The organism is Devosia sp. A449 (assembly GCF_054489375.1).
On the sequence record NZ_JBTMWU010000003.1, the window covers coordinates 620,795 to 667,745 of the forward strand.

44 protein-coding genes, 1 tRNA gene and 1 pseudogene (1 of these 46 only partly in view) are annotated in these 46,951 nt (G+C 62.6%); 18 read left to right on the forward strand and 28 right to left on the reverse strand.

Annotated features, from left to right (window positions below; genetic code table 11):
* The 6 genes from ACX3OW_RS12265 to ACX3OW_RS12290 all read left to right on the forward strand — a co-directional run.
* On the forward strand, positions 1-86 hold the 3' end of the coding sequence (locus tag ACX3OW_RS12265; RefSeq protein WP_459096047.1) for an HdeD family acid-resistance protein. Its footprint begins 478 nt before the window's first position; 86 of the gene's 564 nt are visible here — the last part of the coding sequence; its start codon lies off the left edge, out of view; its stop codon occupies positions 84-86.
* Positions 87-155: 69 nt separating this feature from the next.
* Positions 156-2,090 (forward strand): DNA primase, encoded by a 1,935-nt coding sequence (gene dnaG / locus ACX3OW_RS12270; protein ID WP_459096048.1) that lies wholly within the window; start codon positions 156-158, stop codon positions 2,088-2,090.
* A 187-nt stretch (positions 2,091-2,277) separates the two neighbouring features.
* A complete protein-coding gene (gene rpoD / locus ACX3OW_RS12275) occupies positions 2,278-4,338 on the forward strand; it encodes an RNA polymerase sigma factor RpoD (protein WP_459096049.1) in 2,061 nt (686 codons plus the stop codon).
* Between the two features lie 90 nt (positions 4,339-4,428).
* Complete coding sequence (locus ACX3OW_RS12280; protein WP_459096050.1) at positions 4,429-4,725, forward strand: DUF2442 domain-containing protein; 297 nt, start codon at positions 4,429-4,431, stop codon at positions 4,723-4,725.
* Positions 4,726-4,749: 24 nt separating this feature from the next.
* Positions 4,750-5,040, forward strand: a complete 291-nt coding sequence (locus ACX3OW_RS12285; RefSeq protein WP_459096051.1) for an HlyU family transcriptional regulator — start codon at positions 4,750-4,752, stop codon at positions 5,038-5,040.
* A 92-nt stretch (positions 5,041-5,132) separates the two neighbouring features.
* Positions 5,133-5,354, forward strand: a complete 222-nt coding sequence (locus ACX3OW_RS12290) for a hypothetical protein (protein WP_459096052.1) — start codon at positions 5,133-5,135, stop codon at positions 5,352-5,354.
* Positions 5,355-5,365: 11 nt separating this feature from the next.
* On the opposite strand, the gene ACX3OW_RS12295 is transcribed toward ACX3OW_RS12290, so the two are convergent.
* The 4 genes from ACX3OW_RS12295 to ACX3OW_RS12310 all read right to left on the reverse strand — a co-directional run bounded on the left by ACX3OW_RS12295 (position 5,366) and on the right by ACX3OW_RS12310 (position 10,353).
* Positions 5,366-6,403: an LLM class flavin-dependent oxidoreductase gene (locus ACX3OW_RS12295; protein WP_459096053.1), complete on the reverse strand. Its 1,038-nt coding sequence runs from the start codon at positions 6,401-6,403 to the stop codon at positions 5,366-5,368.
* Between the two features lie 102 nt (positions 6,404-6,505).
* Positions 6,506-7,195 (reverse strand): tellurite resistance TerB family protein, encoded by a 690-nt coding sequence (locus tag ACX3OW_RS12300; RefSeq protein ID WP_459096054.1) that lies wholly within the window; start codon positions 7,193-7,195, stop codon positions 6,506-6,508.
* Positions 7,196-7,354: 159 nt separating this feature from the next.
* Entirely contained in the window at positions 7,355-7,732 is a 378-nt protein-coding gene (locus tag ACX3OW_RS12305; RefSeq protein WP_459096055.1) for a hypothetical protein, read from the reverse strand.
* A gap of 257 nt (positions 7,733-7,989) precedes the next feature.
* Positions 7,990-10,353, reverse strand: a complete 2,364-nt coding sequence (locus tag ACX3OW_RS12310; RefSeq protein ID WP_459096056.1) for an OmpA family protein — start codon at positions 10,351-10,353, stop codon at positions 7,990-7,992.
* A 254-nt stretch (positions 10,354-10,607) separates the two neighbouring features.
* Between ACX3OW_RS12310 and ACX3OW_RS12315 the strand changes: the two genes are divergently transcribed.
* Positions 10,608-11,030: a secondary thiamine-phosphate synthase enzyme YjbQ gene (locus ACX3OW_RS12315; protein ID WP_459096057.1), complete on the forward strand. Its 423-nt coding sequence runs from the start codon at positions 10,608-10,610 to the stop codon at positions 11,028-11,030.
* The gene (locus ACX3OW_RS12320; protein ID WP_459096058.1) at positions 11,030-11,860 is read left to right on the forward strand and encodes a sulfite exporter TauE/SafE family protein; all 831 of its coding nucleotides are present in this window, start codon (positions 11,030-11,032) and stop codon (positions 11,858-11,860) included. The genes ACX3OW_RS12315 and ACX3OW_RS12320 overlap by 1 nt, the downstream gene beginning before the upstream one ends.
* Before the next feature lie 129 nt (positions 11,861-11,989).
* On the opposite strand, the gene ACX3OW_RS12325 is transcribed toward ACX3OW_RS12320, so the two are convergent.
* Positions 11,990-12,709, reverse strand: coding sequence for an SIMPL domain-containing protein (locus tag ACX3OW_RS12325; protein ID WP_459096059.1), 720 nt, complete (start codon positions 12,707-12,709; stop codon positions 11,990-11,992).
* Positions 12,710-12,889: 180 nt separating this feature from the next.
* Here ACX3OW_RS12325 and ACX3OW_RS12330 point away from each other — a divergent pair, with 180 nt between their 5' ends.
* The 3 genes from ACX3OW_RS12330 (at position 12,890) to ACX3OW_RS12340 (ending at position 17,307) form a co-directional block, all read left to right on the forward strand.
* On the forward strand, positions 12,890-14,041 hold the full coding sequence (locus ACX3OW_RS12330) for a fumarylacetoacetate hydrolase family protein (RefSeq protein ID WP_459096060.1): 1,152 nt from the start codon (positions 12,890-12,892) through the stop codon (positions 14,039-14,041).
* A gap of 23 nt (positions 14,042-14,064) precedes the next feature.
* Positions 14,065-15,504 carry an aldehyde dehydrogenase family protein gene (locus tag ACX3OW_RS12335; protein WP_459096061.1) on the forward strand — a complete coding sequence of 480 codons (1,440 nt, stop codon included), beginning with the start codon at positions 14,065-14,067 and terminating at the stop codon, positions 15,502-15,504.
* 177 nt (positions 15,505-15,681) lie between these two features.
* Positions 15,682-17,307, forward strand: coding sequence for an MFS transporter (locus tag ACX3OW_RS12340; protein ID WP_459096062.1), 1,626 nt, complete (start codon positions 15,682-15,684; stop codon positions 17,305-17,307).
* Between the two features lie 167 nt (positions 17,308-17,474).
* Here ACX3OW_RS12340 and phoB read toward each other — a convergent pair whose 3' ends face one another.
* The 8 genes from phoB to ACX3OW_RS12380 all read right to left on the reverse strand — a co-directional run bounded on the left by phoB (position 17,475) and on the right by ACX3OW_RS12380 (position 25,665).
* The gene (gene phoB, locus ACX3OW_RS12345; RefSeq protein WP_459096063.1) at positions 17,475-18,176 is read right to left on the reverse strand and encodes a phosphate regulon transcriptional regulator PhoB; all 702 of its coding nucleotides are present in this window, start codon (positions 18,174-18,176) and stop codon (positions 17,475-17,477) included.
* Positions 18,177-18,325: 149 nt separating this feature from the next.
* Positions 18,326-19,036: a phosphate signaling complex protein PhoU gene (phoU, locus tag ACX3OW_RS12350; protein WP_459096064.1), complete on the reverse strand. Its 711-nt coding sequence runs from the start codon at positions 19,034-19,036 to the stop codon at positions 18,326-18,328.
* 26 nt (positions 19,037-19,062) lie between these two features.
* Entirely contained in the window at positions 19,063-19,845 is a 783-nt protein-coding gene (gene pstB / locus ACX3OW_RS12355) for a phosphate ABC transporter ATP-binding protein PstB (RefSeq protein ID WP_459096108.1), read from the reverse strand.
* Positions 19,846-19,915: 70 nt separating this feature from the next.
* Complete coding sequence (gene pstA / locus ACX3OW_RS12360) at positions 19,916-21,280, reverse strand: phosphate ABC transporter permease PstA (protein WP_459096065.1); 1,365 nt, start codon at positions 21,278-21,280, stop codon at positions 19,916-19,918.
* A gap of 2 nt (positions 21,281-21,282) precedes the next feature.
* Positions 21,283-22,659 (reverse strand): phosphate ABC transporter permease subunit PstC, encoded by a 1,377-nt coding sequence (gene pstC, locus ACX3OW_RS12365; RefSeq protein WP_459096066.1) that lies wholly within the window; start codon positions 22,657-22,659, stop codon positions 21,283-21,285.
* Positions 22,660-22,722: 63 nt separating this feature from the next.
* Positions 22,723-23,742 carry a substrate-binding domain-containing protein gene (locus ACX3OW_RS12370; protein WP_459096067.1) on the reverse strand — a complete coding sequence of 340 codons (1,020 nt, stop codon included), beginning with the start codon at positions 23,740-23,742 and terminating at the stop codon, positions 22,723-22,725.
* 305 nt (positions 23,743-24,047) lie between these two features.
* Positions 24,048-24,863 (reverse strand): aldo/keto reductase, encoded by an 816-nt coding sequence (locus tag ACX3OW_RS12375; RefSeq protein ID WP_459096068.1) that lies wholly within the window; start codon positions 24,861-24,863, stop codon positions 24,048-24,050.
* 46 nt (positions 24,864-24,909) lie between these two features.
* Complete coding sequence (locus tag ACX3OW_RS12380) at positions 24,910-25,665, reverse strand: IclR family transcriptional regulator domain-containing protein (protein WP_459096069.1); 756 nt, start codon at positions 25,663-25,665, stop codon at positions 24,910-24,912.
* A 192-nt stretch (positions 25,666-25,857) separates the two neighbouring features.
* Between ACX3OW_RS12380 and ACX3OW_RS12385 the strand changes: the two genes are divergently transcribed.
* Positions 25,858-25,933: transfer RNA gene (locus ACX3OW_RS12385), tRNA-Ile, on the forward strand.
* Positions 25,934-26,018: 85 nt separating this feature from the next.
* Positions 26,019-27,737, forward strand: coding sequence for a DUF6538 domain-containing protein (locus ACX3OW_RS12390; RefSeq protein WP_459096070.1), 1,719 nt, complete (start codon positions 26,019-26,021; stop codon positions 27,735-27,737).
* Positions 27,738-28,167: 430 nt separating this feature from the next.
* On the opposite strand, the gene ACX3OW_RS12395 is transcribed toward ACX3OW_RS12390, so the two are convergent.
* Positions 28,168-29,211 carry a hypothetical protein gene (locus tag ACX3OW_RS12395; protein ID WP_459096071.1) on the reverse strand — a complete coding sequence of 348 codons (1,044 nt, stop codon included), beginning with the start codon at positions 29,209-29,211 and terminating at the stop codon, positions 28,168-28,170.
* Between the two features lie 123 nt (positions 29,212-29,334).
* A complete protein-coding gene (locus ACX3OW_RS12400) occupies positions 29,335-30,135 on the reverse strand; it encodes a hypothetical protein (protein WP_459096072.1) in 801 nt (266 codons plus the stop codon).
* 66 nt (positions 30,136-30,201) lie between these two features.
* Between ACX3OW_RS12400 and ACX3OW_RS12405 the strand changes: the two genes are divergently transcribed.
* Together ACX3OW_RS12405 and ACX3OW_RS12410 are read left to right on the forward strand one after the other, a co-directional pair.
* A complete protein-coding gene (locus tag ACX3OW_RS12405) occupies positions 30,202-30,900 on the forward strand; it encodes a division plane positioning ATPase MipZ (protein ID WP_459096073.1) in 699 nt (232 codons plus the stop codon).
* Positions 30,893-31,201 (forward strand): hypothetical protein, encoded by a 309-nt coding sequence (locus tag ACX3OW_RS12410; RefSeq protein ID WP_459096074.1) that lies wholly within the window; start codon positions 30,893-30,895, stop codon positions 31,199-31,201. Before ACX3OW_RS12405 ends, ACX3OW_RS12410 begins: the two co-directional genes overlap by 8 nt.
* Positions 31,202-31,675: 474 nt before the next feature.
* Here the strand turns inward: ACX3OW_RS12410 and ACX3OW_RS12415 are convergent, their stop codons facing one another.
* The 8 genes and pseudogenes from ACX3OW_RS12415 to ACX3OW_RS12450 all read right to left on the reverse strand — a co-directional run bounded on the left by ACX3OW_RS12415 (position 31,676) and on the right by ACX3OW_RS12450 (position 37,270).
* Positions 31,676-31,852: a hypothetical protein gene (locus ACX3OW_RS12415; protein ID WP_459096075.1), complete on the reverse strand. Its 177-nt coding sequence runs from the start codon at positions 31,850-31,852 to the stop codon at positions 31,676-31,678.
* Between the two features lie 82 nt (positions 31,853-31,934).
* Positions 31,935-32,264: a DUF6634 family protein gene (locus ACX3OW_RS12420; RefSeq protein WP_459096109.1), complete on the reverse strand. Its 330-nt coding sequence runs from the start codon at positions 32,262-32,264 to the stop codon at positions 31,935-31,937.
* A 66-nt stretch (positions 32,265-32,330) separates the two neighbouring features.
* Positions 32,331-32,447 (reverse strand): annotated as a pseudogene (locus ACX3OW_RS12425) (DUF7695 domain-containing protein); the annotation flags it as partial.
* Positions 32,399-32,752 carry a hypothetical protein gene (locus ACX3OW_RS12430; RefSeq protein ID WP_459096076.1) on the reverse strand — a complete coding sequence of 118 codons (354 nt, stop codon included), beginning with the start codon at positions 32,750-32,752 and terminating at the stop codon, positions 32,399-32,401. The pseudogene ACX3OW_RS12425 and the gene ACX3OW_RS12430, both read right to left, overlap by 49 nt.
* Complete coding sequence (locus ACX3OW_RS12435; protein ID WP_459096077.1) at positions 32,736-32,999, reverse strand: hypothetical protein; 264 nt, start codon at positions 32,997-32,999, stop codon at positions 32,736-32,738. Before ACX3OW_RS12435 ends, ACX3OW_RS12430 begins: the two co-directional genes overlap by 17 nt.
* 43 nt (positions 33,000-33,042) lie before the next feature.
* The gene (locus ACX3OW_RS12440) at positions 33,043-34,983 is read right to left on the reverse strand and encodes an AAA family ATPase (protein ID WP_459096078.1); all 1,941 of its coding nucleotides are present in this window, start codon (positions 34,981-34,983) and stop codon (positions 33,043-33,045) included.
* 76 nt (positions 34,984-35,059) lie between these two features.
* Complete coding sequence (locus tag ACX3OW_RS12445; RefSeq protein ID WP_459096079.1) at positions 35,060-36,358, reverse strand: hypothetical protein; 1,299 nt, start codon at positions 36,356-36,358, stop codon at positions 35,060-35,062.
* Positions 36,359-36,991: 633 nt separating this feature from the next.
* On the reverse strand, positions 36,992-37,270 hold the full coding sequence (locus ACX3OW_RS12450; RefSeq protein ID WP_459096080.1) for a hypothetical protein: 279 nt from the start codon (positions 37,268-37,270) through the stop codon (positions 36,992-36,994).
* 277 nt (positions 37,271-37,547) lie between these two features.
* On the opposite strand from ACX3OW_RS12450, the gene ACX3OW_RS12455 reads away from it, so the two are divergent.
* Both ACX3OW_RS12455 and scpB read left to right on the forward strand, forming a co-directional pair.
* The gene (locus ACX3OW_RS12455) at positions 37,548-38,507 is read left to right on the forward strand and encodes a DUF1403 family protein (RefSeq protein ID WP_459096081.1); all 960 of its coding nucleotides are present in this window, start codon (positions 37,548-37,550) and stop codon (positions 38,505-38,507) included.
* Positions 38,508-38,518: 11 nt separating this feature from the next.
* Complete coding sequence (gene scpB / locus ACX3OW_RS12460) at positions 38,519-39,208, forward strand: SMC-Scp complex subunit ScpB (RefSeq protein ID WP_459096082.1); 690 nt, start codon at positions 38,519-38,521, stop codon at positions 39,206-39,208.
* A 124-nt stretch (positions 39,209-39,332) separates the two neighbouring features.
* Here the strand turns inward: scpB and ACX3OW_RS12465 are convergent, their stop codons facing one another.
* Genes ACX3OW_RS12465 through ACX3OW_RS12485 form a run of 5 tightly spaced genes read right to left on the reverse strand, consistent with a single transcriptional unit; the run spans position 39,333 to position 45,358 of the window.
* Entirely contained in the window at positions 39,333-40,715 is a 1,383-nt protein-coding gene (locus ACX3OW_RS12465; protein WP_459096083.1) for an ADP-ribosylglycohydrolase family protein, read from the reverse strand.
* A 19-nt stretch (positions 40,716-40,734) separates the two neighbouring features.
* Positions 40,735-41,655, reverse strand: coding sequence for an ABC transporter permease (locus ACX3OW_RS12470; protein WP_459096110.1), 921 nt, complete (start codon positions 41,653-41,655; stop codon positions 40,735-40,737).
* Positions 41,655-42,722 (reverse strand): ABC transporter permease, encoded by a 1,068-nt coding sequence (locus ACX3OW_RS12475; RefSeq protein WP_459096084.1) that lies wholly within the window; start codon positions 42,720-42,722, stop codon positions 41,655-41,657. The genes ACX3OW_RS12470 and ACX3OW_RS12475 overlap by 1 nt, the downstream gene beginning before the upstream one ends.
* On the reverse strand, positions 42,719-44,245 hold the full coding sequence (locus ACX3OW_RS12480; protein WP_459096085.1) for an ABC transporter ATP-binding protein: 1,527 nt from the start codon (positions 44,243-44,245) through the stop codon (positions 42,719-42,721). The genes ACX3OW_RS12475 and ACX3OW_RS12480 overlap by 4 nt, the downstream gene beginning before the upstream one ends.
* Positions 44,246-44,263: 18 nt before the next feature.
* Positions 44,264-45,358: a BMP family ABC transporter substrate-binding protein gene (locus ACX3OW_RS12485; protein ID WP_459096111.1), complete on the reverse strand. Its 1,095-nt coding sequence runs from the start codon at positions 45,356-45,358 to the stop codon at positions 44,264-44,266.
* Positions 45,359-45,546: 188 nt separating this feature from the next.
* Between ACX3OW_RS12485 and ACX3OW_RS12490 the strand changes: the two genes are divergently transcribed.
* Entirely contained in the window at positions 45,547-46,572 is a 1,026-nt protein-coding gene (locus tag ACX3OW_RS12490) for a LacI family DNA-binding transcriptional regulator (RefSeq protein WP_459096086.1), read from the forward strand.
* Positions 46,573-46,951 lie beyond the last annotated feature (379 nt).

A 46,951-nucleotide genomic window follows, 5' to 3' on the forward strand; every position in this document is an offset into this window, starting at 1 on the left:
TCTTCGGCGGTGTGCTGCTGGTGATCTTTGCCTTTGGCCTGTTCGGCTGGGCGTGGCGGCTCTATCAGCGCAGCAAGGCGGCGTGAGGCTGTGAACAACAGGGATAAGTGCGGGCGTGGGGTGACTTGGGGCCGCTGAATGCCTAGGTACCTAGCATGCGCTTTTCCGACCAGTTCCTCGACGAAATCCGTCAACGCCTGCCAATCACGCAGGTGGTGGGCGAGCATGTGCTGTGGGACAAGCGCAAGAGCCAGCCGGCCAAGGGCGATATGTGGGCCTGCTGCCCGTTCCATGGCGAAAAAAGCCCCAGCTTCCACGCCGATGACCGGCGTGGCATCTATCACTGCTTCGGTTGCGGGGTGTCGGGAGACCACTTCAAGTTCCTGATCGAAAAGGCCGGGATGAGCTTTCCCGAGGCGGTGGAAAAGCTTGCGAGCATGGCCGGCGTGCCGATGCCGGCCCGCGACGAACGACAGGAAAAGCGCGAGGCGGAGCGCAAGAGCCTGATCGACGTCATGGAGCTGGCGACGAAATATTTCGAGGCGGCGCTGCAGCACAATATCGGGGCGCGGGCGCGGGGTTATCTGCTGGAGCGCGGGGTTTCCTCGCAAAGCCAGACACGGTTCCGCATCGGCTTTGCCCCGGAGAGCCGCAATGGCCTCAAGGAGCATCTGGCGCAGAACGGCGTCTCGGCACAGGACATGATCGATACCGGGCTGGTCGCCAGCCGCGATGGAGATGCCCTGACCTATGACCGGTTCCGCAATCGCGTGATGTTCCCGATCACCGATTTTCGCGGGCGGGTCATCGCTTTTGGTGGGCGCGCCATGTCGGCTGACGTGCCGGCCAAATATCTCAACTCGCCCGAGACCGAGCTCTTTCACAAGCGGCAGACGCTGTATAACGGTCAGACCGCAAGGCAAGCGGCGCGCGACGGCAGCACTGTCATCGTGGTGGAAGGCTATCTCGACGTTATCGCAGCAGTAGCCGCTGGCTTTGAGGGCACAGTCGCACCGTTAGGCACCGCTCTAACCGAAGAGCATCTGCAACTGTTGTGGCGCATGTCGCCCGATCCGGTGTTGTGTTTCGACGGCGATAAGGCCGGTCTCAAGGCCGCCGAGCGGACGGCTGATATCGTCGTGCCGCATCTCAAGCCCGGTTTTACCGTACGAATCGCCACTCTTCCCGAGGGGCAGGACCCCGACGATCTGATCAAGGCGCAGGGGCGGGGCGCTTTCGCCGATGTTATCGACCGGGCCCGCAGCTTGTCGGACGTGATCTGGAGCATGGAAACCGGCGGGCTGGTACCGGAAACTCCCGAGGCCCGGGCGGCCTTGCAGCATCGGCTGCGCGAGCGTTCCAACACCATTCAGGATAGCTCGGTGCGGTTTCACTACGCGCAGGCGTTCGATGAGAAACTGCGCGCCTTCTTTGCGCCGGTGCGGCAGAACCGCTTCGAACCGCGTGGCGGTCAGCAGCGCTATGGGCAGAGCGGCGCCTATGGCTACCCGGCTCGGGGCACGCCGCGGCTGGTGGTTTCCGACACGCTGCGCAATTCGCGCCTGCTCAAACCAGGCTCGGTGGCCGAGGCGACGCCGCGCGAAGCAACCATCATTCTGACGCTGGTCAATCATCCGGCGCTGGTGGAAGACAAGTTCGAGGTGCTGGCGGCGATCGATTTCGACACGGTGATTGCGCAAAAAGTGATGACCGAAATTTTGAGTCTCGCCGTGCGCCATCACGATATCTCGTCCGACGACCTCAAAGCGGCGCTTGGCGTGCGTGGCCACGGCCCAACGCTGGACAAAATGAGCGACGTGCTGACCCGCCAGGGCGTGTGGCAGATGGCCTCAGAGATCGCTCTGGTCGATGCTGAGACCGGATTGAGTCACGCCTTGGCCTTGCATAACAAGAAAGTTCAGCTAAATAGGGAACTCAAGGCAGCCGAAGCGGCGCTGGGCGAAGACCCGAGCGAAGAAACCTTTGAAAGGCTGCGAGACATCAAGAACCAGATTACCACTGTCGATGGCACAGAGGCATTGATCGAAGGATTTGGTTCGTTATCGGGACGCGCGACACGCAGTTTTTAGGGGCAGCTCTAAAAATTAGCGAGTACGCGCGATTTTGCATGTGGCGAGATGTGCAGCAATCCTGGGGCGAACCTGGTCGCATTTTCAGGCGTTAACGTCTGAGTGACCAAACCTTTACCTTGCCTTGAGGTGTCACCACTTAAAGCCTTACCCGGACCCGAGCGCACGGGTACCGACGGAGTACCAGATGGCCACGAAGGCAGCACCCAAGACGACTAAGGAAACCGAGAAGCCGGAAGCCGGCGCCCCCGAGGCGACGAATGATTCCCCGCTGCTCGACCTTTCCGATGCCGCTGTAAAGAAGCTCATCAAGGTCGCCAAGAAGCGCGGCTACGTGACTTATGAAGAGCTGAACGCGGTCATGCCGTCGGACGAAGTGTCGTCCGAGCAGATCGAAGATTTCATGTCCATGTTCTCGGATATGGGCATCAACGTCGTCGACGAAGACGAGGTCGAAGAGACCGAAGTCGAGAAGGACGAGGAAGATCAGGGCCAGGAGGTCGCTCCGGCCACCGGCACTGCCGTTTCCACCACCTCCAATACCAAGGCCGGCGCTGACCGCACCGATGACCCGGTGCGCATGTATCTGCGCGAAATGGGTTCGGTCGAGCTGCTGAGCCGCGAAGGCGAAATCGCCATCGCCAAGCGCATCGAGGCCGGTCGCGAGACCATGATCGAAGGGCTATGCGAAAGCCCGCTGACCTTCCAGGCCATCATCATCTGGCGCGACCAGCTGGCGGCAGGCGAAATCCTGCTGCGCGACATTATCGATCTCGAAGCCACCTATGCTGGTCCCGACGCCAAGCAGGCGGCGCCGAACCCGGAACTGGTGAACCTCAACGCCGCGCCCAAGCCGGACGCAGTCGCTGAAAAGCCCAAGACGGCCGCGCCCAAGAGTGCCGCGGGCGAGGACGAATACGTGCCCGAGGAGCCGCAGGCTCCCCAGGACCCGGCCCCCGATGATGACGATGACGAGTTCGAAAACGCGCTGTCGCTGTCGGCGATGGAAGCCGAGCTCAAGCCGCAGGTCGTGGAAACCTTTGATCGCATCGCCGAAGCCTATGGCAAGATGCGCGAGCTGCAGGACAAGCACGCCGAGGATCGTACTGCCTCGGTGTCCGATGCCGACCGCAAGAAGATCGACGCGTTCCGTGGCGAAGTGATTGCCGACGTCAAGTCGCTGTCGCTCAATAACGGTCGTATCGAAAATCTCGTCGAGCAGCTTTACGACATCAACAAGCGTCTGGTGAAGCTGGAAGGGCGCCTGCTGCGTCTGGCCGAGAGCTATGGCGTCAAGCGCGAGAAGTTCCTTGAAAGCTACTATGGCCAGGAAGTGAACCCGGCTTGGGAAGCTGGCCTTGCCAGCTTTGACGGCAAGGGCTGGGCGGAATTCGCCAAGCGCGAAGTCGATACCATCCGTGAGATCCGTGGTGACGTGGCGACGCTGGCGACTGAAGCCGGCCTCAATATCGGCGAATATCGCCGCATCGTGCACAAGGTGCAGAAGGGCGAGCGCGAAGCTGCGATCGCCAAGAAGGAAATGGTCGAGGCCAATCTGCGTCTCGTGATTTCCATCGCCAAGAAATATACCAACCGTGGCTTGCAGTTCCTCGATCTGATCCAGGAAGGCAATATCGGCCTGATGAAGGCCGTGGATAAGTTCGAATATCGCCGCGGCTACAAGTTCTCGACCTACGCCACCTGGTGGATTCGTCAGGCGATCACCCGCTCGATCGCTGACCAGGCGCGCACCATTCGTATTCCGGTGCATATGATCGAGACGATCAACAAGATCGTTCGTACGTCGCGCCAGATGCTGCACGAAATCGGCCGCGAGCCGACCCCCGAGGAACTCAGCGAAAAGCTGCAGATGCCTTTGGACAAGGTGCGCAAGGTGCTCAAGATCGCCAAGGAGCCGATCTCGCTCGAAACGCCGATCGGCGACGAGGAAGACTCCAACCTGGGCGATTTCATTCAGGACGTGAATGCGATCCAGCCGATCGATGCGGCGATCCAGTCCAACCTGCGCGAGACCACCACCCGCGTGCTGGCGTCGCTGACGCCGCGCGAGGAACGTGTGCTGCGCATGCGCTTCGGCATCGGAATGAACACCGACCATACGCTCGAAGAGGTGGGTCAGCAGTTCTCGGTGACCCGCGAGCGTATTCGTCAGATCGAGGCCAAGGCGCTGCGCAAGCTCAAGCACCCGAGCCGCAGCCGCAAGCTGCGCAGCTTCCTCGACAACTAGGTCTTTAAACCGGGCCATCCCCGCGAAAGCGGGGATCTCCATATCTGGGGCGGCTCACGAATACGGGATATCCCGGGGAATGTTCAGACGATGACGGCAGTCCCCGCCCGCCTCAAACTCACCAGCATCCGGGCCATCGTCCCGTTCAAGCTGGTGGTGACGTTTTCCGATGGTTCGTCCGGCACATTCGATGCCGCGCCGATGATCGGGGAGCGGGGTGAGGGAACGGAACCATTGCGGGACCGGCGCTTCTTTGGCACGGTCGAACTGAAAAATGGCGTGCCGACCTGGCCGAACCACTTTGATGTCTCGCCGGATTGGCTGCGCGAGGAAATGGAAAAACGCGGCGTATTGCAATTGCCGCTACCGGTCCGCCGCAGGCGCTAACCGCGACGAAAGAGGAGACGAACCATGTCGTTTTGGAAGAACCTGTTCGGTGGTGGAGCATCGAGCCAGGAGCCGGCCGGCGACAAGGTGTTCGGCGAAGAAAGCTACAAGGGCTTTCTCATCAAGGCGATCGAGATGAAAGTCGGCAGCGAGCTACAGCTGGCCGGGATCATTGAAAAGGACATCGGCGGCGAGCTGAAGACCTATCGCTTCGTCCGCGCCGACCGCATGAGTTCACGCGACGACCTGCATGTCCTGGCCATCGCCAAGGGACGGCAGATCATTGATGAGCAGGGCGAAGCGATCTTCCGCTAGCCGCGACCAACCCATTTTTTTGACATTACCGGCGCTCGCGGCCCCAATAAGGGTCCTGCGAGGCCGTATTGTCGCATTTAGGAGTAAGACCCATGGCCAGAAAGCCAACCGCCCGCAGTGAATTCGTGATGTTCGACATCATCTATGAAGACGGCAGCCAGCGTTCCAACCGCAAGGTGGATGCCAGCCTGCTGGGTGGTCTTGACGGCGACGAGCCGGCCCGCACCGCCATCATGGACCAGGACCGCGCCATTTCGGAAAAGTCCGGCCTGCCGCCGTTGCAGATCAAGTCGATCCATCGCTCGGGCAAATAGGCCGCACAGGTCTAGCCGGCCAGCGCCTTGTCGACTGCCGGCTTGACCACGGTGCCGTAGAGTTCAATCGCCTGCATCACCTTGGCGTGCGGCAGTGTGCCGACGCTGAGCTGCAGGCCAAAGCGATCGTGTTTGAACCATTCGTGCTGCATCAGGATCTTGTCGATGATTTCCTGCGGCGACCCCATGAAATAGGCACCCTGCGGGGTGGCCCCGGCGTCGAATTGGGCGCGGTTGGTCGGCGACCAGCCGCGTTCCTTGCCGATACGGTCCATGGCAGCGCTGTGGGCCGGGTAGGCGATGTCGCGGGCGTCCTGGCTGTCGGCGGCGATGAAGCCGTGCGAGCTGATGCCGACTGGCGTGGTGAGCGGCCGGCCCACTTTCTCTAGCGTATCCCGATAAAACTGCACCAGCGGCGCGAACTGCTTGGGCTGGCCGCCAATGATGGCGATCATCAGCGGCAGGCCGTAATAGGCCGCACGGGCCACTGAATTGGGGGTGCCGCCGACGGCGATCCAGACCGGCAGGGGGTGCTGCACCGGCTGGGGATAGATCTCGATGCCGGGAATGGGCTTGGTGTTGGCGCTGCCCGGCCAGGCGACCTTGCCGCCCTCGCGGATCTTGAGCAGCATTTCGAGCTTTTCCTCGAAAAGGGTGTCGTAGTCCTCAAGATCGTAGCCGAAGAGCGGGAAGCTCTCGATGAAGGAGCCGCGACCGGCCATGATTTCGGCGCGGCCATTGCTGAGCAGGTCGAGCGTGGCGAATTGCTGCCAGACGCGGATCGGATCTTCCGAACTCAGCACGGTGACGGCGGTCGACAGGCGAATGGATTTGGTGCGCGCGGCGGCGGCGGCCAGAATGGTCACCGGCGCGGAGGCGACGTAATCGGGGCGGTGATGCTCACCCAGGCCGAAGAAGCTGAGGCCGAGCTGATCGGCCAGCTCGATTTCTTCGAGCAGGTCCTTGAGCCGTTCGGCGGGGCTTTGCAGCGCATTGCCGTTCAGCGCATCCGGGGTGTTTTCGGCAAACGAATATAGTCCGAGTTCCATCGGGGTGACTCCTGGTTGGGCCACAGATGGCTTGCCGATGCGGCGCAATCAAGAACGCACACCGGTGTAACCGCGCGTCCGGGGACGCGCGGTTGGTAGCAATCAGACGTTGCTGCCCGATGGGGTATAGGCGAATGGCGAAACGGGCGCCGGCGCCGGCTCGGGGGCTTTTTCGCCGGCAGCCTTGTGGATTTCGGCGACCAGAGCGGGGGCGAGCTTGAGCTTGCTGGCCAGCGCATCGAGATAGGCCCGCTCCGAGGCGGTATCGGCAGTGATGGCCACCAGGGACGCTGCGTAAATTTCGGTGGCGTGTTCAGGCGTATCGGCGCGGGCGACCACGGCGTTGATGTCGAGCGGGGTGGAGAGTTCGTCGAATACCCAGGCCTTTTCCTCGGGGGAGAGGCTCATGGTTTCCAGCTTGCCGAAGATGGCTTCCTTTTCGTCGGCGTCGATGCGGCCATCGGCCTTGGCGGCGGCAATCATGGCGCGCACCAGGGTCTTGCCCAGCTCTTCCTGGCCACGCGCGTCGCCGGCGGCGGGAATGAAGGCATCCTGCCCGTGGTCGGTAGCTGGAGCGCCCTGCTGGGTGCGCTGATAGTTCTGCCAGGCACTATAGGCGAGGCCACCCACGGCGGCGACAGCGCCGAGCTTGGCGGCATTGCCGGCCAGCTTGCCCAAGCCGCCACCGCTGAGCAGCATGCCGGCCGCCAATCCGGCAGCGCCGGTCATAGCGGTGCGCTTGGCATTGGGGTCGTTCTGGAGGGCTTTGACGATCTGGTCGATATTGAACATGGAGGTTCCCTGCTTTGTTGTCCGCAAATGGGGATGCCGTGAGGCCGGCGCAAGGCGGAACAGTAGACAAAAGTAAGACCCCGGTGGGGCGACCGGGGTCTCTTTCAGGACGGCATCAGAGGGAGGGCTGATGCGCCCCGGGAGATGTAACCGTCGTGGTTAGACGGCGGGTACGGCAGGTTCCGCAGCAGGCTCAGCGGCCGGGGCGGGCGTCGTGGCCGGAGGCGCTTCAACGGCGGGGGCCGGCGTTGCCGGGGCAGCATCAATCGCCGGAGCCTGGGTCATCGGGGCGGCGTCAGGGACCGCCGGGGTTTCAGTCATCGGGGCCGGGGTAGGGCTGGCGGGCGATTCAATCGCCGGAGTGCCGGTCGCCGGGGTCGACGGGCCAGAGTTGGCCGAGAAAACCAGATATCCAATGGCCAGCAAGGCCAGGACGACGATGATGCCAACAAACCAGCCCGTGCCATTGCTTTCGCGGGTGTACACAGTCCGGTTGGTATCATTCGTATAAACGGGATCGCGTTCAGGGATAGCCATGATTTCGCTCCTTTGTTTCACCGTATGACAAAGAAACGCGGGCTTTTTGTTTTCGTTCCCAATTACGTGATCACGACATGCGCCATGGGTCGCTGGCCGATTTTTGCTGACTGTTCAAGGAATTAGAGCGCAGTTTTCGCCTGCGTTGGGGCAAAACAGCGGCTAAAAACCAAGGTTTTTTCTGTCTTTTTGGTCGCTGGACAGCAAAAGGCCGGGCGCTGGGCCCGGCCTTTCATCGTTGAGTTGGTCTGCCGGCGTCAGTTGCTGGCGACGGTGATCAGCGGCGTGATGCGGCGGATGGTGACGCGACGGTTTTCGCGTTCTGCCGCTTCGGTGCGGATCTTGAGGTAGCGTTCGCCATAGCCCTGGGTCGCCAGGTTTTCCGGCGGCACGCCATAGAAGTCGCTCAGGATGCGCGCCACGGTGGCGGCGCGTAGGTCCGACAGGCCCAGATTGGAGATTTCCGAGCCCACAGCATCGGTGTGGCCTTCGATGAGGAAGGTTTCACCGGGGTTGTTGGCCAGCAGGGCCAGCATGGCGTTGGCGACGCTGGACAGCGCTCCGACCTGGTCGCGGCCGATGGTGGCTGCGGCAGTATCGAAGGTCAGGCCGCCGACTTCGAGCTTGCGCACGCTGTCGCGGACACGGGACGAACGCTTCACCTCGTCGATCGAATAGAGGCGGGCAACCTGCTCAACCGGCGGCTGGGCGAAGAAGACTTCCACTTCGTTCTCGTCGGCGAATTTGGCGTCGAGAACGTAATCCCGAACCGGGATATTCAGGCGTAGCGGCGGCAGGTCTTGGCCCGGGTCACGCCAAGTGTTCAGGTCGTTGTCGTAGCGGTCGTCGAAATAGGCCAGCACATATTCACGGCCTGCCGGGTCGATACGCGAACGGCGCAGGATATCGCCGTTGCGATTGCGGACGGTCACGATCTGGCTGCCATCCGGGCGGCTGATGGTTTCACGCACCCGGCCATTGCTCAGATTTTCGTAGAAGATCTCGTCCTGCTGCGGATTGTAGAACCGGTCGGTATCCTGACCGATCGAGTTGACGATCAACTGCGTGCCAACCTGCATGATGACCTGGGTGATCGCTTCGCCCGTGGTCAGCGCCTGCACATTATTTTGCTGCACATTGACGTTGTTCTGCTGCACGTTCACGTCGACATTGGTGACCGAATTGTCGACCGTGTTGTTCTGGGTGTTGTTGGTCGTATTGTTGGTGACGTTGTTCGTCGTGCTATTGTTGACGACATTGTTGTTGACCACGGTCTGGTTGATGATCGTGACATTCTGCGGCAGTTGCTGGGGCGCTTCCTGCTGCTGGATCACCAGTTCAGCTGGGGTGATGGCCGTGCCCTGTTCTTCCACCACCGAGATCATCGGCTCGGCCTTGAGGTCCTGAATGGACTGGGCCTGGGCGGACTGGTCGTCAACCGGGGGCGGGGCCAGGGGCGTGGTGTCGACCGGCTGCGCAGGCTGCTCGGCGGCGCCTGGGGCGGCCACTTCAGCATCCTTGGCACTGTCGAGTACTGGTGCAACCTGGTCTGCGGTGATGCCGGGCGGCAGCTCTTCAATGGCTTCAGCCGGGGCATCCACCACCACTTCAGCCGGGGCATCTACCACAGGCTGATCGGCCGGCGGGGGCGCTACGGGTTCAGCAGCGGGCGGCGCGACGGGCGCAGCCGGTTCGGGCAGGCTCGGTACGGTGGGCAGGCTCAGGCCATAGGTGGCCAGGCAGGCATTGATGTCGTTCTGGCCGATAGCGGCGCAGAGATTGGTAATCTCCTGCTGGGCGGCGTCCATCTTGGCCCGTGCAGCGGCGGCATCGCCACCGGAGAGCAGTTCGGCGACGGCGTCATTATAGAGATTGACCTGTTCCTGCAGGGCCGGCGCGATATCGGTCTGCGCTGCGGGTGCCTCGGGCACAGGCACTGGTGCCGGCGCGACCTGCTCCGGCGCGGGGGCAGGGGCGACCTCAACGGGAGCGGCAGGCTCGGCAGGAGCGGCAGGAGCCTCAACGGGGGCTTGAGCAGCAGCAGCGGCGGCAGCCTCTGCGGCAGCTTTGGCTTCAGCGGCCTGTGCGTCGGCGGCTGCCTGCGCGTCGGCTGCAGCCTGAGCATCGGCGGCTGCCTGTGCGTCAGCTGCTGCCTGGGCATCGGCAGCGGCTTGCGCCTCTGCGTCGGCGGCAGCCTTGGCTTCAGCTGCCTGTGCGTCTGCGGCCGCCTGAGCGTCGGCTGCGGCCTGTGCGTCAGCTGCTGCCTGTGCATCAGCCGCGGCTTGGGCCTGTGCGTCTGCGGCAGCTTTGGCTTCAGCGGCCGCCTGAGCTTCAGCTGCGGCCTGTGCGTCAACCTGCGGGTCGACGGGCGCGGCAGCGGGAGCTGCGCCGCTCGACAGCGCAGCGACACACTCGTCGATGCTGGAATAGCCGTTGACGATGCAAAGTTCGGTCAGAGTGCCTTGTGCGGCTTCGAGCGCGGCTGCGTCACCGGACGCCTGGGCGGCTGCATAGGCCTGATAGGCAGCGACGAGATCGCCATCCTGCGCACGCACGGTCAGGGGCATCAGGGCCATGAGGCCGATGCTGGTGCCGGTCAGGAGCCAGTTTCTAAGGCGCATTGTTCTTTTCCTTTATGTCGATTGACACTTGAGCCCAGCATCGCGAGGCCAGCCTGAACGCAAACTGAATGGATCGGCCAGCCGCCGTGGCAATGCAATTACCCCGTAAGCCCCGAAACGCCTGGGGTATGCGATGGTTCCGCTTCGGGCGCTGCAGACCGTGACGTCCCGATCATGGCGCCAATACGGCGAAGTGGACGGATCGGGGCGGTGTAGCGCTGGTGAGGCGCAGACGATCATGGTACGGCCAAAGGATGCAACAGGCGGTCGATACGCTCACCATTCCGACGCAAGGGCCGGGGCTCTATGAGTTCACCGACGCTCTGCGCCGGTTCGTGACCGATGCCGACGTGGCGACCGGGCTGATAACGGCCTTTGTGCGCCACACCTCGTGCTCGCTGTTGATCCAGGAAAATGCCGACGCGGACGTGAAAATCGATCTGGACGGCTTTTTCAAGCGGCTCGTGCCGGAGGGTATGGACTGGCTGGTCCACACCACCGAGGGACCGGACGATATGCCAGCGCATATCAAGGCGGCGTTGACGCAGACTTCCATCGGCATACCGGTGGTTGAGGGGCAGCCGGTGTTTGGCATCTGGCAGGGGATTTATCTTTTCGAGCACCGCCGTCGCCCGCATGGGCGCGAGGTGGTGCTGCATCTTATCGGAGATCGTTGATGGATTTGACGGCGATGCTGGCCTATTGGCCCTTCGTGCTGGGGCTGATGGCGACGGGAGTGGTGTCGGGCATCGCTGCCGGACTGCTGGGCATCGGGGGCGGGGCGATCATCGTGCCGGCGCTGAGCACGGCGCTGCTGCTGCTCGGCTATGACAGCGATGTGGTGCAGCATGTGGCGGTGGGCACCTCGCTCGCCATCATCATCCCCACCGGCATCATGAGTGCCCGGGCGCATTACAAGCGCGGCGCGCTGGACCTCAAGGTGCTGCGGTTATGGACGCCGTTCATCGTCGCCGGGACCTTTATCGGCGGGCTGATGGCCGGATATTTTTCCGGCGACGTGCTACGCATCGTGTTTGCCATCATGGCCTTCGTCATCGCCGGCAATATCGTCTTCGCCTTCCAGACCAAATTGATGGGTCACCTCAAAAGCTCGAACCCGACGCATCGGGCCTCGGCCTTTGTGGTGGGCTATATCTCGTCGCTGATGGGGATTGGCGGTGGTTCGCTGACGGTGCCGACGCTGGTGGCGTTCGGCGCGACCATGCATGCGGCTGTGGGGACCTCAGCGGCCGTTGGGGTAGCGATTGCCGTGTCCGGCACGCTGGGCTTCATCATTTCGGGTTGGGGCGCCACGGGGCTTCCTCCGCTCAGCCTGGGCTATATCAATCTGGTGGCGCTGGTGCTGGTCGCCGTGCTGGCCGCAGTATTTGCCCCACTGGGCGCGGCGCTGGCGCATCGGCTGGACCAGAAGACGCTGAAATATGTCTTCGCCACCTTCCTCGTGATCGTGGGCCTCAACATGCTGTGGAAGGTGGTGATGGGGTAGCGATACCCTAGCCACCAAAACAAAACCCCGCTGGCGCGGGGTTTTGCTGGATCAGGTTGGTGGGGACGGGTGACTACGGTATTTCCGTCCGTCCCCACCGACCCAGCCCCCTCGGAAGGGGTATGGGTGTTACTTCTTGGTGTCTTCCAGTTCCCACTGGACGACAACGTTGATTGCAAAGGCCAATTCGCCCGCCTCGACCGGAACCGGAGCGCTGGCAGCCATATCGGCCCGGGCATACATGGGGTAGGGCTGGGGCTGATTGTAGCCCTGGGTCTCGGAAATCGACTCAATCTCATCAAGTCGGCCACCAGCAGCGGTGGCATAAAGCTCGGCCTTGGCGCGGGCATCGGCAAAAGCGGCCTTGCGGGCCTCGTCATAGAGGGCGGAGGGATCGGCGACGGCAAAGCTCACGCCGTTGATGGTGTTGGCGCCGACGGTCACCGATTTGTCGAGAATGGTTCCCAGTGCGTCGAGCTGGCGCACGGCGACGGTCACAGTGTTGCTGACCTGGTAGCCGTTGATCTTGGGCGGCAGGGTGTAGCCATTGTCGTCGCGCGCGTCGCTATAGACATAGTTGGGGTTGACCGAGAAGCCCGAGGTCTGGATGTCGCGGGCTTCGATGCCGGTGGCCTTGAGGGCGGCGATCAGCTCGGCCATCGCGGCCGTGTTGGCGTCGAGCGCTTCGCGGGCGGTGGCGCCCTGCGTGGTCACGCCGGAGCTGATCTGCGCCATATCCGGGGCTGCCATGACCTCGCCGCGCCCCTCAATGCTGATGGTGCCGGCATAGGCGGGGAGCGCCAGACCGGCGACAAGGGCGAAAGGAACAAGGGCAGCAAGGTGGCGCATGATAGACTCCATCTGGTTGTGAGGGACTAATCCCCATCCATTGCGTCAGTATTGCGGCGCAGCTGAACCGAACTTGAACGGCGCTGTGGACATTGGTTCATCGCCAAAAGTATGACTTATGAGACTTGCGTTTAGAGGCGGCGGTGGGTACTCACTGCCCTGACATTTTAGGGGCGGAACATGGGCGACAGGCATTATCCCGACGGTACTCTGGTGGGGCGCGCCCGCGTTCCGGGCCATGCGCATCCTCGTATCGTCACGGTCCGCGATGGCGATCTGATCGATATCACGGCCCGTGGTTTTGCCACGGTGCGCGATATTGCCGAGAGCGGCAATGCGGCCCAGCACGTACAGAGTGCAACCGGCAAAAACCTCGGCAGCGTTGCGGCAGTGCTGGCAAATTCGGCCTCCGTAAGCCCTGACAGCGCCCTGCCAAGCCTGCTGTCGCCCATCGATTTGCAGGCGATCAAGGCTTCGGGGGTGACCTTCGTCGTTTCCCTGCTGGAACGCGTGATCGAAGAGCAGGCGCGTGGCGATAAATCGCGTGCCGATGCGCTGCGCGGGGAGATTCTCGAGCTGATCGGCATGGATTTGTCCGAGCTGGTGCCGGGGTCGGACGCGGCGATGAAGGTCAAGGCGGCGCTGATCGAGAAGGGCGTGTGGAGCCAGTATCTCGAAGTGGGGATCGGGCCGGACGCCGAGATCTTCACCAAGGGACAGCCAATGAGTTCAGTGGGTTATGGCGCCGAGGTGGGATTGCATCCGGTGTCGAGCTGGAACAATCCGGAGCCGGAAGTGGCGCTGGTGGTGACCAGCAAGGGCGAAATCATCGGCGCGACTTTGGGCAATGACGTCAATCTGCGCGACGTCGAGGGCCGCTCGGCGCTGCTGCTGGGCAAGGCCAAGGACAATAATGCCTCGGCTTCGCTGGGGCCGTTCATCCGCCTGTTCGACGGCGATTTTACGCTGGAAACGGTCAAGCAATCCGAGATTGCGCTGCGGGTCGAGGGCGAGGACGGCTTCGTGCTGGACGGGCATTCCTCGATGAGCCAGATCTCGCGAACCCCGGAATCCCTGGTGGCTGCGACCATTGGCGGGCATCACCAATATCCTGATGGGCTGGTGCTTTACCTGGGCACGATGTTCGCTCCGGTGAAGGATCGCGGCGGCGTCGGCAAGGGCTTTACCCACAAGCTCGGCGACGTGGTTGCCATCTCGACTTCGACGCTGGGCACCCTATCTAACAGGGTGAACCTCTCCACCAAATGTCCGCCCTGGACCTATGGCGCCAGCCATTTGCTGCGCGACCTGGCCAAGGCCGATCTTCTTTAGCTCCCTCCGAAAGGCACTCCCAAATGGCTGAATTGCACAAGAATCTGATCAATGGCGAATGGGTGGGTTCCGACGGGATCGAGAACATCAATCCGTCGAATACCGCTGAAGTTGTGGGGGTTTACGCCCGCGCTACCGTCGAAGACACCAAGCAAGCCATTGCTGCTGCCAAGGCTGCATTCCCGGCCTGGTCGCGTTCGGGCATTCTGGAGCGTCATGCGATCCTCAGCAAAGCCAGTCAGGAAATCCTGCAACGCAAGGCAGAGCTTGGGGAATTGCTCAGCCGTGAGGAGGGCAAGACCCTGCCCGAGGGCATCGGCGAGGTGACCCGCGCGGCGCAAATCTTCGATTTTTTCGCAGGCGAAGTCTTGCGGCAAGCTGGCGAAGTTCTTGCGTCTGTCCGCCCCGGCGTGGGTGTGGAAATCACCCGTGAGCCGGTCGGGGTGATCGGCATCATCACGCCGTGGAATTTCCCGATCGCCATCCCGACCTGGAAGATCGCGCCGGCGCTGGCCTATGGCAATACCGTGGTGATCAAGCCGGCCGATCTGGTGCCGGGCTCGACCTGGGCGATTGTCGATATCCTGGTGCGGGCCGGCCTGCCCAAGGGTGTGCTTAACCTGGTGATGGGCAAGGGCTCGGTGGTCGGCCAGACCATGCTCGACAGCAAGGACGTCAACGCCATCAGCTTCACCGGCTCGGTGGGCACCGGCAAGCGCGTTGCGGCGGCTTCGATTGAGCATAACCGCAAGTTCCAGCTTGAGATGGGCGGCAAAAACCCGACCGTGGTGCTCGACGACGCCGACCTCAAGGCCGCCGTCGAGAGCGTGGCACAGTCGGCGTTTTTCTCGACCGGGCAGCGTTGCACGGCATCGTCGCGCGTCATCGTCACCGAAGGCATCCACGACAAGTTTGTCGAGGCACTGGCCGAGCGGACGCGCAATCTGCGGGTCGGTCATGCGCTGGACGCGAATTCCGAAATCGGGCCGGTGGTTGACCCCAGCCAGCTCAAGCAGGACACCGACTATATCGCCATCGGCAAGGCCGAAGGCGCCAAGCTGGTGGCCGGTGGCGAATTGGTGAAGTCGGCGACCGAAGGCTATTTCCTGCAGCCGACGCTGTTTACCGAAGCGACCAATTCGATGCGCATCAGCCGCGAAGAGATCTTCGGGCCGGTGGCTTCGGTCATCCGGGTCAAGGATTATGACGAAGCACTGGCCACGGCCAATGACACCGAGTTCGGCCTCAGCGCCGGCATCGTCACCACCTCGCTGAAATATGCGACGCATTTCAAGCGCAATGCCGAAGCCGGTATGGTGATGGTCAACGTGCCGACCGCCGGCGTCGATTTCCACGTGCCGTTCGGGGGCCGCAAGGGCTCGAGCTACGGCCCGCGCGAGCAGGGCAAGTATGCGGCGGAGTTCTTCACCGTGGTGAAGACGGCTTACACCGCAGCCGGCTAATCCGCGCTGCGATGAGTTTGACCCTCGGGCCCGGCCCGAGGGTTTTTTTATGCCCGAGCGTTTTCACATAGCGGACCAGCCACTTAGTGGCTGGCGAAGCAGAGCATTCTCTCCCATTGTGGGCTTGGTTCGGCCACATGGCGGAGCTAGAGGCGATGTGAAGCGGGAGAGTGCGTAATGGCTGAGCGAATGTCCGTGCTGGCACCGTTTAAGCACGAGACCTTCCGGCTGCTGTGGACGGCGACGCTGGTATCGAATCTGGGCGGGCTGGTGCAGTCGGTGGGCGCCGGCTGGATGATGACCACGCTGACGGACTCGCACAACATGGTGGCGCTGGTGCAGGCGTCGACCACGCTGCCGATCATGGTATTTTCCTTGGCCTCGGGTGCGCTGGCCGATAATTTCGACCGCCGCATCGTCATGATCATCGCCCAGATCGGGCTGGCGCTGGTTTCGGCGGTTCTGGCGGTGATGGCGTTCATGGGGCTGCTGACGCCCTGGCTGTTGCTCAGTTTTACCTTTCTCATCGGCTGCGGCACGGCGTTGTTCAACCCGTCCTGGCAGGCTTCGATGGGCGATATCGTGCCCCGGCACGACCTGCCGGGCGCGGTGACGCTCAACGCCATGGGCTTCAACATGATGCGCAGCGTCGGCCCCGCGGTTGGCGGGGTGATCGTGGCGCTGGCCGGTGCGGCGGCCGCCTTCGCGCTCAATGCGCTGAGCTATCTGCCGCTGACGGTGGCGCTGCTGCGCTGGAAGCCGGATTACGTGCCAAACCGGCTGCCGCGCGAAGATTTCGGCAGCGCCATCCTGGCGGGGCTGCGCTATGTGTCGCTGTCGCCAAACCTGACGACGGTGCTGTTTCGCAGCTTCCTGTTCGGGCTGGCTGCGGTGTCGATTTTGGCGCTGCTGCCTTCGGTGGCGAGTGAATATGTGGGCGGCGGCCCGATGGTCTATGGCACGCTGCTGGGCTGCTTCGGGCTGGGGGCGATTGGCGGCGCGTTTCTCAATGGCCGTATTCGCGAGCGGTTCAGCAATGAAGTGATCGTGCGGTTCGCCTGTGCCGGCTTTGCCATCAGTTGCGTGGGGCTCGGGCTGAGCCGCGATCCGCTGCTGAGCCATCTGGCGCTGCTGCCCGCGGGCGGCTGCTGGGTGCTGGCGATGTCGCTGTTCAATGTCTCGATCCAGCTGTCGTCGCCGCGCTGGGTGGTGGGGCGGGCTCTCTCGCTGTATCAGACCGCCACGTTCGGCGGCATGGCGATGGGTAGCTGGGTCTGGGGAGCCAGCGCGGATGGCTTCGGGCTGGGGGCCGCCCTGGTGATGGCGAGCCTGGTGCTGCTGGTGTGTGGGCTGGTCGGGTTCCGGCTGCCGCTGCCGGAGTTCAATTCGCGGGACCTCAACCCGCTCGACACCTTCAATGAGCCGGTCCTGAAACTCGATATGCGACCGCGCAGCGGGCCGATCATGGTGATGATCGATTATCGCATCGCCCAGGAAGACATTCCGCGCCTGCTCTCGCTGATGGCGGCGCGGCGCCGCATCCGTATCCGCGACGGGGCCAGGCAATGGGCGCTGCTGCGCGATCTTGAACATCCCGATATCTGGACCGAGTCCTATCACGTGCCGACCTGGATCGACTATGTGCGGCACAATCTGCGGCGCACCAAGGCGGATGCGGAGAATAGCGAGCAGCTGCGGGCGCTGCATCGGGGGACCGAGCCGCCGAAGGTGCATCGGCTGATCGAACGGCAGACGGTGCCGCTGAGCGATGATACGCCGTTAAGGGATATTCCGGAGGTTTGAGGGGGCACCCCTCAGACGTGTAGAGATTTGGCCCACCCACGATGTCACCCCGGCCTTGAGCCGGGGCCCAGCCTGAAATGGAACCGGTGGCTGGATCTCAGGATGGGTCCCGGCTCAAGACCGGGATGACACCGCGTTTTGGGGTGGGATGGTGCTCACCCGTGGGTTTACGCCACCTGGGCGAAGCGTTCGTCGAAGGCGTAGCCGGCGCCGCGGACGGTGCGGATCGGGTCGGTGTCCTTGCCGCGATTGATGGCGCGGCGGAGGCGGCCGATATGCACGTCGACGGTGCGCTCATCAACATAGACGTCATTGCCCCAGACGCCATCGAGCAATTGTTCACGCGAATAGACGCGGCCGGGGTGGCGCATCAGATATTCGAGCAGGCGATATTCGGTGGGGCCGAGATGGACGTCGCGGCTGGCGCGGCGGACGCGGTGGGTGGTGCGGTCGAGTTCGAGATCACCAACCTTGAGCGCAGCAGTAACCAGATTGGGATTGGCGCGGCGCAACAGCGCGTGGATGCGGGCCATCAGTTCGGGGACCGAGAAGGGCTTGACCACATAGTCGTCGGCCCCGGTGGCGAGGCCCCGGACGCGCTCTTCTTCCTCGCCGCGGGCGGTGAGCATGATGATCGGCACGCGGGCGGTTTCCTCGCGGGCGCGGAAGCGTCGGCACAGTTCGATGCCGGAGATTTCGGGCAGCATCCAATCGAGCAGGATCAGGTCGGGCAGCTTGTCCTGGACCGCCTGCTGGGCCTCGTCGCCGGTTTCGGCGGTGACGACGGCAAAGCCTTCGGCTTCCAGATTATAGCGCAGCAGGATGGCGATATCGCCTTCGTCTTCGACAACGAGAATGGTGGCGGGCATGGGGGGCTCCCCTTGGGCCGGCGCGCCGGCGTTCGATTTGTATCTCCCTCCCCCTTGAGGGGAGGGCTGGGGAGGGGGTGGTTTGGCGGGTCACTGATGGACCCCCACCCCCGACCCCTCCCCTCAAGGGGGAGGGGAGGAAAGGCCGATCAGGCCTTGAGCTGGGTGCGTTGCAGTTCCTGGACTTCGCTGGTGAGCTGCTTGCCGGTCTGCAGGTAATAGGCGCGCTCGGCGATGTTGGTGGCGTGGTCGCCGATGCGTTCGAGGTTTTTGGCGCAGAACAGCAGATGGGTGCAGGGCGTGATGTTGCGCGGGTCTTCCATCATGTAGGTCAGCAGCTCACGGAACAAAGACGTGTGCATGGCATCGACCTCGTCGTCGCGGTTGCACACTTCGATGGCGGCGGCGGCGTCGCGGCTGGCATAGGCGTCCAGCGCATCCTTGATCTGGCGCAGCACCAAGGCCGTCATGTTCTTGACGCCGTTATAGAAGCTGGGCTGCAGATTGAGGCCTTCGAGCTTGAGCGAGCGGCGGGCCAACTGCTTGGCCATGTCGCCGACGCGTTCGAGGTCATTGGCGACGTGGATGGAAGTGATGATGGCGCGCAGGTCGGACGCCATGGGCTGGCGGCGGGCGATCATCGAGACGGCCATTTCGTCGATCTGGCGCTGCATGTCGTCAATGCGCTGATCGGCGATGATGGTGAGGTCGGCCAGCTCGCGGTCGAGCTTGAGCAGGGCCTTGGTGCCGTTCTCGATGGCGACTTCAACCTGGCCGCCCATCTCGGCGATGGATTGGGCCAGTTGCGTCAGCTCGTCGCTATAGGCGGTAACGATATGGTCGGTGCCAGTCGGGGACATGGGTAATTCCTCTTAGGGCGCGGGCGTTAGCCGATGCGGCCCATGATGTAATCCTGGGTCTGCTTGTTGACCGGATTGGTGAAGATGTCTTCGGTGACGCCTTCCTCGATCAGATTGCCCAGATGGAAGAACGCGGTCTTCTGGCTGACGCGGGCGGCCTGCTGCATCGAGTGGGTGACGATGACGATGGTGTAGTTTTCGCGCAGCTCGTCGATCAGCTCTTCGATGATGGCGGTGGCGATGGGGTCCAGGGCCGAGCAGGGCTCGTCCATCAGGATGACTTCGGGACCGACGGCAATGGCGCGGGCGATGCAGAGACGCTGCTGCTGGCCACCGGACAGACCGGTGCCGGGCTCGTTGAGGCGATCCTTGACCTCGTTGAACAGGCCCGCCTTGCGCAGCGAGTTGACGACGATTTCGTCGAGGTCGGTCTTGGAGCGGGCGAGGCCGTGGATTTTGGGGCCGTAGGCGACGTTTTCGTAGATCGACTTGGGGAAGGGATTGGGCTTCTGGAACACCATGCCGATGCGGGCGCGCAGTTCGACCACGTCGAGGCTGGGATCGTAAATGTCTTCGCCGTCGAGCTTGATGACGCCGCCGACCTTGGCGCCGTCAATGGTGTCGTTCATGCGGTTGATGCAGCGCAGGAAGGTGGACTTGCCGCAGCCGGAGGGGCCGATGAAGGAGGTGACGGCGCGGTCGGGAATGTCGATCGAAATGCCGAACAGGGCCTGCTTGGCACCGTAATGCACGGTGACGTCGCGGGCGGTGAGGCGGATCGGGCGGTCGAGGGCGTCGATGGGGTTCATTGCGCTATTCACTGATTGCTGGGTCATCTTAACCGTGCTGGCGACCATATCCATTTGGGATGTCCTTTAGCTAGGCGCGCTTTTCGAGGCGCGAGCGCAGGTAGATGGCAACGCCGTTGAGGCAGATCATCACGGCAAGCAGGACCATGATGGCGGCGGCGGTGCGGGGTTCGAAGAAATTGCGGTTTTCATTGCCCTGCCAGAGGTAAATCTGCACCGGCAAGGCAGTGGCCTGATCGAAGGGGGTCATCGGCACCTGGGCGACGAAGGCCTTCATGCCGATCAGCAGCAGCGGCGCGGTTTCGCCCAAAGCATGGGCGACGCCGAGAATGGTGGCGGTCAGGATCGAGGGGAAGGTGACCGGCAGCACGTGATGGAACACCATCTGGGTCTTGGAGGCACCCATGCCGAGCGCAGCCTGGCGCAGAGCCGGGGAGACGCCAAGCAGCGCGCCGCGCGTGGCGATGATGATGGTGGGCAGCGTCATCAAAGTGAGCACCAGACCGCCGACGATGGGGGCGGAGATCGGCAGATGCATCCAGTTGATGAACACGGCGGCGCCGAGCAGGCCGAAGACGATGGAGGGCACGGCGGCGAGGTTGTTGATATTGACCTCGATGAAATCGGTCAGCCGGGATTTGGGCGCGAATTCTTCGAGGTAGATGGCGCTGGCGACCCCGATGGGCACGGCCAGAACGATGACGATCAGCATCATCCACAGGGTGCCGACGAAAGCCCCAAGCAGGCCGGCGGAGGCAGGCGCGGCGCGGCTATCGACATTGGTGAAGATCGACCAGGCAAAGCCGTTGGAGACGGTGCCGTTTTCCTCAAAGATATCGATGAGGGCGCGGGCGGCCGGGGTGAGCTGCTGCTGGGCGTCGCCGAGCGAGCGGTCGATATTGCCCTTGATCCAGTTGGCGGCATTGGCCGAGGCGAGCAGGTCGACTTCGACGGTCTGGCCGAGCAAGGAGGGATCGGCGACGAACATCTCGCGCACTTGATGGCGGGCGTTGGTTTCGGCGATGGTGAGCAGGGCTTTGGTGTCGATCTCGTAGCCGGCGGGAGCAGCTTGGCGGAGGCTTGCCTCGATCACCTTGTTCCAGTTGAGCAGGGCCAGATCGCGCTGCCATTTGAGATTGGCGGCGCGGAAATCGGCGTCGGACTGGCCATCGACGCGGACCGGGGCGGGGTCGATATCGATGATTTCCGGATCATAGGTGATGGCGAGGTGCAGATTGGCCTGGGTGAAGGCCGGGATGCCTTTGCGCAGCACATCGGTGAACAGCAGGGCGACAAAGCCCAGCGCCAGAATGACGGCGGCAAGACCAAGGCCACGGAAAATGGCCTCGCTGCGGTGGCGGCGCTGCAGGCTGGCGCGAATGCGCTTGGTGCGTTCGGCGGAGGCAGCGGCGGTGGTGGCGAGCATGTCGGTCATGACTATTCGTACTGCTCCCGGAAGCGGCGGACGATGTAGAGGGCGACGATATTGAGGCCCAGCGTGATGACGAACAGCGTCAGGCCGAGGGCAAAGCCGACCAGCGATTGCGGTCCGGCGAAATCGGTATCGCCGGTGAGCTGATTGACGATGGAGACGGTGATGGTGGCGACCGGCTCGAAGGGGTTGCCGCGCAGCACCGGCGAATTGCCGGCGGCGAGCACCACGATCATGGTTTCGCCGACGGCGCGACTGACGGCCAGGAGGAACGCGCCGACAATGCCGGGCAGGGCAGCGGGCAGCAGCACATTGCGGATGGTTTCGGATTTGGTGGCGCCCAGGCCATAGGCGCCGTCGCGCAGGGTGCGCGGCACCTGATTGAGAATGTCATCGCTGAGCGAGGAGACGAAGGGGATGATCATCACCCCCATGACGATACCGGCGGTGAGAGCGCTGGTGGCGTTGATCGAGAGACCCATCAGATTGCCGGTGTCGCGCAGCATGGGACCGACGGTGGCCAGGGCGATGAAGCCGAAAACGATGGTGGGAATGCCGGCGAGGATTTCGATGGCCGGCTTGGCAAAGCTGCGCAGCCGGCGCGGGGCATATTGGCTGAGATAGATCGCGGCCATCAACCCGATCGGCACCGCCACCAGCATGGCGATGGCGGTAATCATCAGCGTGCCGACCAGCAGCGGCAGCAGGCCATAGCTGCCCCAATTGCCCGCCGAACCGGCATTGTTGGGGTTCCACACCGTGCCGAAGAAGAACTCGTGCGGGGGGATGAAGGTGAAGAATTTATAGGCCTCGGTGACCAGCGAGGCGACGATGCCCACCGTGGTCAGGATGGCGACGGCGGAACAGGCGAGCAGCGCCAGATTGATGATGCGCTCGACGGCATTGCGGGCACGCAGGCGGGCGGTGATGCGGCTGCGGGCATAGAGCAGCGCCACGACACCAGCCACGGCAGCGGCGCCGGTGACCAGGAGGAAACAAGTGAAATTGAAGCCGCGCAGCGCTTCGCCGGCGGCCTGCTCAAACGGCTGGATGGTGCCGGCGACGCCATAACCGGAGGCCAGCTGCTGGATGCGGATGATGGTGGTGTTCAGCCCGGTCTGGTCGAGCGCCTGCAGGGTGTCGACCGGAATCTGGGAGACGATGAAATCGCGGGTAATGCCGTCGCCGAGCCAGGCCCAGATGGCGACGATGAACAAAGCCGGCACCAGCGCCCAGATGGCGACATAGGAGCCGTGATATTGCGGGCGGGAGTGGATCTTGACGCCATCGGCGGTGGCCAGATTGCGACTGCGGGACCAGCCGGACTGGTAGGCCAGACCCAGCAGCACCAAGAGCAGGGCGGCAATGATCAGCGAATTCATCGATATGTGCCCCTGCTGAGGAAGAAATGGGCCGCGCCTGGTGGCGCGGCCCGGAAGTCGAGTTTACTGAGCGCCGGCGTCGAAGGCGGCGAGGACTTCAGCCGTGGCTTCGTCGGTCTGCGGGATCAGGCCAGCGGCTTCGAGCGTGCCACCGGCACCAGCCATCTGCTCGGACATGAAGAAGTGGACATATTCTTCAATGCCGGGGATCACGCCGATATGCTGGCCCTTGACGTAGAAGTACAGCGGACGGCTGACCGGATATTCGCCGGCAATGACGCTCTCATTGGAAGGCACCACGCCGTTGACGGTGGCAACCTTGAGGGTGTCCTTGTTCTGGTCATAGAAGCTGAGGCCGAACACGCCGACAGTGTCGGGGTTCGAGGTCAGGCGGGCCAGGGTTTCGGTGTAGTCGCCGGAGATTTCGATGACGACGTCCTGACGGAAAGTGGTCAGCGCGGCGGTCTTTTCTTCGGCGGTCAGGCTCTCGGGCAGGCCGGCTTCTTCGGCGCCAGCGTCGACAACTTCGAGCTGGAACACTTCACGAGTGCCGTGATTGGTGCCCGGGATGGCCAGCGAGATGGCCTGGTCGGGGAGCGACGCATCGATCTCGGACCAGCGGGTGTAGGGATTGTCGACCAGGGCGCCATCGACCGGAACCTTGGCGGCAATGGCCTTGTAAACCTGGACCGGGGTCAGGGCGAAATCGGGGCCATTGGCCGACGAGGCAAAGACGATGCCGTCATATCCGAACTGGATTTCGCGGATATCGGTGACGCCAGCGGCGATGCAGGCGTCGCGCTCGCTGTCCTTGATCGGGCGGGAGGCATTGGCGATGTCGATGGTGTTGTCGCCGGTGCCTTCGCAGAACTGCTTGAGACCGCCGCCCGTGCCGCCCGAACCGACGACCGGAGTCTTGAACTCGGGGAACACGGCGCCAAATTCTTCAGCCACGATGGAGGCGAAGGGCAGCACGGTGGACGAGCCGGCCACCTGGATGGTGTCGCGCGACTGGGCGAAGGCAGGCGTGGCGAAAGCGGCAAGTGCGATGACAGCGGCGCTGGCGAAAAGTGCAGGCTTCATGGGAATTTCCCTTTTCCGAATTCAGTTCAAACCTGGCGGGTTGATCCGGTGGTTCAGTCCCGGCACCGCCCTTTGACGCGGCGGACCATAGGAGCGGCACGCGACAGTTTTATTGCGGTTGCGTGACGGGTTTGTGACGGGCTAGCCCGTTGAATTTGAAGGGAAATTTCCGGAACAAGACGGGTTGGTGACGGCTTTGTGACGGTTGGATGTGACGGAAAAGGTGAGTCTTGGGGTGGTTTTTAGGGCTGGGATAGCGCCGCCGCTGCTTCACCACCCGGACAAGCCGGGTGGTGAAGCAGCAATCAATCCCAAGCGGGCGCGGTGGCCGGGTTGATGCGGCGGGCGCCGCGATCGACGGTAGCGATGAGGGCCATATCGGCGTCGGTCAGCGTTACCTGCTGGGCGGCGAAATTGCTGGCGAGGCGTTCGCGCTTGCTGGAGGCGGGAATGGCGGCGAGGCCGCGCGCCAGGGCAAAAGCAATGGCGAGCTGTTCGACCGTGCAATTCTTGGCGGCGGCCAGCTTCTCCAGCACGGGGTCGCCCTTGAGCGTGCCCTTGGCAATCGGCTGATAGGCAGTGACCGGAATGCCGGCGCTGTCGCAGAAATCCACCAGCTTGCGGTTTTGCAAATAGGGGTGGCATTCCACCTGATTGGTGGCGAGGACGCCCTTGCCCAAAATGGCCTCGGCCTGCTGCAGCAGGGCAATGGTGAAATTGGACACGCCGATGGTTTTGGTCAGGCCTAGCGCCTGCGCTTCGGCGAGCTGTTCCAGGTAGACCGGCTGCGGCACTGCATCATGCGGCGAAGGCCAGTGGATCAGGGTGAGATCGACAGCATCGACGCCGATGGTATCGAGGCTTTGGCGCAGCGACGGGATCAGCTTGCCGGCAGCAAAATTGGGCATGTCGATCTTGGTGGTGATGAAGATATCGGCGCGAGACAGGCCGGACTGGCGGATGGCTTCGCCGCATTCGCGCTCGGTATCGTAGCTCTGGGCGGTATCGATGTGGCGGTAACCGATTTCGAGCGCGGCCAGAATCGCGGCGGTGCCTTCGGGGCCACGGCGGCCATAGGTGCCCAGGCCCATCAAGGGCATGCCGAATGAAGTTTTGTGCATGAAAGCTCCGTGCGAAAATGGAAGGGATGGTTGGGCGGGGGCCGGCTCAGCGCAGCAAGGGGCGCACTTCGGCTTGGATCTTGCGCATCAGCGGCAGGAAATTGGCGATCATCTGCGAGGTCGAGGCGCGGGCTGATTGGGCGCCGATATTGAGGGCGGCGACGGTCTGGCCCTGGGCATTGAACAGCGGCACGGCGATGGAGCAGAGGCCGAGTTCGAGCTCTTCATCAATGACGGCAAAGCCCTGAGCAGCGACCACGGCCAGCTCGGTGATAAGCGCCGGTAGATCGGCCTTGGTCTTGGCGGTATAGGCGATCAGCTCGGAGCGGTTCAGCACCTCATGCGCCACAGCGGCGGGCAGGGCGGCGAGCAGAATGCGGCCCATCGAGGTGCAATAGGCGGGCAGGCGGGCGCCGGCCCCCAGATTGATCGACATCACCCGGCGATAGGAGGCGCGGGCGATATAGAGGATTTCGGTATTGTCGAGCACCGCCGCCGAGGAGCTTTCGTTGATCTGGCTGGACAGTTCTTCGAGGAAGGGCTGGATCAGCCGGGGCAGCGGCGTGGCGGCGAGATAGGAATGGCCCAGATTGAGCACGCGCGGGGTGAGGCGGAAGAATTTGCCGTCATAACTGGCATAGCCAAGATGGACCAGCGTGAGCAGACAGCGGCGGGCGGTGGCGCGTTCGAGCCCGGTGCGGTTGGCCACATCGGTGATTGACTGGCTGGCATGTTCCTCATCGAAGCACTCGATGACCGAGAGCCCCTTGACCAGACCATTGATAATATCGCCTTCGCGCATGCGGACCTCCGGTGATGCCGAGCTTATAGCAGAAAGGGCGCTGGGCGAACACTGGTCGCAAGGCGCACTGAGATGGCGCGGTGCGGCGGGGTGGAGGAGGCTCCAAAAAAGGGTGCGTCACGCGCGGCTCAATCGCGTGCGGTGCGACTTCCCTCTTGCCAGTCTGTGTCACCCTGCTAAAGACGCGAGCGGGGGCCTATAGCTCAATGGTTAGAGCCGACCGCTCATAACGGTCTGGTTCCAGGTTCGAGTCCTGGTGGGCCCACCAGTCTTCTTCTAAGTCTTTGCAATTCCTTAGCTATCGCCGTCTTTGGGGCTTGTACGCCCCGGAAATGCACAACATTGTGCATAACATGGACGACGAAGAAATGGCTCTGCCGACTCACGTGACGCGCCGAAATGGGGTTTTTCAGTACGTCCGCCGCGTACCAGAGGACCTATCGTACGCTTTTTCATCACCGCGAATTCAGCGATCCCTCAAAACCCGTGTGCCCAGTGAAGCCCGTTTACGCGCTGCGCAGGTTGATATTGAGATTGAACGGCAGTTTGCCGAAGCCCGTGCCAACAAGGGCATCATGGTTGCCGTTGCGATCAGTGAAGGCTGGAAGTGGCCGGATTGGGAGCAGTTCGCCGCTTGGTTCAAGGCGACGCTGGTCGAGGAGGATACCCAGGCCCGTCTGCGCAACCTCACGGGTCGGCAGCTAGCGCTCGCACGCCGAACGGGGCCTGCGGTCTGGCTGGATGACACAGTGCTGCGCGCGCGGCTCGATCTAAAAGAGGCCCTTTCGCGACTGACGGTGACTGAATACGGCACCGAACGCCTGAGCTTTGTTCAGCGCTATGCCCGGCAGGTAGGCGCCTCAGTGTCGTCGTCGCTGCCAAATTTCCAGCGGATTATGGGGGCGTGCTTTGCGGCCGAGCTAGAGGCGCTCGACGTCATGTTCGAGCGAGAAGCAGGGTGTTGGGTCGAGCATGTCCATCCCGATGCTGTACATGGCCCGTGGATTGCGAAACCGGTTGTACCGCCGCCGCTTGAGATTATTGCCAGGCCTGTTGGTGTTCCCGACGGTCAGGCAGGCATGAAGCTTGCAGGCCTTGTCGACACCTGGATTGAGGAACGGACACGGCTGCGGAAAAAGGTGGACCCGCACCTGGTCACCGATATGCGTAAGACCGTTGATCGCTTCTGCAAGCTGACCGGCCAGTCCGATATCGGACTGATTGAGCGGCGTCACGTCATTGAATTTCGTGACCACTTGGCAGACAAGGGCGGTTACAAGATGGCCACCGTCAACAAGAAATCTGGTTTCATTACGTCACTTTTGGCGCTTGCCGCCACTAAGGGATGGATCGGCAAGGCCATCGAAGGCGGCATCTTCATCGATATTCCTGCCGACGAAGATCAGCGCGAACCATATTCCTTGGATGAGCTAGGCAAGATTTTTGCTCATCCCATCTTTGTTGCCGGAAAACGGTTCCAGCAGGTAAAAGCTTGTGCCGAGCTGCAGTTTTGGTTGCCGCTGATTTCGGTAATGCACGGTCTGATCAGTTCAGAGGTCCTGCAATTAGGACCCGACACTATATGTCAGTATCCAGGTTCTGAAGTCTGGTGCTTCCGCGTCACCACGGCAGGCGGGCGATCAATCAAGACCTTCGCGCGGGAACGCTATGTCCCTATCCGCAAGGAGATTTTAGACCTGGGGCTCATGCAATTGGTTGACAGCGCCAGAAGCAATAACAACAAGAATTTGTGGTCGGTGATGGCGCTGCCGGACTGGACTATTTCGAAGGCATCGAATTACTTCTCCGACTTCTGGAGCCGGAGCCAAGCCAAGGAGTTCGGTGTCGAGAATGAGGATACCAGCCTGTATTCGCTCCGACACTCCTTCAAGGATGCACTGGACCGGGCGAAGGCTCCGCTCGAGGTCAAGCAGGCACTGCTGGGGCACGCCGATCCTGGCACCACCGGCCGCTACGGGTCCAAAAAGCAGCCGCGCCAAGTCAACATCAAGGTTTTGAGCAGGGCAGTTCAAAAGCTCGAATGGGCTTTTTTGAAGGGCGTCACCTTCTGAGTCTGCGAGGGACTGAAAGACGGATCACGATACGTGTATCCCAATTTCAAATTTGGCCCTCGCTCTATTTTTCCCTCGGAGCCGGGATGCAATTGTCCTGGTTTCCGGGGCTTTCAGCCCAAAATCTTCTGACTTGCGCCTTTTGGTAGTTTGACACCTGCTAGGCCGGGTGGTTAAGCCCTGCGATGCCATACGGGCCGGCTAAGTTCAGTGTTTGAGTGGATTTTGGCGCTGCGTTTGATCGTATGGAGTGCCCCGATACGGGCGTATCCCGGCTTTCGGGCAGACTCATGCCATGACACCCGCTTCTCGTGGAAGACAAGGCGGTCGAAGTTATAGGCCAGATTGGCCAAGGTCAGTTGGCCTCACCGAGCTAGTAGAACCTGCTTGGCCACTTCATTGGTCCGAAGGACAGTCGATAGGCCGCGTGTTAAAACTGTCCGAATTTTGGCCCAGGCACAGTCATGTTGGCCCGACCGACGTCCCAGCCGCGCGACCGGTGCGTTGGACGGACCATGGCTACCAGCGCGGCATCTACCGCCGGTGGAGTGCGGTTGGCCATGCCGCGCCATGCGCGCCGGGCGGGGGCATAGTGGGACTGGGCGGTGCCAGCGCTGGCGTGGCCCATGATGACGGCAATTTCTCCCGGCGTCATGTCCATGGCAGCCAGGTTGGCCCGGGATTGGTGCCGGACCGTGTAGGCCGCGATCTTGCGGGACCGTCCGCCGACGTCTTTCCGCGCCAGCCGGATGGCGCGTTGGCACCGGCGCAGGAGTTTTGGTGTCGTTGCGCCATTACTGCGCTCGGCAGCGATCATGTCGGCAATGACTTGCAATTCGGCAATCTCTCGGGGCTCATAGTCATCGATCGGGACGGTTCGTGCCGCCTGCAGGCCGCGCCGATTGGATAGCGAATACTTGGCGGAGCGGACCCAGAAGCGGCCTCTAGGATCCCGCTTGATGGTCAGGAACTCGCCCGGCCGCGTCGCCAGATTGACGCCATGCTCCAGCATGGCCGCGGCGATCTGGCGGATGGGGGTGGGGTCGATCAATAAGACCGAAGCGATGGCGGCGATCTGTTCGGGCCGCGCCGACTTGGCCCGTCCGGCAGACGTGCGTGCCTGCCTCGGCTTCTGCTTGCGCGGTGCAGGCTGTTGGGCCCGGAGCAGGGCGTCGATCTCTTCGATCTCGTCGGGAATGATGCTGCCATCGTCCCAGCGATCGCGCAGGTTCTGACGAATGGTAGCATGGTATTGCTTGAGGGTGTTCGCTGCATATTGCCAGGCCCGTTCGCTGAGGTCGGTGGCAAGACTATGGGCATCGGCGGCCATGCGGGGTTTCTGCTTGCAGAGGGTGCGGATCATGCCAGCAAAACGGGTGCGATAGCGCGCCTCGGTCTGATCGGTCCGCGTTTGGATATAGCCACCGGCATCGGGGCGGCGCAGGCATTCGGGATAGGTTTCGATAGCGGTCATTTCTGCCTCGGCGGCTATGTTACAGTGCTGCGACTGTAACCGCTGGTTTAGCAAGGCAGACTATGGTTTCGACAGCGGGGCTGATGAGCCAACGAACAGTTTAGGCTCACGGCGAGGCGGGCCTCACAATGAGCGGGACTGCCGTCGATCTGGAACGGGCATTTTGGTCGGTGACCACACCACATCCAGGCTATCGTCGGCGACCAGCAAGCCGACATTGCCCAAGTCAAGATCGTGGACACATTTCATGGCCGGCTCAATGCCCGCTCCATCGGACAGTGTGATCCAAAATGCGGAAGCGAAGCTGGCTTCGGTGGCCCAGGACACGAAGCGCCGGCGCATGGCCTCGTTATCGACCTTGCCGGGCACCAGCAGGCAATCGTAAGCGATCTCGCCATCCCGGCTGAGGAAGTCTGGCTTGAAGTAAGGATGGTAGGGGGCAGGGTCGAGAATGGCGTTCTCGCCATACTGGTGCCTCAGCAGAAGGCCGACCCGCGCGCGAAAGGTGCGGGCTGCTAGTTTTCCGGCCGCCTTCGGCGTGGTGTGCCGGGCTCGGGTGGTTTCGTATTGCGTGAGCAACGCCGCATAAGTTGGCCAGGACACCCGGTGCAAGAGCGCCTCCACTTGCTTCCGGTCAGCCTCCCATATCCGGCCGAGGATTTCGCCATGGGAAAAGGACAGGCTCCCCAGCCGAACCGCATATTGCGGCCAAAATTGTGCCACGTCCTCGAGCAGGGCCAGGGCTTTGGTCATGCGGCGCAGGTGATTGGCGGAATATCCGGATATGGCTTCGACCGCCCGTATCCAGGGCTGGCCGTCCGGCGCCAGCGGCGCGCTGGATTCCAGTTGTAGCAGCCGTGCCGCGACGCTCCGCCAGGACAGGGCCTTTTTGCGAGCACCGGACAAGGGGGCAAGCGGGTTCATGGCAGCCGGGTTGGTAAAGTCACGTTAGTCGTATATCATACGATTCGTGAGCTGAAAGGTTCAATCGTGCCTAGTCCCCAGGAAACCAGACCCATTCGCCTGCCGGCATCATTCAAGCGCTTCATCCTGCTGGTCGCCGCATCCAAGGGCGGGGCGGGCAAGAGTACCATCACCATCCATCTCGCGGTGGCCGCTCACCTGGCCGGCATCAGAACCATCATCCTGGATACCGATATCGAGGATGAGCAGCAGTCCTGTGCCTGGTGGGCAGAGGTCCGGACCAAGGCGGAGCCCATGGTCAAGAAGGTCGCGCCATCGCACATCGTGCGGGCGCTGGCCTGGGCTGAGCGGCAAGGCTTTGAATGCATCATAGTCGACACGCCCGGTCGGGACATGGTGGCCATCAAGACTGTGCTGGACCGGGCTGATTTCATGCTGACCCCAAGTCAGCCTTCACCGCTTGACTTGAAGGCGACGAAACCAATCCGCCGGCTCTGGGGCGTATCCCAGACGCCAGGGGCGATCGTCCTTAATGGTGTCGTCAGGGCAACGCAGCCGAGGACCCAAATCTATCTCGATCGCTATGCCGCGCTGGGCCAGGTGCTGCCTGCCGTCGTCGGGCGGCGAGTCCAATATATCGATGCCATAGAGCAGGGCCTTGGCGTCTCGGAACATAAGCCCGGCGAAATCGGTGATCGGGAAATATGCCGGCTGCTTGCGGCGATCTTTGCCGAGGCCGAGCGGCGGAGGGGGGATAATGGCTGACATGCCCGACGGCCAGGACCCGAAAACCGAGCCGGCTCTCGCATCCTCCACCGCTTGGGATGTGCGGGAGACCCGAATCCGGTTGCCGGGAAAGGTTGTTCACGAGCTCAAGCGTATCGCCGATGCGACGGGGATAACGATGAATGCGCTGATTGCCGCTTATATTGACGCTGGGCTCAAGGCGGGCGGCCGCCCATGCATCGATGATCTGGCGCCGTGGTTCACCGATTACCTCCGCCGCAAGGGTGGTCGCGGTAGCCGTGGCGATCGTCCTGGTGGTGATGACGACGACTTCACCTGACGCGGTCGCCATGGCTTGACGCCTTCTGATTCATCAGCACCTTTTTCCGTGGGTCCGTGGGTCCGTGGGTCCGTGGGTCCGTGGGTCCGTGGGTCCGTGGGTCCGTGGGTCCGTGGGTCCGTGGGTCCGTGGGTCCGTGGGTCCGTGGGTCCGTGCCGAGATGAACTAGATGCGGGGATGCCGTCCATACCTGGAACCGGCAATCATGGCCGCGCGGTACGACGTTGCCGATGAAATCTGGGTCTTTATGGTCGTCGAGGAAGCTCTCTGCGTCAGCCAGCCGCCGCGTTCGGCGTGACCGGCACGGCACCGAAACAGTTATCCACGCGCATGCAAGGGCGGTGATGTCACCGAAGCGATCATCAGCCAGGCGCAGGAATTGCAGTCCAGTTGCGCCCATGGCTGTCTGCGCTGCTGAAATTCAATGAGGTCTCGGACCTGGCCGATCGGGTGTTTGAATTCGGTTAGCGCGATCTAGAGCACTGGCGCGGGGACGCTCCAGGATTCTGCTGTGCTCTCCAGTTCCCCAGCAATCGAGAGGAACCTCTGCAGGTCCTTGATGTCGGAGTCCCGATGGGCCAGAACCGCCTGCATCAGCTCCAGCGGCACGCCGGCCGCGTCGCGCAACAGCACTGACATTCTTCGGCGCATTTTGGCATCGTGCTTGTTCCGCTGATCCCGATAGTCCGCCTCACTCCACGCCAGCTCCCGCGCGAGCTCGAACTAGTGCATGCTATTGCTCATGGTGTTTGTCTCCCAGCCGGTAGAACCGGCGCGTCGTCTGCACCCACCTCTCGCGTTGATTTCCGGCCAGCAGGCGGGTGGTCGCCATCAGGGTGCCATCCAGGAATTCGGGGTGGCCGGTGACGGTACCGATCAGCACCGGCGCCGGTGCTCGGGCGATTTCAATCATGTGCAGGCGCCAGTCCTGCAGCATAGGCGCATTGGCAAAATCGAACGGCGCCGGCCGCGGGACGCTAGTGATCTGATCAACAAAATCCTGTGCATCGACGGTCGCCTCGGGGGCATCGATCTCGCGAACCGCCACGATGGAGGTACCCATGCCGGCCGAACCGATGCGCCGGATGTATTCGTGACCACCATCAACGCCGAGTTTGCCGCATTGGCACCATTTGAAATTATGCCGATGCGTGCTCTCGATCTCATCACCACAATGCAGACAGCGGGCCGAATTTCTCAGGATGATCTCCAGCGGTCTCGTGGCCGGTTCTTGCCAAGACGCGATCCCACCCGATAATAGCGCGACACCGTCTGCACCGGGCCACCGGGCAGCGGTTCGATGGTCCAGTTCGAGAGCAGCGGGGGCTTGGCCCATTCGGCTTCACCGGGCAGGAATCCGGTCGCAATGCCGGCCGCTTGGCGCAACCCGGCTGCGGGATCATAGGTGTAGCCGCCGACCACCTTTGCCAGCTCGCCATGGGCACTATCGACGGAGAGCCTGCCGGGCGTGGAACCGGCCACGGCCAATGCGGCTAAAGCTGGGTCGCCCGCTGCCTGCAGCAGGATGCTGGTTTCAGTCGCGATGGTCATGATCGGCCTCGTTGAGAATATCCTCGATCGCCACGATGCCGATCTCGACCAGCGCCGACTCGATTAGCACCAGCCAGGGCCGGCCTCGGCCGACCGCCAGCACCGCGCGGACGTTGAGCAAATTGGGCTGCTCCTCGCACATGACAAGCGCCTCGTGTTCGGGTCCAGCGTCCACGGTGCGAATGCTGAGGCTCAAGGCATAATCCCAGGCATGCACGGCGTAGCGGATATGCTCGGCTCGCGACATCACGCCCTCCCCACCGGCGGGGCCGGTGGCTCGGCTCGCGACATCACGCCCTCCCCACCGGCGGGGCCGGTGCATCGGCAACGGCTTCGGGTTTGTCAGTGCCGAGGATCTCGGCCAGCCGATTGCCGGTGATAACCCGTTCGATCGAAAGAAATTCGGCCAGCTTGACGACATCCCCGCGGCGGCCGCTGACGATTTCCACGGCCTGGTTATAGAGCCGGCCGAGTTCGGCGCTGATTGCGCTCCAGAGCGAGCCCCCATCGTTCGGCCAGCTTCGTGGATCAATATTGCTTCCCGTGGTGAGGGAGCCGTAGAGACCAAGGTCCAACATGGCGGTGCGCAGCAGTTGGTTGACGTCCTCAAGATCGGATTCGGCACCGGCATGGGGGCCTTCCCCGAGGACCGCATCGGCGGCGCGGCCGCCCAGCATCATGATGCCCAGGCGTTCCATCCGGGCTCGTGTCATCAGGCCATCACCCGGCCGGATTTTGACCCAGCCCCCGACATCGCCGGCGCCAATGATGGAGATTTCGGCAACCGGCAGGCCCAGTGCGTGCGCAACGATGGCGTGGCCCGCTTCGTGCAGGGCCACGGCCCAGTCCGTCGCCGGTGAGCGGTTGCCCTGTGGGGCGATCAGCTCGACCAGATCGCGTAATTCCAGGGCGCGGCCGTCAGCCTCAGCCGCGGCGATAGCGGACTGGCACCAGCTATCCACCTTCGCCGGCGTCGCCAGCACCGACAGGCGCGCTAGCGTAGAAAGTCCATCGGCGCCGATCCTGCCGCCAAGGCAGGTGGCAAACATGGCCCGACGTTCAGTTTCGTTAGGCGGCAGCACGCTGACCTGCCGCTCTAACCGGCCGGGGCGGACCAGGGCGGCATCCAAATGGTCAAAATGATTGGTTGCTGCGAGCAGCAGGACAGGCCTGCCCGCCTTGCGGAGCCGGTCGATCTCGGTCAAGACAAAAGTAATAACCGGCGTCCACCATTGTGCGTCCGAGGGATCCATGGTTGCCCTGTTGGGCAAAGCATCGAGTTCATCGAGAAGACCGACAACAGGGCCCTTCGAAAGGGCGATCTCATCGAAGAACCGCCGCGCCGCTCGGATAACGCCTCCGAGATTGCCATCGGAAGTGGCGAACCACTCCCCTACCGATGTGAAAACAAAGGTCCACCCTGCCGAGCAGGCGAGCGAAGCTGCCACCGTAGTCTTGCCGGTCCCCGGCGGGCCTTCCAGGCAAGCGAAGCGCAGGGCAGAGGCATCGACCTTGCCTTCGGCTACCTGCTGGGTGACGCGCAGAGCCCCGAAGGCCCATTCCGAGACCACCTTGGTCATTGCCAGCTGTTCGAGCGGAATGACGGTATTGTCCTGGGGCGGTTCTTGGCGAAACAATGCCGCGCGCCGGAGGTTGGCGACACATTCGCGCCCCGTCAGACCCGGCCGAATTGCCGTGCTCAGATCGTCGAGCGTAAGACCCGCCACATCGGCCGGTGTCAGGCCACGGACGGTCTTGCCGGTGACGGCGCGAATGGTTTTGCGGATCACCGTCACATCGGGCGCCGGCACCGTGATGACGGCGTCGGCCCCGGCCAGTGCTTCAGGTACGAGCACCCGTTCCAAGTCCTGACTGATCAAAATGACGCTCTTACCACGATCGAGCTGGCTCAGCTCGCTGCGGCCTCTGGGTTCGAGCCGGCCACCGGTTTTGTGCGGCTCGGTATATGCTTCGACGGTCGGCGCCCGGTCCAGTCCGCCGAGATAGCGCTCCAGCAAGTGAGCGGTCGTCTCGTCGGCGGTGCGGATCAGGATGAGACGGGACGGCGCCTTCAGCAAACGGCGCAAACTGGGGGTGAGGACGGCATCCATCATGCAGCGGGCCAGCGCGGAGCTGGTCCGCTCGGTGGGCGGCACGGCTGTGCGTTCGGTGTTTGGGGGGCCGTCGTTGACATCCGGCGGGGCAGAGGAAAGAAGCGAACTAAAAGACATGAGTGATCTCCAGGCGACGGCCGGCGCCGCGCCACAGTCGAGGGGATGTGGGGTGGGTGAGACGATGGAGGAGCGGCTAAAACGCTGGAGCGCCCGCGTGATCATCCGCGTCAATCGGTTGCCAGGCCGCCAGGCCAAAGCGTTTGCTACGGGACACAAAATGGCCGACCGCACTACCCGAGGAAAACAAGATGTCATCCATGAGCATGTAACTGGAGCCATTCGCTGCTGGCTCGAGCAGTCCGGCGTGCAACCACGCCGACCGCTGGAATGAGGCGCTGGTCGTCGCGGAGGCGACGGTGTCGATCCGGACATCGGAACCGCGCAACAGCAGCCAGCTTCCGTCATCACGCTCGGCGGCGCGCGCGGTCAGGCCGCAATAGCTCAGTTCCATGACCCGGCCTTCGGGCAGTGCGTCACTGCGTCGTGGCGCCCCGAGCCGGCCCGGTTCACTCTTGGGGCCGACAAGATGCGCGCGCACCGCGCCACCGAGGAACATTAAGCCGGCCTGACGCAGCGCTAGCACCACCTGCGCCCCGAACAGGCTCAACTGGTCGTAACGATCTGGCGCGATGGCCGCCCCGGCGGGCACGTCATTGATCAGGTCAAAATCATCGTCGGCAGCCACTGAGGACCAAAGGATGCGCTCAAAAGCCTTGGCATCGTCGGTCGACAGCGCATCGTCATGGTCGGCAATGGCGATGATGCAATTCGGCGTGCCGCCCGGCATCTGGCGTCCGTCCATGATGCGGAAGCCGACTTCAGCGCCGTAGCCGACATAGACGTCCCGGCCACGCAGCAGGACATAGACCCCTGGGCGCTGCAGACAATCGACCCGCCCAAACGCGGTCCGCCGAGTGCCGGGCCCGACAATGATCCGGGGCCGTAACGGGCAGGTGGGCACCGCGTCGAGTTGGGAGGGCAGGGTGTCCGTTGCCAGCACGGTGACATTGGCCGGCAGCACGCCGAGGTCAGGGGCGGTCGGTGCGTCCGGTCGAGCCGTCGGATGGGCTGCGGGCGCAGCGGCCGGCGTACTCCCCCTGATCGACCGGTTGGTCTGACCGGCGCGGGCAACAATGGTGTTGGCATCAACAAAGCCGGTGGACAGCACCGCCAGCACCCTGGCGGTGACCAGCGCGAATACAGCGCCGACCGGGTCCGGATGACCGGGCAGCTCAGCTATGATGTCGCCGATGCTCGCCGTTCCGGTGACGTCGATCACCGACAGGATCTGCACCTGCATGGTGGGCGTCAGCAGCGGGTGTCCGAAAAGGCCGGAATGAACCGGATCGGGATCGCCCACAAAAGCGGTGTCGATGGAGGGGAAATTGATATTGCGCGCAGCCACAGGGCCGCTATTAGTGGCACTAGCCATCATCGTACTGCTCCTAACAGTATGTGTGCTGGTCAGGTCGGCAGGTGTGTTGCAAGCACCCTGTCGACCGCCTCAAATCCGAGGCGGCCCAACCAGCCGATGCCGGGATGGCACCGTTCTTCAAGCCTGCCGGATCCAAGTTGGAAAAGTCAAAGTCAAACGGCTGGTTTGGTTAATTTTCTATTAAGCCATATTCAACCCATTGGAATCCAAGGGTTTAGAGCCTCTGTTGTGCCGCTGGGTGGATTTGCTCAGCATGGTGCTGCTCGGTTCCGAAGCGCGTTTGGTCGTGGAGAAACGTTGGTTCCATGGTTGCCACGGCTCGTGGTTATCGCCACCACTGCGTGTAAGACAGGGAACACCACGACGACCGCTCGCGCCTACTGGGACGATGCACCGCCGTGGCGGCGACCGACGCGACGATGGAAGCCAAGGTGCTTAGCTGCCGTTGCTGTCCGCGGTTTCTGGTGACAGCTCCCGAAGGATCCGATCGCCGCCCGCCCGGATCGTCGCGCGATCTCGTTGCCGATCATAAGGTAGGTCGGCGCCCCGGCAGCATATGCCCGCGCAATGGCGCGATGTCCCTTTGATCGGAGTTGTTGGCGCTCCGGTCGATGCGGTCAAACAGCGACGTCATGGCCGGCGCCGCCGCTCCAGCCGTTGTAGGGCAATAAACCGATGATAGGCTCGGTCGCGCTCGGCCTTGTCGCCGGTGCCCTGCTGGTACATGTGATACCAGCGCAGATAGGCCCGCCCGCTGGGGCGCAACAATGCCATGAGATGCACCGCTATCCCTTGCAGCCACTCCCAGACCGAATGACGGGATGGGCCACCGAGGAGGAGATCAAACAGCGGTCGCGTGCCAAATCTATCGTCCAACCGCCAGCGCAGTGGTTGCTTGGTCATGTTCATGTTGCCACTCCGATTCTGGACGCAGGCTACCATGCTGGCGGGGTGCTGGTCGGCCGGCTTTGTGAGCGGCGCATATGGTGAGGTCAGGGTGATGACGACAATTTAGTTGCCGTTCCACTATGGTGAGTTCAGCTAGGAATTCGGCTCACTGTCACGCCAAGGATGACTCTAAGAGACTGATAATGCAACATTATCGGAAGTAAAAACATGCCGACAGGTGGGGCGGTTAGTAGCACATTTTCTGGCATGAAGCGCCGTCGTGGTGTAGCCTGTCGGCATGAAAACGCATGCTGATTTGCTTACTGCCGACCCGCTGCTGGTGCCGAAAGTGCCGGTGTGGGCGAGACCACGCGGTCTGGTTTTGCACGATGCCGATGCCGCCTATTCAGCCGGTGCGGCCTTGAATTCCTTGGATAATGTGGTGCGCCAAGACCCGGTCTGGGCCGGCGTCTGGCGCCAGCGGCTGGCCCTGCAGTGTGCCGTGGCGGCGGTGAATTTGACCGGTCGGCGCGAGGACGAATCCGCCCTGCGCGACAGCCACTATCTGCGCGGCGCCGGCGACGATCCCGGCCCCTCGGGTCACCTGTTGCTGGCCTGGCGTCGTTTGGCGACGCGAACCAGCAACTGCGACGCGGACTTTGTGCGCCCGGTCGCGGAACAGCAGTTTGGCCTGCCCTGGGATGAGGCGCTCGCCGAGGTGGTGGCCAATGCCGAGGCCATGCTGCTGTCAGCGCGACCGGCGCCCGTGCTGGCGGCCGAAATTGCCGCCGCCGTCTATCGGGCCCGACCTGACGCCGAGTTTTTGGGCTTCTGGCTGGCCGATATGCTCCTCGCCCAGAAGTTCAGATGGCCTGTTCCGGTGCCGCTGCTGATGGGGCAGGCGACATCAGCGGTGTTCAAAGCCGGGGACAACCGCCGGCGCATTCGGCCCGGTGGGGACGGCTGGGGCAGGGCGGTGTTTTTGGCTTACGCCACGGCGGCGGCAGAAGCCTGCGATCTCGGCGCCGATGTTTTGGCGCCGCGGGCGGCAACACTGATGAACATTGCGCCAAAACTGCGGGCCAAGGGGGCCGGTGACGTGGTGAAGCTGCTGCTGTCCGACGATGTGGTGCCAGGGTCGTGGTCGAGCGCCAAATTGTCGGCGCGTGGGGCGCGGCGGCTGTTTGATCGGTTGGGTGAACTCGGCGCGGTGCGCGAGGTTTCGGGCCGGTCGACGTTTCGGCTGTACGGGTTGTGAGGGCGGCGCAGATGGCCAAGCGCAAACGAGTAGAGGCCGAACCGGCGATTTACGATACCGAACTGGCCGAGATGCCGGCCGAGCGGCGTTGGCGAGAGTGGATGAACCGCATCGAGGCGGTGCTGTTTGCGGCGTCGAGACCGGTGGGGCGTGAGGCCTTGGCGCGGGTCGTCAGTCGCGACGCCAGCATTGAGCTGCTGATCGATGACATTCGCGAAGGGCTGCGCGGCAAACCCTATGAGGTCGTCAGCGTCGCCGGCGGCTGGGCGTTGCGCACGCGAATTGCCTATGCCGATGCCATCGCAGTCTCTGCTGCCGTGCCAGCCAAAACCATTGATCTGAGCCAGAATGAGGCCATGGTGCTGGTCTCGATCGCCTATCATCAGCCAGTCACGCGGGCAGGGGTGTCGGAAATCCTGGGGCGGGAGGTGTCACGCGATGTGGTCGGTTCCCTGCGGGACAAGAACATGATCACTGCGGGGCCGCGCAGCCCGACGGCTGGGGCGCCTTTCACCTACGTGACGACCAAGGGGTTTTTGGAGAATTTCGGGCTCGATACGCTGCGCGACCTTCCTGATCTTGAAGCGCTCGAAGATGCTGGCGTCCTGAACGACCGAACGCACGGAGCGGTAACAATGCCGATGGGAGAGAAAGTCGATAAGGACCACCACGGCGAAGAGGGTGTGGAGCAGTCATCTTGACGTGTGAATCGGCGTCGGGTTTGCATGCCGATCGGCACCCAAACCACGCGCCTATTCACAGTGGGATGGCTTCTTGTAAGCCACTCCACTGTGCACCTGCGCGTTTACGGCGTGCGGATACCGATTACTGCTTCGCTGCTGCCTTGACGGTTTGGGCCAGCAGGTCCTCGAAGGCGATTGTGGCGGGGCGGCGCATGTAGGTGACGATGTCACCGGCGATGAGCGGCGCGTACCAGCGTTCGGCGATGACGCTGGTGCCCTTGAGGATGCCGATGACGCACAGAATCTGTGCAGCGTTACAGTCCACGTCGTGGCCGATACCGCAAACGATCTCCAGCGTCAGATCGAAGTCGCCATCGCCGAACCAGAGCGCTACAACCTGTGCGGCCGCGTTCGGGTAGACGTGAATCCAGTTATACTCGATATATTCGGCGTCGCACTTGCCCCAGGCCGTCTGCCAATCTTGCGAAGTCCGGCAGGCATTGAGCGCAAATTCCAGCACTGCGCCGTATTCGGTGCGAGTCGAGAACAATGAGCAGGTCGAGACCAGCAGGTCGCGGGTGTCGGTGGCCGTATAGGCGCGTGCCGCGAGCACGGCGTTGAAGACTTCGCCCAGAATGCCATTGCCAGCTGCTGAAATCTGCGCATCCAGGTAGGCCAGGCGTGCGGCTTCACGGGCGCGGCCGGGTGCGACCATGCCACAAATCGTGCCGCGCATCTGGCCGCCAATCCACTCGTCGAATGGATTGTCCATTGACCCGCTCAGCGGCGGCAGGACGCCGCGGCGGATATTGGTCAGCGCAACTGCTTCCGCCGACCAGCCCAGGGGGATCATGCCGGTCCAGCGCTCGGCAATATCGGTGCTGGTGACCGCGTGGCCCTTTTCACCAAAGGCTTCCAAGAATGCCAGCTCAAACGTGATGTCGTCATTGTAGGTGTTAGGTTCACGTACATAGTCGCGGATCGGGCCGAACACCTCGGCAATGTTCTCGGCCGTATAGCCCTCGAGTGCGGTGCCGGCAGCAGCGCCTACGAACTGACCCAGCCAAGCCGCACGGGTCTGGTCGGCGAATGTGTCTCCATGCACGTCGACGGCCTCGTCGTCAGGCCAGACCGTATCCTTGTCCATCGCGTCCCAGTCGGCATAGCGCAGCGTCTTCTGCGAGGGATGCTCGGGGTCGGGCTTGGCATTCTGCATGATCACGCGCAGGCGCATGTCGATCATATAGAGCGTTTCGAAATCGCCAGCCTCAAGCGCGGCAAGGCCCTCAGCCAGCAGGTCCTGATAGGGCGCCAGCACATAGCCCTTGCTGACCATCGACTGCAGCGCACCGGCCATCAGGCATTCCGGCGCCGCCGAGCCGGGCACATTGCTCTTCCAGAACATGGCGACTGTCATGTCGCCGGCAGCCATGACAGCGCTGGCATCCCAGGTCTGCTCCTCCGCAGTGCGGACGACTGGCTTGGTGTTGCGCAGCAGGTCGCGCGTCAGTTCCCAGGCTTTCATAGAGGGTATTCCTTCGACGTTAGGAGTGGGTACGTGTCTTGGCCTGGCGGCGGGCTGCATAAACGGTCAGCACCAGCACCGGCACGAGGTAGGGGATCATCTGCATCAGCTCATTGGGCAGGCCCAGGGTCTGCATGGTGATCGCGGTGGTCTCGGCTATCCCGAGCACGGCGGCAGCGGCGAAGGTGCCCCAGGCGGTGCCCATGCCCATCACCTGGGCGGCAATGGCGATGAAGCCGCGTCCGGCAGTCATGTTCTGGGCAAACCAGCTGACATATCCCATCGACAGATAGGCGCCGGCTGCGCCGCCGAACATGCCTGACAGGGCGAGCGCCTGCAGCTGCGTGCGGTTGCGTGAAACGCCCGCCGTGGCTGCCGCTTTGTGGTCAGAGCCAACGGCCCGGATATGGAGGCCAAACGGGGTCCGCGCCAGCATGATTGATACCAGCGGTACCGCCAGAATGGCGACGTAGGTCAGCATATGGTGGCCTGATAGCAGCGGTCCCAGCACAGGCAGGTCACGCACTAGCGGGATGTGCAGATTGGGCAGCACGCCGCTTTTCAACGCGCCCGACATGCCCTTGTCGCCGGTGGCGAGGAACAGTCCCAGCGTCGTCGCCGAAGCCGCCGCCATGTTCAGGGCAATGCCCGTTATGATAAAATGCGTACCCAGACCATTGATCGCCAGCGCCATCAGGGCGCCGAGCATGCCACCACAGACGAGGGCGGCAAACAGCCCAATGAACGGTTGCCCGGTCCAGGCGCTGGCCAGCACGCCAACCAGCGCGCCGGACAGCATGATGCCCTCCATGCCGATGTTCAGCACCCCGGCGCGGTCCGAAATCAGGATGCCCAGCGCCGCCAGCAGCAGCGGCGTCATCACGCGCAGCACGGTTGCGAACAGCGCCGGATCGGAAATGTTGTTCCAGATCGCGTCGATCATGCTGCCTGCTCCTCGCCCTTGATGTCGCGGATGAGCCGCAGGAAAGCGGGGTGGCGGAAAATGGCCGTTGCGGTGACAGTCAGCATGATCGCGGCCGTCACGAGCCCCACCACTTCGCTTGGCACGTTCAAATTGCGCGCAAGGCTATCTCCGCCCACTTGGAGATAGGCCAGAAACAACGCCGCCGGGATGACGAGGAAAGGGTTTTCACGCGCCAGGATCGCCACGGTGATGCCGGTCCAGCCATGGCCGGGCAGGCTGGTCCAGGTGAAGCGGTTGTAGAGCCCCAGCACCTCGATGGCGCCCGCCATTCCAGCGACGAGCCCGCCGATAATCTGCGCTCGCATGACTAGCCCCGATGCGCTGAGGCCCAGATGCTGCGCCATGCCCGGACCTGCGCCAACGATGCGCACATTGAGTCCCGAGCGCGTGCCATAAAGCCAGATGCCGCCCAGGATGCAGGCGACAAAGGCGATGATGACACCGGTATGCAGGCGCGTGCCCTGCATCAGTCGCTCCAGCGTGAAATCGCCGGGCAGGCGATACGACGCCAGCGCCCCTGCATTGGGGTCGCGCAGGAAATAGTTGAGCACGAAGATGCCCGCATAGAGCAGGGCGAAGTTGAGCACTAACGAGTTGACCATCTCGGACGCGCCGAACTTGACGCGCAGATACCCCGGCACCACGCAAGCTATCGAGCCCACCAATGCGCCAACGGCGATGGCAGTTGGCGCGGCGATGAACCCGGTCAGCGGCAACAGCAGCGCTGCCGCCGCCGCGCTGACCCCGCCGACAAAGAAGCTGCCCTCGACACCGAGGTTGAAGCTGCCTGCACGGAAGATCAACGTCGCGGCAAGCCCGGTCAGCATGGTCGGCGTCGCCGCTTCGAGAATATTGCCGATATGACGCATCGAGCTGAATGGTCCCAGGATGAACAATTGCAACACTTGCATCGGCTCGGGCTGTAGCAGGGCCACCGGCACCAGAACGGCCATGATCACCATGGAGACGACGAGCGCGGTGAGCGCAAATTCGGTCAGACCGGCAAGGATGGAGCGAGTCATGCGGTAGTCTCCAGCCCGAGCATAAAGGGACCGAGCTTGGCCGGCGTCAGGTCAGCGCTATTGGGCAAGTCGGCGACCATCCGCCCGTTGAACAGCACGATGACACGATCAGCTAGCCGCAATAATTCGTCGAGATCAGCGGTGATCAGCAACACGGCGGCACCCTCGCGCGCCGCCATGTCGATCCGGCCATGCAGGAACGCCGCCGAAGCGACGTCGATGCCGCGCGTTGGCTGGTCGGCGATCAAGAATTTTGGCGTTCCGTCCAGCTCGCGCGCCGCGATCAGCTTCTGCGCATTGCCGCCGGAGAGGGAGTCGAGGCGCTCCCCGATGCCGCGCGCGCGCACCGAATAATCGGCGACCATGTCGCGCACTTTCTGGCGAATGCTGCGGCGGCGCAGGAATGGGCCCCATTGCAAGCGCACATCGCCATCAGTGCCGGCAATGGCGTTGTCGACCAAGGTCATGCCTGGCGTGCCGCCCTGAGTGAAGCGGTCAGCCGGCAGATAGGCCAGTCCCGCCTGGCGCCAATTTGCAGCCGACGCCTTGCCCATCTCGGTTCCGGCAAAGCTCACGCTGCCCGAGGACGGGCGCAATAGGCCGCTCAGTACTGCGGCCAGCCCGCGCTGGCCGCTGCCATCCACCCCGGCGATCCCGATAATCTCGTCGCCCTGAATGGTAAAGCTGAGGTCGCTGATCCGGTCCGCCGGGTCGTGTGTCTCTGTAGAGAGGTTGGACACCCTGAGCAACACCGGCGCCTCTGGAGCCATGCGCTGGCGGCGCGGCACATCCACGTCGCGGCCCATCACCATGCGCGTGATTTCGGCGTCGCTGACCTCGGAAAGCGCGGTCGAACCGACGACCTGCCCGGCGCGCAGTACAGTCACGGTGTCGGCCAAAGCGCGCACTTCGTGCAGCTTATGGGAAATGAACAAGATGGTGATGCCGGTGTCGCGCAGGTCGCGCAAGCGGCGGAACAGTTCCTCGATCTCTGGCGGCGACAGCACAGCCGTCGGTTCGTCCAGGATCAGCAGGCGTGTCTGGCGCGACAGCGCCTTGAGGATTTCCACCTTCTGCTGCGCCGCGATCGAGAGCGTCTCGACGCGTGCGTCTGGATCGACAGCCAGATCGTAACGCTTGCTCAGCGCCAATACCTGCTCGCGCGCTCGTGCTCGGTCAGTGAAAATGGCCTTGGTGGGCTCATGGCCCAGGATGATATTCTCGGTAACGGTCAGGATAGGCACCAGCGAGAAGTGCTGATGCACCATGCCGATGCCGTGCTTGCCGGCAAAATCCGGTGCCGCCGCTGCGACGGCACCGTCGATCATGATCTGCCCGGTGCTCTGATTTTCCAGCCCAAACAGGATTTTCATCAGCGTGGACTTGCCTGCGCCGTTCTCGCCACAGATGGCGTGGATTGATCCCTTGGCGATGTCAAACGTGGCTTCAGCCAAGGCCACGGTGCCGTTCGGATAGGTCTTGCCGACCTGCCGAAAGGCCACGATTGGGGGAGCGTTTTCCATCTGTGGCGCTAACTCGGCTTATGGACGAACGCTGTCGCGCAGGGTGTTGAGCGCTGCCGTGTCCATGCCGAAGCCGGTGGGGACCACAATTGCGCCCGATGCGATGCCGGCCTTGGCAGCTTCGATGGCGGCCAGGGTTTCGGGCGACGCCAGCTTTGCCATATTGCCGGTTTCCACCAGGCCCACGGCGTTTTCGGCCAGACCCACATTTTCAGCCGTGCCGAAGGGGAGCTTGCCTTCGCGGTAGAGCTCATAGGCGCGCACCAGGCTCACATCGACATTCTTGAGCACCGAGCTCATGACGCGGCTCGCCAGTTCAGGATCGCTCTCGGCAAAGATCGATTCCTGATCGGAGTCGACGCCCAGCACATACTGATTGGTTTCCTTGGCGGCGGACACCTGACCCAGACCGGCCTGCGAAGCGGCAATGAAGCCGATGCCAACACCGGCGCGATACTGCGCCAGCCCCAGCTCCTTGCCCTTGGCCGCGTCGGTGAACGAGCCGGCGTAGGCGACCGAAACTTTGACGTCCGGGTTGAACGACTGCGCACCAGCCACATAGCCGACGAGGAAGTCATTGATGACGGGAATGTCCATGCCGCCGAGGAACCCAAGGTGCTTGCCGGTGCCTTCGGGCAGGCCCGACTGCAGCAGACCTGCAGCAAGAATGCCGCCGAGATAGGAGGCTTCGTTCTGCTTGTACTGGATCGAATAAACGTTGGAATAGGCACCGCCATCATAGGGGAGGCTGGCATCGAACAGGATATATTGTTTGTCCGGATACTGCTCGGCCACATCGCCCAGCGTTTCCGACAGAGCGAAGGTGCCACCGATGATCAGGTCCCAGTCCTGCTCTGACACTTCGAGCAGAGCTGGCTCCCAGCCAGTCGAATCGTCACCAATTTCCAGCACGCGCGTTTCCACGTCGTCGCCATAGGTCTGCTTGATCGTCTCGAGGCCGCGATTGGCCGAGTCGAAGAACGACTTGTCGCCCAGTGCGCCATTGATCAGCAGCAAGATCTTGTCCTGCGCTACGGCGCCTGCTGTGCTGGCCGCGATCAGCGTTGCAACGCTGACGAAACCAAGCAGTGCGCGACGCGCCCTTTTGTTGATTGAAGCCTTTGGCACGATTGTTCCTCCCTCTGGATATGAACTGCAAATCCATGACCGCCCTGTCACAAGGCATTTAATCGTGTAAACTATACATCCAACGCTCTGTGTGGAGTCAAGAGGGTTGCAATGTGCGCGCTGGTTTGTTGGTGAGGAATCGGCGCTAAATAGTACCCATGGGCGAATACAAAATGTCTGAGCGCAAAACGCCAACCATCAAGGATGTGGCTAAAGCTGCGGGCGTGTCGTCCGCAACCGTCTCCTATGTTCTCAATAATCTGAACAAGGTGACGCCTGAAGTTGATGCTTTGGTACGCAAGGCCGTTGCCGATATTGGGTATTCCCGCAACAATGCTGCTCGTGCCCTCAAGACAGGGCGCAATCAGGTTATCGGTTGCATCCTGCCGAATTTGAGTAGCCCGGTTTTTCCTGAAATCGCCCATGCCGTTCAGGTGCGCGCCGAGGCATTGGGCTATGCAACTTTGGTCATAGACTCGGGAAATGAGCCGATGCGCACGCTGCGAGCGGTGCAGACTTTGCGTCAGCATGGCGTGGACGGGGCAGTCGCCATGCTGCATCCCAGTTTCAACCCAAAGTCCCCACCGATCTTTCCGATGGTCTCGCTCGATATGGCTTTTCCGTCGCTCGACAGCATCCAGGCCGACCACTTCGCCGGTGGCCGCCTGATGGCCGAACACGCGATTGCGTTAGGCCACGGGCGCATTGGCATGCTCTCCGGCTATCAGGAGGTCAGCAGTAACCGCGAACGCCGCGAGGGCTTCATGTCGGTCGCCCGGGGACGGCTCGATATTATCTGGGAGGTGGAAGTAGACCTGCTGCCCCAGTTGCGCCCGGAGGCGGTGATTGCGATCGGGCGGCGCGAGGTGACCGTGATCGTCTGCGTCAACGATCTGGTCGCCATTGCCGCCCTCAGCGTACTTAAAACTCTCAATCTGCGCGTGCCAGGAGACGTTTCCGTCGTTGGCTTCGACGACATGCAGTGGAGCAGTTGGCCACTGATTGACCTTTCAACCGTGCGCCAGCCTCTCGGCCTTCTAGGGGCACAGGCGGTCGACTTGCTCATCAACCGATTAAAATTTCCAACGGCTCCGGCGGAGGATCGCGTGCTGCCGGTTTCCCTCATAAAGCGCGGAAGTACAGCGCCGTTGGTGCCACCTGCAATTCGGCGCCATCGCGCGACCCCTCCTGATGTATAGGCTTCAATGGCTTAGCGTGCCGATCGGCACCCAAGCCCCACGCCGATTAACAAACAGCGGTCACATCGGTCATTTCAGGTCTCCATTGAGCCAGCGAAACGCGACCCCACCACTGAGGTTCCGAGAGGAGGCTCTGCCGCTGCGTCCCAAGGCGCCGCCAGGCAGGTATCAGCCCATTCAGGCCATCGACCGCAATGGACGTGCTTTGCAGCAAGCTCTTCAGGCCGCAATCAACGGCGCTCGAAATGCCCGCGCCAAGGCTCGCGCTAATTCCTCAGATCCATATGGCTTGCGCAAAGTGACCTCGTCGCGATATCCGTCGACAAGGCCTGCGGTCCCATACCCCGTAGCGAACATAAAAGAAATGCCACGCCCACGC

Coding starts and splice junctions, on each gene's coding strand:
- ACX3OW_RS12300 (WP_459096054.1), bottom strand. CDS start 7,195: ATGTTCAATATCGACCAGATCGTCAAAGCCCTCCAGAACGACCCCAAT.
- ACX3OW_RS12375 (WP_459096068.1), bottom strand. CDS start 24,863: ATGCACAAAACTTCATTCGGCATGCCCTTGATGGGCCTGGGCACCTAT.
- ACX3OW_RS12480 (WP_459096085.1), bottom strand. CDS start 44,245: ATGGAAAACGCTCCCCCAATCGTGGCCTTTCGGCAGGTCGGCAAGACC.
- ACX3OW_RS12390 (WP_459096070.1), top strand. CDS start 26,019: ATGGACGACGAAGAAATGGCTCTGCCGACTCACGTGACGCGCCGAAAT.
- ACX3OW_RS12395 (WP_459096071.1), bottom strand. CDS start 29,211: ATGACCGCTATCGAAACCTATCCCGAATGCCTGCGCCGCCCCGATGCC.
- ACX3OW_RS12410 (WP_459096074.1), top strand. CDS start 30,893: ATGGCTGACATGCCCGACGGCCAGGACCCGAAAACCGAGCCGGCTCTC.
- scpB (WP_459096082.1), top strand. CDS start 38,519: ATGGCCAAGCGCAAACGAGTAGAGGCCGAACCGGCGATTTACGATACC.
- phoB (WP_459096063.1), bottom strand. CDS start 18,176: ATGCCCGCCACCATTCTCGTTGTCGAAGACGAAGGCGATATCGCCATC.
- pstB (WP_459096108.1), bottom strand. CDS start 19,845: ATGAACCCCATCGACGCCCTCGACCGCCCGATCCGCCTCACCGCCCGC.
- ACX3OW_RS12415 (WP_459096075.1), bottom strand. CDS start 31,852: ATGCGCCGAAGAATGTCAGTGCTGTTGCGCGACGCGGCCGGCGTGCCG.
- ACX3OW_RS12420 (WP_459096109.1), bottom strand. CDS start 32,264: ATGGGTACCTCCATCGTGGCGGTTCGCGAGATCGATGCCCCCGAGGCG.
- ACX3OW_RS12325 (WP_459096059.1), bottom strand. CDS start 12,709: ATGCGCCACCTTGCTGCCCTTGTTCCTTTCGCCCTTGTCGCCGGTCTG.
- ACX3OW_RS12280 (WP_459096050.1), top strand. CDS start 4,429: ATGACGGCAGTCCCCGCCCGCCTCAAACTCACCAGCATCCGGGCCATC.
- rpoD (WP_459096049.1), top strand. CDS start 2,278: ATGGCCACGAAGGCAGCACCCAAGACGACTAAGGAAACCGAGAAGCCG.
- ACX3OW_RS12340 (WP_459096062.1), top strand. CDS start 15,682: ATGGCTGAGCGAATGTCCGTGCTGGCACCGTTTAAGCACGAGACCTTC.
- ACX3OW_RS12475 (WP_459096084.1), bottom strand. CDS start 42,722: ATGACTCGCTCCATCCTTGCCGGTCTGACCGAATTTGCGCTCACCGCG.
- ACX3OW_RS12400 (WP_459096072.1), bottom strand. CDS start 30,135: ATGAACCCGCTTGCCCCCTTGTCCGGTGCTCGCAAAAAGGCCCTGTCC.
- dnaG (WP_459096048.1), top strand. CDS start 156: ATGCGCTTTTCCGACCAGTTCCTCGACGAAATCCGTCAACGCCTGCCA.
- ACX3OW_RS12310 (WP_459096056.1), bottom strand. CDS start 10,353: ATGCGCCTTAGAAACTGGCTCCTGACCGGCACCAGCATCGGCCTCATG.
- ACX3OW_RS12285 (WP_459096051.1), top strand. CDS start 4,750: ATGTCGTTTTGGAAGAACCTGTTCGGTGGTGGAGCATCGAGCCAGGAG.
- ACX3OW_RS12370 (WP_459096067.1), bottom strand. CDS start 23,742: ATGAAGCCTGCACTTTTCGCCAGCGCCGCTGTCATCGCACTTGCCGCT.
- ACX3OW_RS12465 (WP_459096083.1), bottom strand. CDS start 40,715: ATGAAAGCCTGGGAACTGACGCGCGACCTGCTGCGCAACACCAAGCCA.
- ACX3OW_RS12290 (WP_459096052.1), top strand. CDS start 5,133: ATGGCCAGAAAGCCAACCGCCCGCAGTGAATTCGTGATGTTCGACATC.
- ACX3OW_RS12430 (WP_459096076.1), bottom strand. CDS start 32,752: ATGACCATCGCGACTGAAACCAGCATCCTGCTGCAGGCAGCGGGCGAC.
- ACX3OW_RS12320 (WP_459096058.1), top strand. CDS start 11,030: ATGGATTTGACGGCGATGCTGGCCTATTGGCCCTTCGTGCTGGGGCTG.
- pstC (WP_459096066.1), bottom strand. CDS start 22,659: ATGAATTCGCTGATCATTGCCGCCCTGCTCTTGGTGCTGCTGGGTCTG.
- ACX3OW_RS12335 (WP_459096061.1), top strand. CDS start 14,065: ATGGCTGAATTGCACAAGAATCTGATCAATGGCGAATGGGTGGGTTCC.
- ACX3OW_RS12380 (WP_459096069.1), bottom strand. CDS start 25,665: ATGCGCGAAGGCGATATTATCAATGGTCTGGTCAAGGGGCTCTCGGTC.
- phoU (WP_459096064.1), bottom strand. CDS start 19,036: ATGTCCCCGACTGGCACCGACCATATCGTTACCGCCTATAGCGACGAG.
- ACX3OW_RS12305 (WP_459096055.1), bottom strand. CDS start 7,732: ATGGCTATCCCTGAACGCGATCCCGTTTATACGAATGATACCAACCGG.
- ACX3OW_RS12440 (WP_459096078.1), bottom strand. CDS start 34,983: ATGTCTTTTAGTTCGCTTCTTTCCTCTGCCCCGCCGGATGTCAACGAC.
- ACX3OW_RS12490 (WP_459096086.1), top strand. CDS start 45,547: ATGTCTGAGCGCAAAACGCCAACCATCAAGGATGTGGCTAAAGCTGCG.
- ACX3OW_RS12450 (WP_459096080.1), bottom strand. CDS start 37,270: ATGAACATGACCAAGCAACCACTGCGCTGGCGGTTGGACGATAGATTT.
- ACX3OW_RS12315 (WP_459096057.1), top strand. CDS start 10,608: ATGCAACAGGCGGTCGATACGCTCACCATTCCGACGCAAGGGCCGGGG.
- ACX3OW_RS12295 (WP_459096053.1), bottom strand. CDS start 6,403: ATGGAACTCGGACTATATTCGTTTGCCGAAAACACCCCGGATGCGCTG.
- pstA (WP_459096065.1), bottom strand. CDS start 21,280: ATGACCGACATGCTCGCCACCACCGCCGCTGCCTCCGCCGAACGCACC.
- ACX3OW_RS12445 (WP_459096079.1), bottom strand. CDS start 36,358: ATGGCTAGTGCCACTAATAGCGGCCCTGTGGCTGCGCGCAATATCAAT.
- ACX3OW_RS12330 (WP_459096060.1), top strand. CDS start 12,890: ATGGGCGACAGGCATTATCCCGACGGTACTCTGGTGGGGCGCGCCCGC.
- ACX3OW_RS12455 (WP_459096081.1), top strand. CDS start 37,548: ATGAAAACGCATGCTGATTTGCTTACTGCCGACCCGCTGCTGGTGCCG.
- ACX3OW_RS12435 (WP_459096077.1), bottom strand. CDS start 32,999: ATGTCGCGAGCCGAGCATATCCGCTACGCCGTGCATGCCTGGGATTAT.